This window comes from Aeromonas sp. 5HA1 (genome assembly GCF_029237245.1).
Lineage (GTDB): Bacteria > Pseudomonadota > Gammaproteobacteria > Enterobacterales > Aeromonadaceae > Aeromonas > Aeromonas salmonicida.
In genome coordinates, this window is the sequence record NZ_JAACFW010000017.1 from 1 (window position 1) to 56,884 (window position 56,884).

The 56,884-nt window shown below is 60.1% G+C and carries 53 protein-coding genes (1 of these 53 cut by a window edge); 19 read left to right on the forward strand and 34 right to left on the reverse strand.

Annotated features, from left to right (window positions below; translation table 11 throughout):
* On the reverse strand, positions 1-265 hold a 265-nt coding region (locus GWQ27_RS15255; RefSeq protein ID WP_275907698.1), incomplete at its 3' end, for a transposase domain-containing protein.
* 124 nt (positions 266-389) lie between these two features.
* Positions 390-1,541, reverse strand: a complete 1,152-nt coding sequence (gene yiaY / locus GWQ27_RS15260) for an L-threonine dehydrogenase (RefSeq protein ID WP_275907699.1) — start codon at positions 1,539-1,541, stop codon at positions 390-392.
* Positions 1,542-1,933: 392 nt separating this feature from the next.
* Between yiaY and udp the strand changes: the two genes are divergently transcribed.
* Positions 1,934-2,689 carry a uridine phosphorylase gene (gene udp / locus GWQ27_RS15265; protein ID WP_005312923.1) on the forward strand — a complete coding sequence of 252 codons (756 nt, stop codon included), beginning with the start codon at positions 1,934-1,936 and terminating at the stop codon, positions 2,687-2,689.
* A gap of 141 nt (positions 2,690-2,830) precedes the next feature.
* Here udp and GWQ27_RS15270 read toward each other — a convergent pair whose 3' ends face one another.
* Complete coding sequence (locus GWQ27_RS15270) at positions 2,831-3,562, reverse strand: RluA family pseudouridine synthase (protein WP_275907700.1); 732 nt, start codon at positions 3,560-3,562, stop codon at positions 2,831-2,833.
* Positions 3,563-3,737: 175 nt separating this feature from the next.
* Here GWQ27_RS15270 and rihA point away from each other — a divergent pair, with 175 nt between their 5' ends.
* Both rihA and GWQ27_RS15280 read left to right on the forward strand, forming a co-directional pair.
* The gene (rihA, locus tag GWQ27_RS15275; RefSeq protein WP_275907701.1) at positions 3,738-4,673 is read left to right on the forward strand and encodes a pyrimidine-specific ribonucleoside hydrolase RihA; all 936 of its coding nucleotides are present in this window, start codon (positions 3,738-3,740) and stop codon (positions 4,671-4,673) included.
* A gap of 33 nt (positions 4,674-4,706) precedes the next feature.
* Positions 4,707-5,177, forward strand: a complete 471-nt coding sequence (locus tag GWQ27_RS15280) for a hypothetical protein (protein WP_275907702.1) — start codon at positions 4,707-4,709, stop codon at positions 5,175-5,177.
* Positions 5,178-5,286: 109 nt separating this feature from the next.
* On the opposite strand, the gene GWQ27_RS15285 is transcribed toward GWQ27_RS15280, so the two are convergent.
* The 3 genes from GWQ27_RS15285 to GWQ27_RS15295 all read right to left on the reverse strand — a co-directional run bounded on the left by GWQ27_RS15285 (position 5,287) and on the right by GWQ27_RS15295 (position 7,910).
* Positions 5,287-5,583, reverse strand: a complete 297-nt coding sequence (locus GWQ27_RS15285; protein ID WP_275907703.1) for a winged helix-turn-helix domain-containing protein — start codon at positions 5,581-5,583, stop codon at positions 5,287-5,289.
* A complete protein-coding gene (locus GWQ27_RS15290; RefSeq protein WP_005312938.1) occupies positions 5,580-6,110 on the reverse strand; it encodes a DUF1523 family protein in 531 nt (176 codons plus the stop codon). Before GWQ27_RS15290 ends, GWQ27_RS15285 begins: the two co-directional genes overlap by 4 nt.
* 177 nt (positions 6,111-6,287) lie before the next feature.
* Entirely contained in the window at positions 6,288-7,910 is a 1,623-nt protein-coding gene (locus tag GWQ27_RS15295; RefSeq protein ID WP_275907704.1) for a methyl-accepting chemotaxis protein, read from the reverse strand.
* A 164-nt stretch (positions 7,911-8,074) separates the two neighbouring features.
* Between GWQ27_RS15295 and GWQ27_RS15300 the strand changes: the two genes are divergently transcribed.
* Positions 8,075-8,707 carry a LysE family translocator gene (locus GWQ27_RS15300; protein WP_021137956.1) on the forward strand — a complete coding sequence of 211 codons (633 nt, stop codon included), beginning with the start codon at positions 8,075-8,077 and terminating at the stop codon, positions 8,705-8,707.
* Positions 8,708-9,070: 363 nt separating this feature from the next.
* Positions 9,071-9,862: a DUF1460 domain-containing protein gene (locus GWQ27_RS15305; protein WP_212539150.1), complete on the forward strand. Its 792-nt coding sequence runs from the start codon at positions 9,071-9,073 to the stop codon at positions 9,860-9,862.
* 181 nt (positions 9,863-10,043) lie between these two features.
* Here GWQ27_RS15305 and GWQ27_RS15310 read toward each other — a convergent pair whose 3' ends face one another.
* The 12 genes from GWQ27_RS15310 to asnS all read right to left on the reverse strand — a co-directional run bounded on the left by GWQ27_RS15310 (position 10,044) and on the right by asnS (position 22,810).
* Positions 10,044-11,252, reverse strand: a complete 1,209-nt coding sequence (locus GWQ27_RS15310) for a cation:proton antiporter (protein ID WP_234576347.1) — start codon at positions 11,250-11,252, stop codon at positions 10,044-10,046.
* 32 nt (positions 11,253-11,284) lie between these two features.
* Positions 11,285-12,388, reverse strand: coding sequence for a beta-N-acetylglucosaminidase domain-containing protein (locus GWQ27_RS15315; protein ID WP_275907705.1), 1,104 nt, complete (start codon positions 12,386-12,388; stop codon positions 11,285-11,287).
* Between the two features lie 41 nt (positions 12,389-12,429).
* Positions 12,430-14,157 carry a potassium/proton antiporter gene (locus GWQ27_RS15320; RefSeq protein ID WP_234576348.1) on the reverse strand — a complete coding sequence of 576 codons (1,728 nt, stop codon included), beginning with the start codon at positions 14,155-14,157 and terminating at the stop codon, positions 12,430-12,432.
* Between the two features lie 279 nt (positions 14,158-14,436).
* A complete protein-coding gene (locus GWQ27_RS15325; RefSeq protein WP_017411705.1) occupies positions 14,437-14,583 on the reverse strand; it encodes a hypothetical protein in 147 nt (48 codons plus the stop codon).
* Entirely contained in the window at positions 14,580-15,269 is a 690-nt protein-coding gene (locus GWQ27_RS15330) for a M15 family metallopeptidase (RefSeq protein WP_021137951.1), read from the reverse strand. Before GWQ27_RS15330 ends, GWQ27_RS15325 begins: the two co-directional genes overlap by 4 nt.
* The gene (gene dapE, locus GWQ27_RS15335; RefSeq protein ID WP_219598645.1) at positions 15,266-16,393 is read right to left on the reverse strand and encodes a succinyl-diaminopimelate desuccinylase; all 1,128 of its coding nucleotides are present in this window, start codon (positions 16,391-16,393) and stop codon (positions 15,266-15,268) included. The genes GWQ27_RS15330 and dapE overlap by 4 nt, the downstream gene beginning before the upstream one ends.
* A gap of 19 nt (positions 16,394-16,412) precedes the next feature.
* Positions 16,413-16,763, reverse strand: a complete 351-nt coding sequence (locus GWQ27_RS15340; protein ID WP_155602597.1) for an ArsC family reductase — start codon at positions 16,761-16,763, stop codon at positions 16,413-16,415.
* Positions 16,764-16,979: 216 nt separating this feature from the next.
* Positions 16,980-17,891, reverse strand: coding sequence for a LysR family transcriptional regulator (locus GWQ27_RS15345; RefSeq protein ID WP_111589124.1), 912 nt, complete (start codon positions 17,889-17,891; stop codon positions 16,980-16,982).
* Positions 17,892-18,206: 315 nt separating this feature from the next.
* Positions 18,207-18,521, reverse strand: coding sequence for a hypothetical protein (locus GWQ27_RS15350; RefSeq protein WP_005312982.1), 315 nt, complete (start codon positions 18,519-18,521; stop codon positions 18,207-18,209).
* A 359-nt stretch (positions 18,522-18,880) separates the two neighbouring features.
* On the reverse strand, positions 18,881-19,537 hold the full coding sequence (locus tag GWQ27_RS15355; RefSeq protein ID WP_275907706.1) for a diphthine--ammonia ligase: 657 nt from the start codon (positions 19,535-19,537) through the stop codon (positions 18,881-18,883).
* Between the two features lie 161 nt (positions 19,538-19,698).
* The gene (locus tag GWQ27_RS15360; protein ID WP_275907707.1) at positions 19,699-21,042 is read right to left on the reverse strand and encodes an anaerobic C4-dicarboxylate transporter; all 1,344 of its coding nucleotides are present in this window, start codon (positions 21,040-21,042) and stop codon (positions 19,699-19,701) included.
* Between the two features lie 367 nt (positions 21,043-21,409).
* Entirely contained in the window at positions 21,410-22,810 is a 1,401-nt protein-coding gene (asnS, locus tag GWQ27_RS15365; RefSeq protein ID WP_059112591.1) for an asparagine--tRNA ligase, read from the reverse strand.
* 194 nt (positions 22,811-23,004) lie between these two features.
* On the opposite strand from asnS, the gene GWQ27_RS15370 reads away from it, so the two are divergent.
* Complete coding sequence (locus GWQ27_RS15370; RefSeq protein WP_011898929.1) at positions 23,005-23,355, forward strand: hypothetical protein; 351 nt, start codon at positions 23,005-23,007, stop codon at positions 23,353-23,355.
* Here the strand turns inward: GWQ27_RS15370 and GWQ27_RS15375 are convergent.
* Together GWQ27_RS15375 and bioA are read right to left on the reverse strand one after the other, a co-directional pair.
* The gene (locus GWQ27_RS15375; protein ID WP_265422439.1) at positions 23,352-24,164 is read right to left on the reverse strand and encodes a HAMP domain-containing protein; all 813 of its coding nucleotides are present in this window, start codon (positions 24,162-24,164) and stop codon (positions 23,352-23,354) included. The two genes, GWQ27_RS15370 and GWQ27_RS15375, sit on opposite strands and share 4 nt — an antisense overlap.
* Before the next feature lie 135 nt (positions 24,165-24,299).
* Complete coding sequence (gene bioA / locus GWQ27_RS15380; RefSeq protein WP_275907708.1) at positions 24,300-25,574, reverse strand: adenosylmethionine--8-amino-7-oxononanoate transaminase; 1,275 nt, start codon at positions 25,572-25,574, stop codon at positions 24,300-24,302.
* A gap of 192 nt (positions 25,575-25,766) precedes the next feature.
* Here bioA and bioB point away from each other — a divergent pair, with 192 nt between their 5' ends.
* The 5 genes from bioB (at position 25,767) to htpX (ending at position 30,694) form a co-directional block, all read left to right on the forward strand.
* Complete coding sequence (gene bioB, locus GWQ27_RS15385) at positions 25,767-26,855, forward strand: biotin synthase BioB (RefSeq protein ID WP_275907709.1); 1,089 nt, start codon at positions 25,767-25,769, stop codon at positions 26,853-26,855.
* Entirely contained in the window at positions 26,852-28,069 is a 1,218-nt protein-coding gene (gene bioF / locus GWQ27_RS15390) for an 8-amino-7-oxononanoate synthase (protein ID WP_275907710.1), read from the forward strand. The genes bioB and bioF overlap by 4 nt, the downstream gene beginning before the upstream one ends.
* A complete protein-coding gene (bioC, locus tag GWQ27_RS15395) occupies positions 28,062-28,874 on the forward strand; it encodes a malonyl-ACP O-methyltransferase BioC (RefSeq protein WP_275907742.1) in 813 nt (270 codons plus the stop codon). Before bioF ends, bioC begins: the two co-directional genes overlap by 8 nt.
* 152 nt (positions 28,875-29,026) lie before the next feature.
* On the forward strand, positions 29,027-29,707 hold the full coding sequence (gene bioD, locus GWQ27_RS15400) for a dethiobiotin synthase (protein ID WP_021137938.1): 681 nt from the start codon (positions 29,027-29,029) through the stop codon (positions 29,705-29,707).
* A gap of 114 nt (positions 29,708-29,821) precedes the next feature.
* Positions 29,822-30,694 carry a protease HtpX gene (gene htpX, locus GWQ27_RS15405; RefSeq protein WP_005313012.1) on the forward strand — a complete coding sequence of 291 codons (873 nt, stop codon included), beginning with the start codon at positions 29,822-29,824 and terminating at the stop codon, positions 30,692-30,694.
* A 75-nt stretch (positions 30,695-30,769) separates the two neighbouring features.
* Here htpX and GWQ27_RS15410 read toward each other — a convergent pair whose 3' ends face one another.
* Together GWQ27_RS15410 and GWQ27_RS15415 are read right to left on the reverse strand one after the other, a co-directional pair.
* Entirely contained in the window at positions 30,770-32,482 is a 1,713-nt protein-coding gene (locus GWQ27_RS15410; RefSeq protein WP_275907711.1) for a methyl-accepting chemotaxis protein, read from the reverse strand.
* A 210-nt stretch (positions 32,483-32,692) separates the two neighbouring features.
* Complete coding sequence (locus GWQ27_RS15415) at positions 32,693-34,501, reverse strand: MOSC N-terminal beta barrel domain-containing protein (protein WP_275907712.1); 1,809 nt, start codon at positions 34,499-34,501, stop codon at positions 32,693-32,695.
* A 352-nt stretch (positions 34,502-34,853) separates the two neighbouring features.
* On the opposite strand from GWQ27_RS15415, the gene GWQ27_RS15420 reads away from it, so the two are divergent.
* From GWQ27_RS15420 to GWQ27_RS15435, 4 genes are all read left to right on the forward strand, one after another.
* Entirely contained in the window at positions 34,854-36,500 is a 1,647-nt protein-coding gene (locus tag GWQ27_RS15420; protein WP_275907713.1) for an NAD(P)-binding protein, read from the forward strand.
* A complete protein-coding gene (nifJ, locus tag GWQ27_RS15425; RefSeq protein WP_275907714.1) occupies positions 36,497-40,072 on the forward strand; it encodes a pyruvate:ferredoxin (flavodoxin) oxidoreductase in 3,576 nt (1,191 codons plus the stop codon). Before GWQ27_RS15420 ends, nifJ begins: the two co-directional genes overlap by 4 nt.
* Before the next feature lie 230 nt (positions 40,073-40,302).
* A complete protein-coding gene (locus GWQ27_RS15430) occupies positions 40,303-40,797 on the forward strand; it encodes a hypothetical protein (protein ID WP_275907715.1) in 495 nt (164 codons plus the stop codon).
* A 10-nt stretch (positions 40,798-40,807) separates the two neighbouring features.
* Positions 40,808-41,260, forward strand: coding sequence for a hypothetical protein (locus tag GWQ27_RS15435; RefSeq protein WP_275907716.1), 453 nt, complete (start codon positions 40,808-40,810; stop codon positions 41,258-41,260).
* Between the two features lie 401 nt (positions 41,261-41,661).
* Here the strand turns inward: GWQ27_RS15435 and GWQ27_RS15440 are convergent, their stop codons facing one another.
* From GWQ27_RS15440 to GWQ27_RS15465, 6 genes are all read right to left on the reverse strand, one after another.
* A complete protein-coding gene (locus tag GWQ27_RS15440) occupies positions 41,662-41,877 on the reverse strand; it encodes a DUF465 domain-containing protein (protein ID WP_005313020.1) in 216 nt (71 codons plus the stop codon).
* Positions 41,878-42,162: 285 nt separating this feature from the next.
* Complete coding sequence (locus GWQ27_RS15445) at positions 42,163-42,753, reverse strand: hypothetical protein (protein WP_005313022.1); 591 nt, start codon at positions 42,751-42,753, stop codon at positions 42,163-42,165.
* A gap of 11 nt (positions 42,754-42,764) precedes the next feature.
* The gene (locus GWQ27_RS15450) at positions 42,765-44,111 is read right to left on the reverse strand and encodes an MATE family efflux transporter (protein WP_275907717.1); all 1,347 of its coding nucleotides are present in this window, start codon (positions 44,109-44,111) and stop codon (positions 42,765-42,767) included.
* Between the two features lie 135 nt (positions 44,112-44,246).
* Positions 44,247-46,070, reverse strand: a complete 1,824-nt coding sequence (locus tag GWQ27_RS15455; protein WP_275907718.1) for a SulP family inorganic anion transporter — start codon at positions 46,068-46,070, stop codon at positions 44,247-44,249.
* Positions 46,071-46,140: 70 nt separating this feature from the next.
* Positions 46,141-46,734, reverse strand: a complete 594-nt coding sequence (locus GWQ27_RS15460) for a nucleotidyltransferase family protein (RefSeq protein WP_275907719.1) — start codon at positions 46,732-46,734, stop codon at positions 46,141-46,143.
* Positions 46,724-46,981, reverse strand: coding sequence for a GNAT family N-acetyltransferase (locus GWQ27_RS15465; protein WP_005313036.1), 258 nt, complete (start codon positions 46,979-46,981; stop codon positions 46,724-46,726). The genes GWQ27_RS15460 and GWQ27_RS15465 overlap by 11 nt, the downstream gene beginning before the upstream one ends.
* Positions 46,982-47,115: 134 nt before the next feature.
* Between GWQ27_RS15465 and cysM the strand changes: the two genes are divergently transcribed.
* Together cysM and GWQ27_RS15475 are read left to right on the forward strand one after the other, a co-directional pair.
* Positions 47,116-48,030: a cysteine synthase CysM gene (cysM, locus tag GWQ27_RS15470; RefSeq protein WP_275907720.1), complete on the forward strand. Its 915-nt coding sequence runs from the start codon at positions 47,116-47,118 to the stop codon at positions 48,028-48,030.
* Positions 48,031-48,198: 168 nt separating this feature from the next.
* Complete coding sequence (locus tag GWQ27_RS15475; protein ID WP_265434413.1) at positions 48,199-48,480, forward strand: hypothetical protein; 282 nt, start codon at positions 48,199-48,201, stop codon at positions 48,478-48,480.
* Between the two features lie 34 nt (positions 48,481-48,514).
* Here GWQ27_RS15475 and GWQ27_RS15480 read toward each other — a convergent pair whose 3' ends face one another.
* From GWQ27_RS15480 to GWQ27_RS15495, 4 genes are read right to left on the reverse strand one after another with little or no spacing between them, the layout of a single operon-like run.
* Positions 48,515-49,699: an iron-containing alcohol dehydrogenase gene (locus GWQ27_RS15480; RefSeq protein ID WP_275907721.1), complete on the reverse strand. Its 1,185-nt coding sequence runs from the start codon at positions 49,697-49,699 to the stop codon at positions 48,515-48,517.
* A 17-nt stretch (positions 49,700-49,716) separates the two neighbouring features.
* A complete protein-coding gene (locus tag GWQ27_RS15485; protein WP_265422423.1) occupies positions 49,717-50,235 on the reverse strand; it encodes an SCP2 sterol-binding domain-containing protein in 519 nt (172 codons plus the stop codon).
* Positions 50,216-50,818, reverse strand: coding sequence for a TetR/AcrR family transcriptional regulator (locus GWQ27_RS15490; RefSeq protein ID WP_275907722.1), 603 nt, complete (start codon positions 50,816-50,818; stop codon positions 50,216-50,218). The genes GWQ27_RS15485 and GWQ27_RS15490 overlap by 20 nt, the downstream gene beginning before the upstream one ends.
* Before the next feature lie 20 nt (positions 50,819-50,838).
* Positions 50,839-52,272, reverse strand: coding sequence for a coniferyl aldehyde dehydrogenase (locus GWQ27_RS15495; protein WP_275907723.1), 1,434 nt, complete (start codon positions 52,270-52,272; stop codon positions 50,839-50,841).
* Positions 52,273-52,485: 213 nt separating this feature from the next.
* On the opposite strand from GWQ27_RS15495, the gene GWQ27_RS15500 reads away from it, so the two are divergent.
* On the forward strand, positions 52,486-52,779 hold the full coding sequence (locus tag GWQ27_RS15500) for a hypothetical protein (RefSeq protein WP_005313055.1): 294 nt from the start codon (positions 52,486-52,488) through the stop codon (positions 52,777-52,779).
* Between the two features lie 65 nt (positions 52,780-52,844).
* On the opposite strand, the gene GWQ27_RS15505 is transcribed toward GWQ27_RS15500, so the two are convergent.
* A complete protein-coding gene (locus tag GWQ27_RS15505) occupies positions 52,845-53,291 on the reverse strand; it encodes an NlpC/P60 family protein (RefSeq protein WP_219593639.1) in 447 nt (148 codons plus the stop codon).
* An 883-nt stretch (positions 53,292-54,174) separates the two neighbouring features.
* On the opposite strand from GWQ27_RS15505, the gene ahh1 reads away from it, so the two are divergent.
* Positions 54,175-56,040, forward strand: coding sequence for a hemolysin Ahh1 (ahh1, locus tag GWQ27_RS15510; protein WP_275907724.1), 1,866 nt, complete (start codon positions 54,175-54,177; stop codon positions 56,038-56,040).
* Positions 56,041-56,110: 70 nt separating this feature from the next.
* On the opposite strand, the gene GWQ27_RS15515 is transcribed toward ahh1, so the two are convergent.
* Positions 56,111-56,884, reverse strand: partial view of a hydrogen peroxide-inducible genes activator gene (locus tag GWQ27_RS15515; protein WP_005313062.1) — the 3' portion only. Its footprint extends 135 nt past the window's final position; only the last 774 of its 909 coding nucleotides appear in the window; the start codon falls outside the window, past its right edge — the gene reads right to left on this strand; its stop codon occupies positions 56,111-56,113.

The window sequence follows — 56,884 nt, forward strand, 5'->3', positions numbered from 1 at the left end:
CGCTGGGAGCAACAAAGGGGCGGTCACCGGGCAAGAGGATATCGAGCTGATTGACCAGCTGGGTCATGGGGACGTGGCGGAAGATAGCCATGCCGATGATGGCCCAGACCAGGCGCTCCATGGGCATACGGCGGCGACGTAGGGTCACGACATCCTCTTCGGCGAGCAGCGTCGTGATGAGCTCGGGCGGAATGAGGTCAGAAAGTGACTCAAACTGAGCAGCCTTGCTAGCGTGGAGGAAGTCGAGAGCGTGAGCGATACGCATAAAAAATCCGAAACCAAATCAACAGGTTTCGGATTTTTACACATCAGCAGGATCGGTCAATGGATCCTTAACTGATCGGCATTAGCCAGATCAGGCCCCTTTTCCTATCCGTTGGCAATGTGGTTTACATGGCAGCGCGGAAGATGGCGACTATCTCTTCGTGGCTCGCCTGTTTCGGGTTGGTGAAGCCGCAGGCATCTTTCAGGGCGTTGCTGGCCAGCACGTCGAAATCATCGGCCTTGACGCCAAGTTGCTCCAGACCGGCCGGGATCTTCACGTCCAGTGCCAGCTGCTTGATGGCGGCAATCGCCGCAGTTGCGCCCTGTTCATCGTTCATGGTACTCACATCCACCCCCATATGGCGTGCCACATCTTTCAGGCGGGCGGCACTCACCCGGGCGTTGTAGGCCTGAACGTGGGGCAGCAGCACGGCGTTGCAGACCCCGTGGGGCAGGTCATAGAAGCCCCCCAGCTGGTGCGCCATGGCGTGCACATAACCCAGGCTTGCGTTGTTGAAGGCCATGCCGGCCAGGAACTGGACATAGGCCATCTGCTCGCGGGCGTGCAGGTCATCACCCTGATTGACCGCGGTGCGCAGGTGCCTGGCGATGAGCTGGATCGCCATGATGGCGCTGGCATCGGTCACAGGGGTGGCGATGGTGGAGACATAGGCCTCGATGGCGTGGGTCAGCGCATCCATGCCGGTGGCGGCGGTGAGGCCGGCCGGTTTGGCCAGCATCAGCTCGGGATCGTTGACCGACATCAGCGGGGTGACGTGCTTGTCGATGATGGCCATCTTCACCTGGCGCGCCTCGTCGGTGATGATGCAAAAACGGGTCATCTCGGAGGCCGTGCCGGCTGTGGTGTTGATGGCGATGAGCGGCAGTTGCGGTTTGGCGGAGCGATCCACCCCTTCGTAGTCCTGGATGCTGCCGCCGTTGGCGGCCACCAGGGCGATGCCCTTGGCACAGTCATGGGGCGAGCCGCCCCCCAGTGAGATGACGCAGTCGCAGCCGTTGGCCTTGATCATCCTTAGACCCGATTCGACGTTGGTCATGGTGGGGTTCGGCTTGGTTTCATCGAAAACCAGGCTTTCAATGCCATGTTCCGCCAAGAGGGTGGTGAGCTTGGCGACCACGCCTATCTGGTTGAGGACACGATCGGTGACAATCAGCGCCTTGCGATAGCCATAACCCTTGATATCGGCTGCCGCCTCTTGCAGACAGCCCGCTCCCATCAGGTTGATTGCGGGAATATAGAACTTGAATGTCGCCATGATGGACTCCGTATGATTAGCCATTAAGTGGTATGCGGACGTCAAAATAGCATCGTCAGTGGGGATGAGAAGGGGTCAATGGTATCCTGTTTGCAACTTTATGGACTCGATCACGTACCGATAAATAGGGGCGAGACAGGGATTGACAAGGCCGATTGCCCCTTTCTTGGCAGAAAAACGTTTTTCAAGAAATTCATCAAGTTAGCAAACGTTTTGCGCTGATTTTGTCACTTTCAATGCGTGGAAGTGTGAGGTGCTTCAAGGAATTGGAAAGCGCTTTCGACCATAGTTGGCGCCTCCCCAGAGAGGGGAGTGAAGGTTTGAAAGTACCATCAAGAATCATCTTAACTTGCGCCCTGACCATGTCGGCCGGGAGCAACCAGGAGTCCACTATGTCTGATGTTTTTCACTTGGGTTTGAAGAAAGCTGATCTGCAAGGCGCCACCCTGGCGATCGTCCCCGGTGACCCCGAGCGCGTCAAGCGCATCGCAGAGCTGTTGGATAACCCGGTGCACCTGGCCAGCCATCGTGAGTTCACTACCTGGCGCGGCGAGATGGACGGCAAGGCCGTGATCATCTGCTCTACCGGTATCGGTGGCCCGTCCACCTCCATCGCGGTAGAAGAGCTGGCCCAGCTGGGTATCAATACCTTCCTGCGTATCGGCACCACAGGCGCCATCCAGCCGCACCTGAACGTGGGCGACGTGATCGTCACTACCGGTTCAGTGCGCCTTGACGGTGCCAGCCTGCACTTCGCACCCATGGAGTTCCCGGCTGTTGCCGACTTCGACTGCACCACGGCACTGGTCAACACTGCCAAAGAGATGGGTTCCAAGCTGCACATCGGTGTGACTGCTTCTTCTGATACCTTCTACCCGGGTCAGGAGCGTTACGACACTGTATCCGGCCGCGTAGTAAGCCGTTTCCAGGGTTCCATGAAAGAGTGGCAAGCCATGGGCGTGCTGAACTATGAGATGGAATCTGCCACCCTGCTGACCATGTGCACCAGCCAGGGCCTGCGTGCCGGTATGGTAGCCGGTGTTATCGTCAACCGTACCCAGCAGGAAATCCCGAACGCCGAAACCATGGCGAGAACCGAATCTGATGCCATCAAGATCGTGCTGGGCGCCGCCCGCAAGCTGATCTGATAGCCACACCGAGTGGGGGGTGGGGGCCGTTGCGAAAGCACGGCCCCTATCTTTTATCTGCCGTTTTTCCCCTGTTGGTCCTCTGTTCCCTCTTTTGTTGCCTTCGCCTGTTCTCACACCCCGTCTTGATGCCGCGTCTCGCTAGAAGGGGCTGGCACATCTGACCGCCATCAGCTCGCCACTCACCGGATGCACCAAATCCAGCTCGCTGGCATGCAGCATCAGCCGTGGCGTCAGCTCAGTACCTGGCAGTACAAGACCGCCGTAGAGATCGCAGCCGAGGATGGGGTGACCCAGCAGCTGGCAGTGGATCCGCAGTTGATGAGTTCGGCCGGTCTCCGGTACCAGTCTGACCCGAGTCAGTAGCTGGGTTTCCCCATGTTCACTTTCACGACAGAGGCGATTTTCCACCTCATAGCGGGAGCGAGCGGGTTTGCCGCTGACGGCGCAGATCTTCATCAGGGGAAACAGCGCCGGATCCTTGGCGATGGGGGCATCGATCACCCCCTTATCGTCGGTCAGATGATCGCACAGCAGGGCGCTGTAGGCCTTGCTTACCGCCCGCTGGCTGAACTGCTGGCAGAGCAGGGCGTTGATGGCCTTGTTTCTGGCCACCACCATGATGCCGGACGTACCAAAGTCGAGACGGTGCACCAGGGTGCAGCCGGGATAATCCTGCACCAGCCGGTAATGGACAGAGTCGAGGTTCTGTGGATTTTTGCCAGAGAGGCTGAGCAGGCCGCTCGGCTTGTTGATGAGCAGCAGATGCTCATCTTCAAACAGGATTTCGATGGCAGCCTCGCAGGGCGGGGCGATGAAGGTATCGACGATGACGGACATAGGGCACACGGGCTGGAAACGGGGGGCGATCATACTCGAACCGGCTGCGCGGGGCGAATCGAGGGTGAGCCGATGACGTCCATTACGGCGAGTTTGACAGCAACTGCTTGATAAGATGGGCTGAGTCCGTTTTGTGACTCCCTCCCGAGTTAATCTCGTCACGGGTTGTTAAGGTATGGTTCCCTGTCATGTTGCAAGGAGTCTGTCCATGGCGTTGCCCGTTATTCTCGATTGTGGTCCCGGCCACGATGATGCCATCGCCCTCATACTGGCGCTGGCGAGCCCCGAACTCAAGGTGTTGGCGGTGACTACCAGTGCTGGCAATCAGACACAGGAGAAGACCCTCAACAATGCCCTGCGCATTCTCACTCTGCTCGGCCGTGACGACATTCCGGTAGCGGCAGGGGCGCCCAAACCACTGGCCCGCGAGCTTATCATCGCCGACAACGTGCACGGCGAGTCAGGCCTCGATGGCCCCACGCTGCCGGATCCCGCCTTTGCGCCCCAGGCCATGACTGGCCTCGAATTGATGGCCAAATGCCTGCGCGAGAGCCCGGAGCCCGTGACCCTGGTGCCGACCGGGCCGCTCACCAATATCGCCCTGCTGCTGGCGGCACACCCCGAACTCAAGCCCAACATCGCCCGTATCGTGCTGATGGGCGGCGCCGCGGGGGCGGGCAACTGGACGCCAGCGGCGGAATTCAACATTTATGTGGACCCTGAAGCAGCCGATATGGTCTTCAAGTCAGGTATTCCCATCACAATGTGCGGGCTGGATGTAACCCATGAGGCGCAGGTGATGGACGAGGACATAGCGCGGGTGCGCGCCATTGCCAATCCGGTGGCCCGTTGCGTGGCCGGCCTGCTCGACTTTTTCATGATCTACCATAGGGATCCCAAGTGGGGATTTGCTGGTGCGCCGTTGCACGACCCCTGTACCATTGCCTGGTTGCTGGCTCCCGGTCTGTTTCACGGGGTCGAGTGCCGGGTCGATATCGAGACCCGGGGGGGGCATACCACAGGGATGACGGTGGTGGATCGCTATCAGCTCACCGGAAAACCGGCCAATGCACTGGTGTTGCTGGGACTGGATCGCCCGGGTTTTATCGACTTGCTGGTCGAGCGACTGCGGTTTTTTGGCTGACGGCCATGGCACTATTGAGAGAAGGGACGGGAAATGTACAAAGTGTCGCTGGCACTGCTGGCCGGGTTGCAATTGACGGCCTGCTCCACGCCGTTCGAATCCATGTGGCAGGGGTTGGCGACCTGCGATCTCGACCATCTCTACCTCGACAGCGAGACCGGCGAGCCGGCCCACCCTCAGCTTAAAAACTTCACCCCCTACAAGGTGACGGACGGGTTTGCCTGGTACAAGACCCATGAAGAGTTGCATGGTCTGCCCATCAGTGGCTTTCTCATCCCCTCGTCTACTTTCGAAGTGCACGCCCTGTTTGTGGACACCCCCATCGCCAATGCACGCAGGCTGACCCACAATGCCTATGGCAGCGAGTTTGCCGACGAGCAGAAGCACAATGAGGGATTGGCCCCCTTGTTGCTGCGCGACCCCAACAACCCCAAGCGCTCCATCATCGACTGCACCCAGGCTGAGACCCAGGAACCGCTGCCGGAAGAGCCCTTCCCGGAGTAAGTCGTTTCCGCGTGCCGAGACCTGTGTCTGCCCGGGCAATATAAAAAGAGGCCAGCCTTGCGGCTGGCCTCTTTTGATCGTCACCGGTGCGATAGTGCCCCGTCAGTCGTTATGGATAACCCAGCGTTTGCTTGATTACGGGCAACTGTGCCTTGATCCAGGCCGGATTGATGGGACCCCAGTCGCTGATGCGATAGTGCCCCTGCAGGTGGCGCGCCCCTTCTGTCTGCTCGAAGCCGCAGCTGATATCGAGATCAGTCAGTGCCGCCAGCGTATCCTGGGCGGTGCGCCGCGGCATGCCGGTGGCCGCCATGATGGCCGGGACTGTGTCCGTGCCGCTGCTTATCAGCCAGGCAACATAAAGCCGTCGGTAGAAACTGGTGCGAGTCTTGCTCGGCTCTGTCATATCTCGTCCTCGAGCCGGTCGAAGTAGCGCCAGGTCGCGATGGCGGCTTTGCCCATCACCAGTGCCCAGATACCGAACCAGAACCAGCGGAAGAAGCTCCAGGTGGAGGCCTCAGGACCCGTACTCTCTATCTTGGTGACGTTGGGGAACATGGTGAACATGTTCACGCGCCAGCCGTAGGAGGTAATGATGGCCAGACGCTTCTCGAACTCCATGGACTTGGCTTTTGCCTGCACATCGGCCGCGTTGAACTTGAAGTAGAAAGGCCAGCCCCAGCCGGTATCTTCATTGCGAAATACCCGGATCTGTTCGCCCGGGCGTTCGGTATAGATGTAGTAGACATCCGTGGTAGGGCCGTCTGCCGGGTTTTTCTGGCTGATGGGGCCATCCTTGTCGGTGCGCTTCACTTCCACCCCTGTGATGGTGGCTATGGTGTGCTCCGGCAGGTAGTAGTCGAGCCAGATGGCGGAGACGAGGGCGATGAGGCCCAGGCCGATGAAGGCCGGTTTCTTGAAATGCAGCTTCATGGTGATCTCATGTGAGGGGAAGTGACGTGCCTCTACCATACTCACATTTGGTGCGACAGCCCAGCCCCCAATGAAGCTACATTATAAAAAAGCCGTTTAAAACAATAACAAATGTGTCCATTCATTAACACAAAGGCCCCGCTTGCGGGGCCTTTGTGTCGATCGCGCAAGCGGACGTCACAACTGGAACTGGGCCAGCTGTTTACGCTGCTGCTCGGCGAGCTGTGACAGTTCGTGACTGGCGGCGGCACTCTGGCTGATGCCGGCCACACTCTGGTTCACTATTTCGTAAATATTGGTGATGTTGCGGTTGATGTCGGCGGTGACGCACGACTGCTCTTCGGCGGCGGTGGCCACCTGGGCATTGGCCCCATTGATCTGGTTGACCGCCTCCGTGATGCCACCGAGCAGCGCCTGCACCTCGCCGGAGAGCTGCTGGTTGTGCTCAAGGATGGTGAGGGTCTCCTGCATGCCGTTGTTGGCGGATTGGGACTGGCTCTGCAACTGCTCTATGATGGTCTGGATCTCCTTGGTGGAGTCCTGCGTGCGGGCCGCCAGCAGGCGTACCTCGTCGGCCACGACCGCGAAGCCGCGACCGGTTTCACCGGCGCGAGCAGCCTCGATGGCGGCATTCAGGGCCAGCAGGTTGGTCTGCTCCGAGATGCTCTGGATCACTTCGATCACCTTGCCGATCTGCTCGGACTGGGACTTGAGGCACGCCACCACGGCAGCGGCGCTCTCCAGGCTGCCCGCCATGCGGCTGTTGGCAGCGATACTCTCCGCAAACAGAGCCAGCCCCTGTTCGACCCGGCTATTGGCATCCCGCGCCAGCCCATCTGCCAGGGCGGCGTTGTGGTTGACGTTGTCGGCCGTGCTGGCCAGCTCGGTCACGGCGGAGGCCACCTGTTCTGTCTCGCTGCGCTGCTGCTGGGCATTGGTCTCGGACTGGGTCATGACGGCGGCGAGCTCGGTGGCGGCAGAGGCCACGTTGCCGCTGATACCGGTCAGGGTATGGATTGTGCTGCCAAGCTGGGTCAGTGTCTGGTTGATGTCTTTGGCCAGCTGGCTCAGTTCATTGCTGCCATCGGCGTTGGCCCGCACGTTGAAGCGCCCCTGGGCGACGGCGCGCATCACCTCCTGCAACTGGCCTATGGGGCGGACTATCTGGCCGGACAACCACCAGCCACCGAGCAGCGCCGCTATCAGGGTGGCACTCATCATCAGCAGGGTTCGCAACAGGGTGGCGTTGTAGTGCGCCTCTTCCTCGGAGATTTCGGTCTGGATCAGCTGGTTGATGCGCGCTGACATGGTGTCGATCTGCTTGATCAACTGCTCCCCCAGCTCACGAAAACGCAACCGTGACTGTTCGTAGGTGGCGGCATCGCCACCTCCCTGATGTTTCTGGGCCAGCAGCGGCAGCATGTTGTTGCGGGTGTGGCCGAGATAAGCCTGCAGGCCGGCGGCCACCTGGCTGTTGTCCTGCTCGGCACCCGTGATCACCAGTCGGGACAAGATGGTCCCAATTTCCTGTTCCGCCGCATTGAGATCGTTTGGCAATTGGGCGAAGCGCGCCGGATCGTACAGGCCATAGATGGCGTTGGTGCGCATCCGGTAGGTGGCGTGGATCAGGGCAGCGATGTCGTCCTTGTGGCGCGTCACGCTGGTGGTGGTCTGGTTCATGTCCGCAATGGCGCTGTCTATCTCCTGCTTGCTGATCCCGGCCATCAGGACCATCAAGAGGCTGGCGAGCAGAAGCGGAACAAGCACTTGAAGACGGATGGACAGGTTACTCAACGACATGGCAGGTCCTAACCCAAAAGAGGAGTGAGGCGGCATATTACACAGGCGCGACAACTATTGTCACAAGGTTTTATTGCTGAAATCATGCTGGCCGAAAAGGTTTTTTCTTGTGTTAAAAGAGTGTGATAGGCAAGATCTCAAGCTTGTTACCATGGAGGTGTAGTGTGTCCGACTGGATTGATCCCGCGATTCTGGCGCTGTTTGTGCCTACGTTCTTTTTTGTCTCTGTTACCCCCGGCATGTGCATGACGCTGGCGATGACCCTCGGCATGAGTCTGGGGGTGCGCCGTACCCTCCACATGATGTGGGGTGAACTGGTCGGGGTCGCGCTGGTCTCTGTGCTGTCGGTGATCGGGGTGGCGGCCGTCATGCTCAACTATCCGGCGCTCTTCTCTGCCTTCAAATACGTGGGTGGCGCCTATCTCATCTGGCTCGGCATCCAGATGTGGCAGGCCAAAGGCAAGATGGCCATACCGGCGGATCTGTCGGCCGGACAGGAGACACGCCCCCTTGGTCTGGCCATGCAGGGTTTTGTCACTGCCATCGCCAATCCCAAGGGGTGGGCCTTCATGGTCTCCCTGCTGCCTCCTTTCATCAACGCAGCCAAGCCGATGACGCCCCAGATCAGCGCCCTGGTGGCCCTGATCCTGGTGATCGAGTTCTCCTGTCTGCTGCTCTACGCGGGCGGTGGCCGTACCCTGCGCCACTTCCTCGCCAAGAGCGGCAACGTGACCCTGATGAACCGGATCGCCGGTTCCCTGATGTTCGGTGTCGGTGTCTGGCTGGCGCTCGGCTGAGTGCTTGTTGCCCAGTGAACGCAGTCCCGTGATGGGGCGGGTAACGTGTCTCGTCAGACAGTGACAGCAAGGCCATGACGAGCAACGAAAACCCAAAACGAAAGCCAACAGAGAAGCCCCGGCCGTGTCGGGGCTTCTCTGTTTGGTCGCCATCGAGGTTATTTTCCACCAGCGGGTATTCATACCAGCGTGAGTTTGTATCAGGCCAATATCTGGCAAGCCGGGTACATTTACTTACATTTTTTTTGTTTTCAATTGGCCCTTAATTCATCAGTCTCGAATGGCATTAGATGCATATTGTCGACGCTGTTCGCGACAGGGGTATCCCCTGCTGCTCGTTTTTATGGTCAAGGATGGTACTCAATGGTGAAGGTAATAGGCGCCGCTTTGCTCGCTTTTTCTGGCGGGGTTGCGGCCGGCAACGGGAAAAACCTGGATTTTTACAATATAAAGGAGCAGCAACTCACCAGGATGTTTGCTCAACATCAGAATGTGGCACCGGGTCAGTCAATAAAGGATTTCTCGCAACTGTTTCTCGAGAATCCTTATGTTGCCAATCGTCTGGTGGGGTCGAGCGACCGGCAGGAAAAACTGGTGGTGGATTTTGGTGAGCTGGATTGCTTCACCTATCTGGATTACGTTGAGTCACTGCGACACTCAACGAGTGTGCATAATTTCATCGAGAATGTCATGTACACTCGTTATGTAAATGGTGAAGTCAACTACCTGACTAGAAAGCATTTTTTCTCTGATTGGGTCCATGGTGGCAATCAGGTGAAGGATGTGACCCATCTGGTCGGCAACTATGCGGTGACCGCCGCCAAAGTATTGAATCAAAAAGAAGATGGCAGTCACTATATTCCGGGGCTGGCGGTGAAGAACCGCGACATCACTTATATTCCTGGTGATCGCGTGGACGAAGACATGCTGAGCTTGCTGGAAGATGGTGATTATATCGGTATCTATACCAATATTGCCGGTCTAGATGTGACCCATACCGGTATTTTCATTCGGGGTGAAAATGGCCCCGTACTTCGCAATGCCTCTTCTGTTTCGACGAATATGAAGGTAGTGGATTCGCCTTTTATTGACTATGTGAAAAACAAGCCGGGCATTCTGGTTTACCGCGCAACAGAGGGCAATATCCGGTCATGATGGGGGCGGCCACAAGGGGACCAAATCAGCCTTGATTGCCATGGCACCTTGAAATACGCCGCTCATACATGTCTTGATCTATCCACAATACCCCCAGTCCTGACTGGGGGTATTGTTTTATACCGCAATGGCGATGAGGTTGTTTATCCTCTCTGCCATATCTTTGGCCACTGTCGGGTATTTACGCCGTCTTGAAGCGCCTGACCCAGGGGTTGGCACTGATACCGTGCAAGATGACGCTCAGTATGATGGTGCAGAGCACAGTGGCTATGATGGGTTCTTGTCCCAGCAGCGCGGGCTCGTGTTGCAACACCATGACGGCAAAGACAATGCTGGCGAGCCCCCTTGGTCCGAACCAGCCGATAAAGAGCTTGAGCTCAAAGGATTGGCCCGTGCCCAGCAGGCTCAGCCAGACCGGCAGCATGCGCAGCAGGGTGAGGCTGGCGGCGGCATAGAGCCAGTATTGCCAGTGCAGCAGCATCGGCAGCATGGGCATCAGGGTGGCGCCGAACACCATCCAGATCACCACGGAGAGCAGGTCCCCATACCCTTCGCAGCTATCCATGTAAGCGTGTTTGTGCTCCCCCAGTCTGCGGCCCATCAAGAGCCCCCCGACGAAGGCGGCGATAAAACCGCTGCCCCCCAGGGTCTGGGCAAGCGCAAAGCAGAGCAGGGCCAGCCCGGGCATAGTGAGCTGGCGCCAGAGCGGCAGTTGCCAGCCGTTGAGGTAGGAGGTTTTCAGCAGCCGTATGGTGAGGCTGGTGAGCACCAGGGCCACCAGCAGGCCTATGCCTATCTCTTCCAGCAGCAAGGTCATGGCCAGCATGCCCGTGCCTGTGTGCTGCTCGGTGGGGGCGATGAGGGCGAGCAGCAGCAGGAGCACTGGCACGCAGATACCGTCGTTGAGGCCACTCTCCTGATTGAGCCCCTCCCTGATGGGCGCAGGCACGGCCGGATTGCTGACCACGGCCTTGCCGAGCGCCGCATCTGTGGGGGCGAGAATGGTGGAGAGGATGGCCAGCTCCAGCAGCGGCAGATCCGGGTAGAGCCAGAGGCCGAACAGGGTGCCCCCCAGCAGGGTGAGTGGCAGGCCGATGAGCAGCAATCGTATGGGGAGGGCGCGGTTGGCAGCCAATACCTGCCAGTTGGTGTTGGCAGCGTCATTGAACAGCACTATGACCAGGGTGAGCTCTGCCAGCAGCTTGATCCCCTCGCTATTGACCGAGAGTGACAGCAGACCGAGCCCGCCAGGTCCCAGCAGCCAGCCCATCAGCAGGAACAGCAAGGGGCCATTGATCAGTCGGGATTCGAAGCGACCTGCGATCAGACTGTAGATCAGCAAGAAGGCGGCAAACACCGCCAGGTTCTGGTAGATCAGGGATGCGTCCATGCAGCCTCCTGTGGCATCTGGCGTGGCTTGTCTCAGTCGGTCAGGCAGTCAGGATCAAACACATATTCACCGGCCAGCCAGCGCAAGATTTCGTTTACACACACCTGATCCTGAAACGGCAGGTAACGGCTCTTGAGATGGGCGATCTGCTCCTGGGTGAGCAGGGCCAGCCCAATGTCCTGAAACAGCGGCAGGTCGGCCTCTATCATCGCCGAAATCTGCGGTCCGCAGGTGGCATTGAGGGAGGCGTGCAGCGCCTTGTCAGCATCATACTGCTTGCCGAGCCGGTAGCTCATGGGCAGGGTGGCGAGCGGCAGCACAGAGAGCGCAGCCTGCTTCATGGGGTTGACTGCGTGGCCCGCGACCAGATCCACAAGTTCTGCCGGACGATTCTCGAAGGCGCGCAGGTGCAGGAAGCTGCTGGCCTTGCTGCCGTCGTTGACCGGGTAGTTGTCCCACAAAAAGGGTTTGCGCCCGAGCAGCTCGGTCACCTGTTTGAGGTGGGGGGCCGGGTATTCGCTGGAGCAAACCCTGGGGCCTGTCCAGAAGATCTCGAAACGGCGGTCGAGTTGCTGGCCTATATCCTCCAGATAGCGGGGGGGCATGGCGCCGAATACCTTTTCCAGCACGGGATCCGTGGAGTAGTAGCTGGGGCAGAAGATGAGACGGCCGGCCTTGCTGTGGGCCGCAATGTCGTGGGCTATGGTGAGCTGGTGGTGGGCCAGATCCGGGGTATCCCCCTTCATGTCGTCGAACAGCACAGCCAGTATGTCAGGCTGCAGCGCTTCGTCGATGAGGCGCACCTTCTCCAACAGGGCCGGGCGCTTGCGTTCATAGTCGTGGTGGGCACCCATGGGGCTCAAGCCCACCCCGAAGGCGAGGCCGTTGTCGCGGCACTGGCGGGCCAGCTGGCGCAGAGCCTCGAGCTCGGCTTCAGGCCAGGGCAGGGCCCAGTGCTTGCGCAGATAGCCATCTTCTTTCGGGGCATAGATGTAGAAGCCGTAGCCGTGGCGTGGCAGCCATTGAGCGTAGTGGGCGCGGGCTTCCCAGCTCCAGCCCTTGCCAAAGAATCCCTCTATCAATCCCAGGTTGGGAAACGGGGGTTGCAGGCCAGACAACTCGGTTTGGTAAGGCATAATGAACTCCCTGCTCGCAAAGGCGGGTCAGACGATGTGCGTCAGACCGGGTCTTCTTCCTGAAAGCGCACCCCTATCTTGCGGGGCTTGCCCTCTTCCATTTCGGCCACTGTCCAGATCAGGCCCTGCCATTCGACTTGGTCGCCGACGACCAGATTATCGCCCAACTGGTCGGCAAGAAAATCGCCAAGTGTCTGATCCGCCACCTCGCTCACATCCAGCCCGTAGAGCGGTGCCAGGTCCACCATATTGGCGGCCGCCTCCAGCAGGAAGTCACCGAAGAAGCGCGGGCCCAGATCCTGCTCAGGGGCCTGACTGAACAGCTGGCCGAGAGCTGGCAGATCTCGCTCGTGTCCTATGACGCAGAGAATGTCATTGGATTGCAGGCAGGTACTGCCCGAGGGGTGCAGCAGCTCCTGATCCCGGAACAGGGCGCAGATGCGGGTACCCTTGGGCATGCGCAGATCCCGCAGGGGCGAGCCGATGCACCACTTCTCGGCGCTGAGGCGGTAGACGAAGGTCTCCCACTGGCTGTCCAGATCTATCTCAAGCCCGGATCGGTTGATGGGTGACGGCGGTGCCGGTACCTCAACCCTGGCCAGCTTTGATGCCAGCGGCAGCGAGCTGCCTTGCAGTATGAGGGAGACCAGCACCACGAAGAAGGCGACATTGAAGTAGAGCTGGGCGTTGGGCAGCCCGGCCATCATGGGGAAGACCGCCAGTATGATGGGCACGGCGCCGCGCAGCCCCACCCAGGAGATAAACCAGCGCTCGCGGGGGGCGAAGTTCTTGAACGGCAAGAGGCCAATCCAGACAGAGACGGGACGGGCGAACAGTATCATCCAGGCGGCGAGAGCCAGCGCCGGCAGGGCGATGGGCAGCAGCTTGTGGGGGGAGGCCAGCAGCCCCAGCACCAGGAACATGCCGATCTGGCTGAGCCAGGTCAGGCCATCGAGTACCGACAGCGTGGTACTGCGACTGCGCAGGGAGAGGTTGCCGAGCAGCAGGCCGGTGAGGTAGATGGCGAGGATGCCGCTGCCTCCGATGGCCGTGGTGAGGGCGAAGATGAGCAGACCACCACTGACGGTCAGCAGGGGATAGAGGCCCGGAGCCAGCCTGGCGCTGTTGATGAGTTTCCACAACAGCCAGCCGCCGCCCAGACCTATGCCGGCACCGAGGCCAAACTGCTTGCCCAGTTGCAGCAGCAGGAAGAACCAGTCCAGCCCCTGTTGGTTGGTGGCAAGAATTTCGATCAGGGTGACGGTGAGAAACACCGCCATGGGGTCGTTGCTGCCGGACTCTATCTCCAGGGTGGCACTGACCCGCTCGTTGAGGCTGCGCCCGCCGAGCAGGGAGAAGACAGCAGCCGCATCGGTGGAGCCGACGATGGCGCCGATCAGCATGCCCTGCATCAGGCTGAGGTCGAACAACCAGGCGGCGGCGAGACCGGTCAGCCCTGTGGTGATGGCCACGCCGACGGTTGCCAGCGAGAGCGCTGGCCAGAGTGCGACCCGAAAAGAAGAAACCCGGGTACGCATGCCGCCGTCGAGCAATATGATGGCGAGCGCCAGGTTGCCCACCAGATAGGCGACCGAGTAGTCAGCGAAGTGAATGCCGCCAGGACCATCTTCCCCGGCCAGCATGCCGACCGCGAGAAATATCACCAGGATGGGGATGCCAAGACGAGAGGAGAGCGCGCTCAACAGGACACTGGCTCCCACCAACAAGGCCGCGACTAAAAAGAAACTGTTGATGGCGACGGCATCCAATGGCGAACTCCTTCTGTCAAAATGCAAAACAGGCACATTATATGCAGTTTGTTGGGCGCAGTGTGGCTTAATTGTGCATTTATTTGCAGTTTGTTACATTTTCAGTGCTGCCCGGAACTGGGTTTTTACCTTGAAGATGGCGGGAGGGAAGGGAGAAAGAAGTCCTGTTCTATGTGAACGGGATCACTGAGCCTGCATCAGTATGGGGAGGGGAGATTTTGCCCTCGTGAAAAACAGCAGGGGCGCCACAATGGCGCCCCTGGCGGGCTGAGAGGGCGATCAGTCGTCCTCGTCATCCTTGACTTCCCGTATCTTGTCCTTGTATTTGGGCAGCTGTTTCTCCAGCCGCTTCATGTCCTTGATGGCATTGAGAAACATGCCAAGCAGGAAGAGCAGTGGCAAACCAATCCACAGCCAGAGATTCATGGGGTTTTCCTTTCGTCAGGACAGGTGGTGACATAACGGGCCAAAATCTCGTCAAGATGGGCCAATATGGTCGACTTGCCTTCAATATCCGCCTGTTGCAGGCAAAGCGCCAGCGCATCCGGATCCAGCCGCTGCTCCCGGGACTCCAGCGCGAAGCTGATATGCCAGGGTTCGTAGGCGACACCGCTGCCGCTACCCACAGGTCTGGCATAAGGCAGGAAGAAGCCGAAGTCATTCATGTGGTCGGTCAGCCAGTCGCCGAGGTCGCTAAACCAGCCCCCGGCTTCATACTCCCAGGGCTCCAGCGCCAGCTTGGTACCGGCAGGCAGGCAGTCGGGATCGTAGATATCCAGATCCGTGCCCCAGTGATGGCGGCTGGTACCGGGCAGGGCGCTCCAGCGCAGTATGGCGTGCAGCCGTTCGCACTCGCTCAGTTGCAGCGTATCCATAGGCTGGTTGTCGGCATCCAGCAGGGGGCGCTCACCGCGCCACTTGCCATTCCAGATGGCGAGCTGACGCTCGAAGCTGCGCCAGCTGGAGGCCGCCTGCAGGTTGTGTCCTTCATGGGCGGCTGCCACCTGCATGTCGTTGAAGGCCGCTGCAGTGGCAGCGGTCAGGCGATGGGGCCCGCGTCCCACCAGAACAAGGTGACTCTCGTCGAGCCCCAGCAGTTGTTCCTGGGTCATGCCAGCAATCTCTCGAGTACCCCTTGGTACATCTCTGCCAGCAGGTCCAGATCCTCGGCCTTCACGCACTCGTTCACCTTGTGGATGGTGGCATTGACGGGCCCGAGTTCGATCACTTCGGCCCCTGTGGGGGCGATAAAGCGCCCATCCGAGGTGCCGCCCGTGGTGAGCAGTGCCGGTTGCTGGCCATTGACCGCCGCTACCGCCGCCACTGTGGCCTCCAGCAGGGCGCCGGTATCGGTCAGGAAGGGCTGGCCGGAGAGGGTCCATGTCAGCTCGTAGTCCAGACCGTGCTTGTCGAGCAGGGCCTGGACGCGTTCACGAATATCCATGTCGGTCAGTTGTGTGCTGAAGCGGAAGTTGAATTGAACCTGCAACTCCCCCGGAATGACGTTGGAGGCGCCGGTGCCAGCCTGGATATTGGCAATCTGGAAGCTGGTGGGGGGAAAGTAGGCGTTGCCTTCATCCCATACCGTCTCGGCGAGCTCAGTCAATGCCGGCGCCGCCTTGTGGATGGGGTTGTCCGCCAGATGGGGATAGGCCACATGCCCCTGCACGCCACGCACCAGCAGATCCCCTGTGATGGAACCACGTCGACCGTTCTTTACCACGTCCCCCACCACATGGGTGGAGGAGGGCTCGCCGACGATGCACCAGCGGATCTTCTCGTTGCGCGCTTCAAGGGTGTCGATGACACGCACTGTGCCATTGATGAAGGGGCCCTCTTCATCCGAGGTGATGAGAAAGGCGATGGACCCCTGATGATCCGGATGCTCGGCCACGAAGCGTTCGACGGCCACCACCATGGCGGCGAGGGATCCCTTCATGTCGGCAGCGCCGCGACCGTAGAGCACGCCATCCTGGATGGTTGGTTCGAACGGCGGGGTGTGCCACTTCTCCAGCGGCCCGGCCGGTACCACATCGGTGTGGCCGGCGAAGCAGAACAGGGGGCCTTCGCTGCCACGGCGCGCCCAGAGGTTGGTGGTGTCTTCAAACACCATGGGTTCGATGACGAAGCCAAGACGCGCCAGGCGTTCGCTCATCAGGGCCTGACACCCTTCATCCTGCGGGGTAACGGAGGGGCGGCGGATCAGATCCTTGGCCAGTGCGATGACGTCCGACATCAGCGTTCCTTAAAAAAGTTTAACGAGAGAAGAGGGATTGATAGTGATCAGCCTTAAAACCCAGGGTCAGCTCGCCATCCCGATCCAGCAGCGGGCGCTTGATCATGGCGGGATGTTCCAGCAGCAGTGCGCGCGCTTTTGCGGTATCCAGCCCCTGTTTTGCTTCATCCGGCAGGGCGCGGAAGGTGGTGCCACGGCTGTTGAGCAGGGCTTCCCAGCCAAGCTTTGCCAGCCAGCCATCCAGCGCGGCGGGATCCAGGCCATCGGCCCTGTGGTCGTGAAAGCGGTAGTCGATGCCAGCCTCGTCCAGCCACTTGCGGGCTTTCTTGATGGTGTCGCAGTTTTTGATGCCATAGAGGGTGGTGGCCATGGGGAGTCCTTGTCTGCGGGCGTGGGCCCTGAAAGCTGAAACTTGAGATCTGAACATGAAATCAAGGAAAGGCCCGATTCTGGCATTGTGGCGATCTCAAGGCAACGCTGGCGCTGCGACTCGGGGGATTTTACCAGGGGAGTCGCCAGCCAAAGGGCCAGAGTCAAACGCAGTGACGAGGGGAAAAGAGCCCGGCGCACGGGGCGCCGGAGGGGATCATAGCTCGCAGAGGGATTGGCACCAGAGATGCAATTCTGACTCGAACCAGTTGAGCATGGCGTGGTTGTCGTCGCGGCGATGGCGGATGAGGCTGACCTCGAAGGTCGGCAGGGTAAAGCGGGTCTCGTACTCCACCAGATCCAGCAGCGGCATCAGCGGCCGCAGCACCCTGGCTGGCGAGGTCAGCAGCAGGGGGGCATAGGGCAGTATGAAAGGCGCTGCCAGAAAACTCTGCACTATCAAGGGGGTATGGCGGGTCATGCCGTGCGCTGCGAGCAGGTCATCGACTATGCCCCCTTCGCTGCCACGGGGGGCGACCAGCAGATGCTGGGCCTTGGCGAAAGACTCTATGCAGAGCACCTGACCCTGAAAGGGATGGCTGCTGTGGGCGGCGCAGATCAGCTTGTCTTCAAACAGCGGGATGCGGCGAAAGCGACCGGGTACCTCGTCCTGCTTGCTGATCACCATGCTGACAACCCCTTCGTCGAGCTGGTCCTCGTAATCTGCATTGAGGGGCACCATGTGGATGCGCAGGTTGGGCGCTTGCTGTTGCAGGCGCCCCAGCAGGCTTGGCATCATCACATATTCCACATAGGTGTGGGCACCGATGCGCAGTACTCCCTCGAAGTGGCTCGGGTCGTGCTGTTCGGGCTGGCTGAAGGTCTGCTCTATGTCGTGCAGTATTTCCCGCAGTGGCAGCAAGAGTGCCTGTGCCCTTGCGGTAGGCTCCATTCCCAGTGGGGTGCGGATCAGCAGGGGATCGTCATAGAGCAGCCGCAGGCGGGCCAGAGCCCGACTGACGGCAGGCTGGCTCATGGCGAGTCGCTCGGCGGCCTTGGTGGTGTTGCGTTCCTCCAGCAGGGCCTTGAGCACCACCAGCAGGTTGAGGTCGACGCCTCGTAAATTCATTCTGTGCATAATGGAATACTAATAAATCATTTCCTTAAGCAGGACCTTCACTTTAGTCTCACTCCCCGTCGATGGTCAGCATGAAGCTTGGATAAATCAGCGATTTATACAAACCCATGTTGTCCTGTTACCTCTTTCGCGTGGTGCCAGGGGTGGCAAGATTCGACAGCCTGAACTCTTTACTCTGGTCATCCAGAGCGTTGCTTGCTTAGTACCCGCCTTTGAGGCGGGTTTTTTTTGCCTGCGATTCAGGAGAGCGGGCCCGAAGAAGTACAAAACGCGCCAGCGGGCGCGTTATGGTGATGAATGTCTGGATCAGGGGGCAACAGGCCATTGGTAGTCAAACACCCTGGCACGCTCCCAGGGAGCGTCCGGCAGGCCGGAGGAGAGGCCGGTGTATTTGCCCACATCGTCCACCACTATGGTGGAGAGGATCGGCAACTGGTGTTCGGTGCAGTACATGCGGATGCGTTGCAGCAGGGTGCGCAGCTCATCCTGGCTATTCTCCAGCCCGGCCTGCCTGGCCAGTTTGGAGTAACGAATGGTAGTGCGTTCCTTTGCTGACTCGACGAGGATGTCCCATAGCTTGTAGTCGCAGGTTGTGGTGCCTGCAGTGGCTTGGTTTGTCATAACTCTCTCCGGCGCGAAATGGTCGCTGTATGTCGATGGGCATCTTGGCCAGTTCACTGGCCCCTGACGTTGATCCAGAGCAAAAAAGCCTGAGGTTCCTCGCCAGAATGCTTGGCAAAGGGATTCTAAAGCTTTGCTATTAGTTTAAATTTCCATTTTTTATTGTTTTTTTGGAGTTTTGTTCTGGCGAAGTGAGGCTCCGTCATGGTTGGCGACCAGGAGCAAGGAAAAACGGTGCCGTCTATGTCTGTATCCTCCTGTTGCTGGCTCATATGGCCCTTGACCAAACCGCGACCGGACCAACGATTGAACCCGCTTGTTTGCCGCCAGAAGAAGAGCCTGCCTTCACCGCCGCCCGGCTACTCCTCCTCTTTTGCCAGGTAGGCCAGGTGTGCCTGCGCTGCCAGATGCCAGCCATCGAGCCCAAGAGGGGCGGCAAAGCCCGGGCCGTCGGTCACCATGGTGTGGTATTCCCCTTGTTCCCCACACAGATCAAAACCCTGCCGGTCTGCCAGCGCCTTCAATTCAGTGATGGCGGATGTGTCCAGCACTCGGCCGACCCAGCCGGGTGCCAGCGTGCGGGTATCGACGCAGGAGAGGTGGGCGACGATGCCGCGCCCGAGCATGTCGCTCAGTAGCGCTTCGCGAGATTGCTGCCAGAGCGGTGTGTGTACCTCAAGCCCCAGTGGGCGGCAGCGTTCGCGGATCCAGTTGCTGGCACCTCCCACGCTGTCGATATCGCCGGTGACCACCCCATCGAGATCCCATTCCTGCCGCAAGCTGGCCAGTGCCCTTTCATAGCTCTGATCGAATGGCGCCTCTATGGTAACCAGCTGGTGGGGCAGGCCCAGCGCCTCGGCCTGACGGCGTACCAGTGGCAGGGGGTGAGCCAGAAAGCGGGGCGCAGAGGGGGCAAAGGTGACCAGTGCCACCACCTGATGCCCCTGCTCACGGGCATGACAGAGAGCCTGCATGGCATCTTTGCCGCCGCTCCAGAGCAGGATGACGCGAGACATGGAGTCGATTCCGATGGTGAAAGAGGGAGCATGCTACCCAGTGGCGGGGTCGCAGGTAAAGCCATGGCGTGAAATCGTAACGGGAATAGGCAGGGGGAGAAAAGAGCAGGCCCCCGGAGTTGGGGGCCTGTGTGGCAATGGCGTGATAAACGCCGCTGTGATTAGAGCAGAATAGTGGTCAGTACGTAACCCAGGGCGCAGGAGCTGCTCACCCCGATCAGCCCCGGAATGATGAAGCTGTGGTTGATGATGAACTTGCCGATGCGGGTGGTGCCGGAACGGTCGAAACCGATGCAGGCCAGATCGCTCGGGTAGGTCGGCAGCACGAAGTAACCGTAGCTGGCTGGCAGGAAAGCGATCAGCAGCTTGGGCTCCACCCCCAGCGCCAGACCCATGGGGGCGATGGCGGTCAGGGCGGCAGCCTGGCTGTTGACCAGCTTGGAGATGAGGAACAGCACCAGGGCGTAGGTCCAGGGCTGGGCCTGTACCACGTGGGACAGGGTTTCTTTGAGCAGCGGCATGTGGGCCTGGAAGAAGGTTTCGCTCATCCATGCAACCCCGAACACGGAGAAGATGGCGACCATGCCGGCCTTGAAGACAGCCCCGTTGGCGATCTCGCCCGGTTTGACCTTGCAGCGCATCAGAATGATGGCACCGGCGATCAGCATCATCATCTGGATCACCAGGTTCATGGAGAGAGGGCCTGTCTTGTCCTTGATGGTGAAGACGGGGCGCAGCCCTTCGTTGGCGCCAAGCAATACCACGGCAGCGATGGCGGCGAAGAAGATCCAGGTAGACCAGTAGGCCTCTTTCGGGAACTTGGTGTTGAGCAGGGTTTCACCGCCGCCATAGATGAAAGCGTGCTGCTCCGGATCCTTGATCCTGGCCTGAAACTCTTCATCCTTGTCCAGATCCTTGCCGCGACGCAGGCTCCACAGGGCCGCCATCATCACGCCGGTCAATGAGGAGGGGATGGCAATCATCAGGATATCCAGCAGGCCGTAGGCCTGACCTATGCCGTGCCCAGCTGCCAGTATGGAGACCATGGAGACCACGGCGACCGAGACTGGCGAGGCGCAAATCGCCATCTGGGAGGCGACGGAGGCGACCGCCATCGGCCGTTCCGGGCGGATGTTCTTTTGCAGCGCTATGTCGGAGATGATGGGAAACATGGTGTAAACCACGTGGCCGGTACCGCACAGGAAGGTGAGGGTCCAGGTGGTGAGCGGGGCCAGTATGGTGATGTATTGCGGGTGACGGCGCAGCAGACGCTCGGCCACCTGCATCATCAGGTTGAGGCCGCCGGCGGTCTGCAGGGTGGCGGCGCAGCCGATCACAGCGAGTATGGTCAGCATGACTTGCACCGGCGGTTCGCCCGGTGCCAGGCCGAACACGAAGGTCAGCAGGAACAGGCCTATGCCACTGATGAGACCCAGTCCCATGCCCCCAAATCGGGTACCCAGCAACAAGCAGCCGAGTACCACCATAAATTCCATCAAGATCATTCCATTACCTCGCGTGATTTAATCCATATCTGTGCTGTGTTGAGCTCATGGACCGGGATTGTCTGTTTTTATTTAGCCCTAAAGGGTTAGTGGGTATTGTGCCCTTCTCAAAGGGGCAAAAAATTGAGGTACTTCAATAACTCATCGGTTTTTGATTTAACTGCATAAAAACCACGTATTAACATGATTGTTATTTGAAGGGGTTCTGGTTGGTATCATACGGGGCTGGTATCTTGAGGGGCAGTGCAGCAAGGCTGCAGCCATAAGGGGAAGTGTGATTAATTGTGGTGGCTGCGAGGGGCGAATGCCGTGGTGCGGGCAACAAAAAGCCGACCCTGGGGTCGGCTTTGTCGGCAGAGGGCCGTTATCAGAATTCGGCGGTACGGGGTGTACGGGGGAAGGGGATAACGTCACGGACGTTGCCCATACCGGTCACGTAGACCACCAGACGCTCGAAACCGAGACCGAAACCGGCGTGCGGGACTGTGCCGAAGCGGCGCAGATCGCGATACCACCAGTAATCTTCCTTGTTCAGACCCATTTCGGCCATGCGCTGATCGAGTACCTCGAGACGCTCTTCACGCTGGGCACCGCCGATGATCTCGCCGATCCCGGGTGCCAGTACGTCCATGGCGGCAACTGTCTTGCCGTCATCGTTGAGACGCATGTAGAAGGCTTTGATGTCTTTCGGGTAGTTCTTGACCACCACAGGAGACTTGAAGTGCTCCTCGGCCAGATAGCGCTCGTGCTCGGAGGAGAGATCGATGCCCCAGGAGACAGGGAACTCGAACTTCTTGCCACAGTTTTTCAGCACTTCGATGGCATCTGTGTAGTCGATCTGGGCAAAGTCGGAGGAGACGAAGCGTTCCAGACGACCGATGGCATCCTTGTCGACGTGCTGTGCAAAGAACTCCAGATCGTCGCGGCGCTCGGCCAGTACGGCATTGAAGACGTACTTGAGCATGGCTTCGGCCAAGGCGGCGTTATCGTCCAGGTTGGCGAAGGCAATTTCCGGCTCAACCATCCAGAACTCGGCCAAATGGCGGCTGGTGTTGGAATTCTCGGCGCGGAAGGTGGGCCCGAAGGTGTAGACCTTGGAGAGGGCACAGGCGTAGGTTTCGACGTTGAGCTGACCGGAAACGGTCAGGAAGGTCTCCTTGCCGAAGAAGTCCTTGTCGTAATCGACCTTGCCAGCGTCGGTGCGCGGCAGGTTTTCCAGATCCAGGGTGGAGACGCGGAACATCTCGCCGGCACCTTCGGTGTCAGAGGCGGTGATGAGCGGAGCCGCAATCCACAGATAACCCTCTTCATGGAAGAAGCGGTGGATGGCCTGGGCCAGGCAGTTGCGCACCCGGGTCACGGCGCCGACTATGTTGGTGCGCGGACGCAGGTGGGCCTGTTCACGCAGGTACTCTATGCTGTGGCGCTTGGCGGCCATGGGGTAGGTGTCCGGATCTTCGACCCAGCCTACGACCTTGACGTCGGTGGCTTGCAGTTCGAAAGCCTGACCGCTGCCCTGGGAGGCGGCAACCACACCGGTCACTTCCACGGAGCAAGCTGTGGTCAGACGCAGCACTTCATTCTCATAATTGGCCAGGGTATTGGGGACAACTGCCTGTACCGGATGGAAACAGGAGCCGTCGGATACGGCCAAAAATGAGATCCCCGCCTTGGAATCACGGCGAGTCCGGATCCACCCTTTTACTGTCTGGGTGGTGCCAACCGCATATTTACCGGTCAGCACATCTACTACGGATGCGTGCGTCATCGAAATATTGTCTCCAGCTTGTTCTTGCAGCGCTATTTGCAACACTAGGGGTCTGGCCCGGGCATTCACTGGCCCATCATGGCAGACTAAGCCGACAATCTTACCCGCGCGGGTTTGATAAACAAGCAAAAATGTCGGACTCTGGAGGGGATTTATGCCCGGATCACCTCATGGTCGGGCCAGTGGGGCAGGGGATGGACGTGAAAGAGCGGCGACAGGGACCGGACTGGTTGACCAGAGGGCTGCAGGGCTTGGTGATCCTCTGCTGGGCGGGCTTTATCGTGCTGCTCTCCCTCTATCACTATGCGCGCCCGGAAGTGGCGTACGGTTTTCTGGTCTACGGGGGGATAGCAGTTCGCGATTATTGGGATCCCGTACTGACTCCCTGGCTGGTTTATTGGCTCTGGGGTTGTTGCCTGTTGACCCTGGCGGTGTTTTTGCTGGAGCGTAAACGCAGCCGACGACGGGAGGACTCGCTGCACGTCAATCTGACCATACTGCTGCTGATCTTCATCGCCAGTTTGCTGTTCTACTACGCAGGCTAATCCTGTTTTTTGTCCGGCTTCGCCTGCGCGGCAGGGCGCTTGCCGAGCTGGCGTTCCACGCTGTCGAGCATCTGGTTGTAAGCCAGTGCCACCCGGCCAATCTCGTCCCCTTCATCCCCTTCCAATCGGTGACCGAAGTCATGCAGGTCGGTGGCCTCTTCCATGGAACGGGTCAGCTGGTTGAGGGGGCGAACTATCCAGGTACGAATGACCCAGAGAGTCAACAGCAGCCCCAGCCCGAAGATGCCGGTGAGAATAAGTGCCGACGTGAGAATGTTCTGCTCGACCCGGGTAAAGAGGGTGTCGAGGGAGTAGTCAAAGCGCACCGCCCCCAGCACAGTGTTCTCTGGTACCAGATGGCAACTTGTGCAGTCTGTGCCGCGAAAATCTTTCTTGGCCAACAGCGGTCGGGTTACCACCAGCTTGCTGTGCATGCCGTCGTGCACCACCTCCAGGCTGCCCTTGCCCGCCAGCGCCAGTCGATCGAACTCATCCTTGCCCTGCTCTGTCTCGCGGCCCGGCCCGTATTGCTTGCTGATTGCATCACCGCGGACGATGCGGGCATCTTCCACGTGGGCGTGATCGAGAAACTTGTTTCGCAGTGTGTCGCGAGCGTCCATCTTGCCGGTCAGCATCAGCATGTTGAGGCCGTCGAAATAGGCTTCGGTCTGCTCGCGGCTCTGCTCCTTGATGAGAGTCAGGATGAGATCCCGCTCGCGCACCGCCTGATAGGCTGCGGAGAAGACCAGTACCATGGAGAAGATGAAGAGCAGGAAAAAGTTGATTTTGGCAGCAATGGAAAGGCGCATGGGAACGGTACATCTGTTGGGTAAAACCTGCGCAGTCTACTCGTCATGGTCGCCCGGGTCTGGTGTCTTGCTCACATTCTGATAAAAAAGAGTCAAAAGGCCCTGCATTCTCATGCAGGGCCTTTTCATGCCGGCTTAGAACTCGCCGCTGGCGATGGCTTCATGGATGGCCTGGGTCAGCACACTCAATTGTGCCGGTGTGATGACGAAGGGGGGCATCAGGTAGATGAGTTTGCCAAATGGCCGGATCCAGGCACCTAACTCCACAAACTTGCGCTGGATACGGGCCACATCTACCCGCTCCTTCATCTCCACCACGCCGATGGCGCCAAGCACTCTCACATCGGCAACCAAAGGGTTCAGGGTCAGCCGCACCAGCTCGGTTTTGAGCTGGTGCTCGATGGCCTGCACCCGTTCCTGCCACGGCGAGGCCAGCAGCAGATCGATGGAGGCACAGGCCACGGCGCAGGCCAGCGGATTGCCCATAAAGGTGGGCCCGTGCATAAAGACCCCCGCTTTCCCGTCGCAAATCGTACGGGCGACATGCTCAGTGGTGAGGGTGGCAGAGAGGGTCATGTAACCGCCGGTGAGCGCCTTGCCAAGGCACATGATGTCGGGGCTGATGCCAGCCCAGTCACAGGCAAACAGCTGGCCGGTGCGACCAAACCCGGTGGCAATCTCGTCGGCAATCAGCAGCAGGCCGAACTCGTCGCACAAAGCGCGTACCCATTGCAGATAGCGGGGGTGGTAGAAGCGCATGCCGCCCGCTCCCTGCACTATGGGTTCGAGGATGATGGCTGCGATCTCTTCATGATGGTCAGCGACGAGCGCAGCGAGATCCACCACACACTCTTCGTCCCATTGGGCGTGGAAACGGCAGCTGGGGGCCGGGGCAAAGTAGTGCTCGGGCAGGAAGCCCTGGTAGAGCTCGTGCATGCCGCCATCCGGGTCACAAACGCTCATGGCACCGAAGGTGTCGCCGTGATAGCCGCCGCGCAGTGTGACGAACTTGGCTCTGGGGGTGCCTTTGGCGTGCCAGTACTGCTGGGCCATCTTGAGCGCCACTTCCACTGCCACCGATCCCGAGTCGGCCAGAAACACCCGGTCCAGACCGGCCGGTGTGATCTCCACCAGCTTGCGGCACAGCTCGACCGCCGGGGCATGGGTCAGGCCGCCAAACATGACATGGGACATCTTGCCGAGTTGGGCGGTGGCGGCCGCGTCCAGTTCAGGCACCTGATAGCCGTGTATACAGGCCCACCAGGAGCTCATGCCATCCACCAGTTCGCGACCATCGGCGAGAGTGATGGTGACTCCTTTGGCGCTGTCCACTTCATAGCAGGGCAGGGGATGGGTGAGAGAGGTATAGGGGTGCCAGATGTGATTCAGGTCGAATTCTTGTTTGGTCATTTTGTGTTCTGTTGTCAATTGGTTTGATCTGGTCGGTGTTGACAGTCTACGCGCGCTCTCTACACTAGCCAACAATTTCAGCCACTTGGCTCCTCACTCGCTGGATGGCGCGGGGGCAAAGTGGCGGGTCCGGGGCTCGGCCATCCAGGATGGCGGGCGCAGGATCCCACTTATAACAACCGGAAGCCATGTATGAATGCTCACACCGCGGGCGGCCACGCCCTTCGTCACGACTGGACCCTCGCCGAGGTTCAGGCCCTGTTTGCCCTGCCATTCAATGATCTGCTGTTCCAGGCACAGACGATACACCGCGCCCATTTCGATCCCAACGAGGTGCAAGTGAGCACCTTGCTCTCCATCAAGACGGGTGCCTGCCCGGAGGATTGCAAGTACTGCCCCCAGAGCGCCCGCTATCACACAGAGCTCGAGACCGAGCGGCTTATGGAGGTGGAGAAGGTACTGGAGCGGGCTCGTGAGGCCAGGGCCAACGGTTCGTCGCGCTTTTGCATGGGGGCCGCCTGGCGCAACCCCAAAGAGAGGGACATGCCCTACATACTGCGGATGATCGAAGAGGTACGAGGACTGGGCATGGAGACCTGCATGACCCTTGGCATGCTCACCGCGGATCAGGCTGCCCGCCTTGGCGCCGCGGGGCTCGATTACTACAACCACAACCTCGATACCTCGCCGGAGTTCTATGGCGAGATCATCTCCACCCGCACCTATCAGGACAGGCTCGATACCCTGGAGCATGTGCGCGGCGCCGGTATGAAGGTCTGCTCCGGTGGCATAGTCGGCATGGGTGAGCAGGCCAAGGATCGGGCGGGCCTGTTGATGGCGCTGGCCAACCTGCCACGCCACCCGGAGAGCGTGCCCATCAACATGCTGGTCAAGGTGAAAGGGACGCCGCTGGAGAACGAAGCGAATCTCGATTCGTTCGAATTCATCCGCACCATAGCCGTGGCACGGATCATGATGCCTGCCTCCCATGTGCGCCTCTCCGCCGGGCGGGAGAAGATGAACGAACAGATGCAGGCCATGTGTTTTATGGCAGGGGCAAATTCGATTTTTTATGGCTGCAAGCTGCTGACCACGCCAAACCCGGATGAGAACAGCGACATGCAGCTGTTCAAACGACTCGGCATTCGCCCCGCCCAGCGGGCCCAAAAGCCGGATCAGGTTCAGGAAGAAGAGATCCTGGCCGAGGTGAGCCGCCAGAACGCGCCGGATGAGATGTTTTACGATGCTACCCGTCCTCGCGCAGGGGTTGCGCGGTCATGAATGGCCTGGCGGTACAAGGCCCCTTTGCATTGGGCACGGCTCTGGCCAAGCGAGAGTTGGCAGCGCTGCTTCGCCGCCGCACTGCCACCGATGGCAGCGTGGGGGGGAGGCTGCAGGTCGATGGCCGCGACTACCTCAACTTCTGTGCCAACGACTATCTGGGGCTGGCGGATCACAGCGCCATCAAAGCCGCTTTCAAAGAGGGGATTGACTGCTATGGCACGGGATCTGGCGCCTCGCCCCTGGTGACCGGCTACAGCCGTGCTCACCAGCAGCTGGAAGAGACGCTCGCTGACTGGTTGGGGGTGGAGGCGGTGCTGCTGTTCAACTGCGGTTTTTCTGCCAATCAGGCTGTGCTCAAAGCCCTGCTCGGCAAGGAGCATCTGCTGTGGCAGGACAGGCTCAACCACGCCTCCCTGCAGGAGATGGGCAGCCAGCTTCCCTGCAAGATGCAGCGCTTTGGTCACAACGATATGACTGCTCTCGCGCGCCAACTCGAACCAAACCGGGGCTTGATCGTCTCGGAGGGGGTGTTCAGCATGGATGGGGATCAGGGCCCCTGGCTTGAGCTTGCCCGCCTGGCCGCCCAGAGCGGCAACTGGCTGATGATCGACGATGCCCACGGCCTTGGCGTGCTGGGGCCCGAGGGGCGCGGCACCTTGGCGGCGCAAGGGGTGGCTCCGGCATCCGTACACATCCAGATGGGGACCTTTGGCAAGGCGCTTGGCGTCGCCGGCGCCTTTGTCGGCGGCAGCCGCGAGCTGGTGGATTATCTGGTCAACTTTGCCCGTCACTATGTCTACAGCACCCATATGCCCGCCGCCCAGGCGTGCGCGGTCAGCAAGAGTATCGAACTGGTGCGGGTCGCCGACGATGCCCGCGCTCATCTTGGCCAGCTGATCGCCCGTTTCCGGCAAGGGGCACAGGCGCAGGGCTGGCAGCTTGGGGCAAGCGACACCCCCATACAGCCGCTGCTGGTGGGGGAGAGCTGTGCTGCCTTGCAACTGGCTGCGCGGCTGCGGGATCGCGGCGTCTGGGTGAGCGCCATCCGCCCGCCCACTGTGCCGGCGGGCACGGCGCGGCTGCGCATCACGTTAAGCGCGGCCCACTGCGAGCAGGATGTGGACCGCCTGCTCGAGGCCCTCGGCCCTTGCACCCTGACGGCCAGCAGGAGCGAGTTTGCCGCAGAGCCGAGAGGTGTTCGCCATGGATGAGCGCTTTCAGCAGGTCGACAAGGCCCAGCTCGCCCGTCGTTTCGGGGCGGCGGCTAGTCACTACGATGCCCATGCCCGTTTTCAGCAGGAAGTCGGTCTGGCGCTATTGGATCGTATGCCCGGGGAGCCAGTGACTCCCGCTTCCCTGTCAACCTCTCCCATATCCGGGCTGGATCTGGGCTGTGGTACCGGATTTTTCCTGCCCCACCTCGCCAGTCGTTGCCACCAGTTGCATGGACTGGATCTTGCCCCCGGCATGTTGCAGCAGGCGGCTCTGCGTGGCAGCGGTGCGCAACTTGTGTGCGGCGATGCCGAGCGTCTGCCGTTTGCCGACGGGAGCCTGGACTGGGTCTTCTCCAGCCTCGCCCTGCAGTGGTGTGAACGACCGGCGCAGGCGTTTGCCGAACTCCACAGGGTACTCAAACCCGGTGGACAACTGCTGTTCTCGACCCTGCTTGTCGATTCGCTCTGGCAGTTGCGTGAGGCCTGGCGCACGGTTGACGACCATCCCCATGTCAATCGCTTCCTCAGCCTGCCACAATTGCAAGATGCCGTTGCCGCAGGTGGCTTCACAGCACCTTGCCTCGAGAGTCTGGCCTGGTCGCTCTCCTATCACGAGTTGAGCGGTCTGCTGCGCGACCTCAAGGGCATAGGCGCCAGCCAGCTTAACGATGCGCGTCAATCAGGTCTGAGCAGTCGGCTGCGCTTGCAGCGCCTGACGGAGGCTTATGAAGCCTACCGTCAGCCGGATGGCCTGCTGGCCGCCAGCTATCAGGTGTGCCTGGGGCGCCTGATCCGCCGATAGCTGGCCTGAGTCGCCCTTTGCCGGGTCTGTCCGGGGGACGCAATGTGCGAACAAGTCGGGCTGAACTCATCTTCTGTCCCGGATACTTGATATGCAGGTGATCTGCCCCTATAAACGGCGGGCTGTCGCCTGATTTGTGTTGAGGAGTCATCATGGTTAAATCCTTCTTTATCACCGGCACAGATACCGATGTGGGCAAGACGCTGGTCGCCCGCACCCTGCTGCTGGAATTTGCCGCCCATGGCATTCAGTGCGCCGGTTACAAGCCGATCTCCGCTGGCTGCGCTCGCACCCCGGATGGGTTGCGCAACCTGGATGCCGTCTTGCTGCAAGAGGCGGCCAGCCTGTCGCTGCCTTACGATATGGTCAATCCGTATGCCTTTGAACCGCCTATTGCGCCCCATATCGCCGCCAGCGAGGCCCGTGATGCCATTACCCTGAAGGGACTGTCTGACGGTCTGCGCCAGATAGAGCAGGCGGGGGCCGAGCTTGTCGTGGTAGAGGGGGCGGGCGGCTGGTTTCTGCCGCTGGATCGCAAGCATCTGCTGTCGGATTGGGTCAAGCAGGAGAACATGCCGGTGATCATGGTGGTGGGGGCCAAGCTGGGTTGTCTCAACCATGCGCTGCTCACCTTTGCCGCCATTCGAAACGACAATCTGCCGGTAGCAGGCTGGGTCATGAATCGGCTGTACGGATCCATGAGTCACTACCAAGAAAACCTGGACACCTTGAGGGGCTTGCTCCCCGCGCCGTTTTTGGGTGAAATACCCTTTGTAAACAATCCACTTGAGGCTGATTTGCGCGGGCGTCTCGATATATCCCCTCTGCTCTGAACCCGACATTCAGCGAACATTCATCGAATCTATCTATTATGCGGAACAGGTGTGATACCGACCGGCTGTGAACCGGAACGGGAGGCACCTATCCATATCTCACAAGGAGTCTATATGAAGCGAATTATGCTATTCCTGGTGACCAACCTGGCCGTCATGCTGGTGCTGGGGGTGGTACTCAATATCCTGTTCTCGGTTCTGGGGATCAACAAGTCCAGCATTTCCGGTCTGTTGATGTTCTGTGCCGTGTTCGGTTTTGGGGGTTCCTTTATCTCCTTGCTGATGTCCAAGTGGATGGCCAAGCGCAGCTATGGCGTCCAGGTCATCGAGCAACCCCGTAACGAGACAGAGCACTGGCTGGTCAGCACCGTTGCCCGTCAGGCCCGTGAAGCGGGTATCAAGATGCCGGAAGTGGGGATCTACGACTCGCCGGAGATGAACGCGTTCGCTACCGGTGCCCGTCGTGACGATTCCCTGGTCGCCGTTTCGTCCGGCCTGCTCTACAGCATGAGCCGCGACGAGGCGGAAGCCGTGCTGGCTCACGAGGTGAGCCATGTGGCCAACGGCGACATGGTGACTCTGACCCTGATCCAGGGGGTGGTAAACACCTTCGTGATGTTCTTTGCCCGTATCGTGGCCGGTGTCATCAGCAACTTCTTCAGCTCCAACAACGACGAAGAGAGCAGCAGCTCCGGTGGTTTTGCCTACATGATCACCGTGTTCGTGCTGGAGATGGCATTCGGTGTGCTGGCCTCCATGATCGTCATGTGGTTCAGCCGTCAGCGTGAGTTCCGCGCCGACGCAGGTGCCGCCAAGCTGGCGGGTCGTGACAAGATGATTGCTGCGCTGCAGCGCCTCTCTCGCGGTGCCGAGCCACAGATGGAAGGCTCCATGATGGCGTTTGGCATCAACGGCAAGCGCTCCATGAGCGAGCTGTTCATGAGCCACCCGCCCATCGAACAGCGCATCGCCGCCCTGCGTGGTTGATGCCATCCGGTCTTGAAAAAGGCCTTGCCAAACAAACGGCTGCCCTTGGGCAGCCGTTTTGCTTTTCAGCGTTCTTTAAAGCTTGAAGCGACCCATCTCCTGGCGCAGCAGCCGTGACAGCTGTTTGAGCTTGGCGGCCTCCTGCGATACGTGACGGGCCGCATCCCCCGACTGTTCGGAGAGGGAGGTAATGTGGCCGACGGTGGAAACCACCTCGTTGGCGGCGGTGGATTGCTCGCGCAGTGTGTGGCTTATCTCCCCCATCAATCCGGTCAGGTTGGCTGCATGACTCTTGATGCTGGTGATGGCCTCGCCGGTCTGGTTGGCCAGACTCACGCCGCGAGAGACGTTGTTGACCGTATTTTCCATGCTGCGGATGGAGGCATCCGCCCCGCTCTGGATCTTGCTGATCATGCCGGTGATCTGCTGGGTCGAGGCCGCCGAGCGGCTGGCGAGATTGCGCACCTCGTCGGCCACCACCGCAAAGCCCCGCCCCTGTTCTCCCGCCCGCGCTGCCTCTATGGCGGCGTTGAGGGCCAGCAGGTTGGTCTGATCGGCGATGCCGCGGATCACCTCTATGATGTCCGAAATCTGCTGGGTGTGGCTGTTGAGCTCGGAGAGGCTGCTGGCCGCATCCCCCACTGTGCTGGAGATGTTTTCTATGCTGTCCAGGGTCTGCTTTATGACGCCGGAACCCTCTTCCAGGGTGTTGGCCGACACCTTGCTCAATTCGTCGGCATGGGTGGCGTTGTCGGAGAGGTGGCTGATGCTCACTACCAGCTCCTCGATGGCGGCCGCCATTGTCTGGGTACTGGTCTGCTGGGAGGTAGCAAACTGGGCTGTCTGCTCCGCTATCTGGGCTATGCTGTCGGCCGATCCTGACAGCTCCTCGCTGGAGTGGGAGACCTGGGCGATGATCCCCTTGAGGGTTGACTGCATGGTGGCCAGCAGGCCGATCAGGCTCTCTTGTGCGCCAACGGGTACCTGGATCTGACGGGAGAAATCCCCTTGCGCCAGACTGTTGAGATCGCTTCTGAGCTGGCTGACCGAGGTGCCGGTCAAGTCGAGCAGGGCCCGATAGGTGCGCCACAGGAAGAACATCAATACCAGGCCCAGGGCGATAAACAGATAGCGTAACATGGCAGACTGGCTGGTGGCATCGTCCACCGCCTGCTGGGTGCGGGTCTCCATCATGACGTAGAAGTCATCGATGGGGGCCATGATGCGCCCCTTGTTCTGGTGATAGGCCTTGTCATGCATCATGGCGATGGCTTTTTGCTGGTTGGCCGCGAGATCCCCCTCCTGCTGTTGTACCAGCTTGAAGGCGGCGACTTCGGTACTGACCAGGGCATCCGAGTTGTTCTTGGCCTCGTTGAGTTTGGCCAGCTCACCGTCGGTAAAGCCGGCATCCTTCATCAGATCGATGAGGCCACGCAGCAGCGAAGTGTCGGGTCTGGGGTTCTGACCACTGGCCGCCACGAAATCCCAATAGATGCGGTTGTAGCCTTCCGGTCTGTTCTGTTCGCCGTTGCGTATGGCCAGGATCCGCATGTACTGCTGCTCATAGGCGGGATCCTTGGTGATCACATAGGTGCGACCGAGCCGGGTCAGATCGTCGGAGGATTGCCTTAGCTCATCGGCCAGCAGATAGGATTGGTAGCGTTGTTGATAACTCTGCTCGAGTTTTGTCCCTGACCAGGTGTAGGCAAAAAATACCAGCGATAGCAGGATCAGGGTGACAACGGAGAGCAAGAGATTGAGTTGAAAGGCAGGTCTGTTCTGTTCCATGGTTTGAGCGTCCTTATTCTCACCAGAATAACCCCCTTTGTCACACGGCGAAGGCCGGTACTTCTGAAGGTTTTTATTGTTCTGCAGTGAGTATAGGGGGCCGGAGGAGCAGCATGGCTCGGGTATGCCGAGAAAAGGGGCGGGGGTAAAAACAGCGGGGAAAATAAGGGCCGGGAGGCGCTTAACCCATGATGCTCCCGGCCCGCACTATTATCGCGGCCCGATCACCAGATCGGTCAAGGGCACGGCGCAGCAGGTGAGGATCTTGCCTTCGGCCCGCTCGGCTGCCGTGATGGCCGGGGCATCCGGGTGATCCACTTCTCCCGAGACGAGGGTCTGCTTGCAACTGCCGCAGATGCCGGCGCGGCAGCTCCAGGGCAGCTCCACTCCCTGCTTGTGGGCTTGATCCAGTATGGTGCCCTGATTGTTGCCGGCAAAGGCCTCTTCACCGATACGCAGTTGCACCGCCTGATGGGGACGAGCCACCGAGAGAATGGCGCCGCCAAAGCTCTCCTGCCTGATGCGATCCGCAGCCACGCCGAGTGCGCACAATCTGGCGGCCGCATCGACCATAAACCCGTGAGGACCGCAGATAAATACCTCACGCCCGATCAACCCCTTGACCTGGGCCAGATGATCATCGCACAGCCGCCCTTTGAGCCCCTGCCAGTGAGTATCCGGCTGGCTCAGGATCAGGGTCAGTTGCATGCCTGCCCGGCTCAGGGCGTGCAGCTCGGCGGCGGCCGGTATGTCGGCCTCGCTGCGGCACAGGTGCATGAAGTGCACATCCTCGAGCTCGCCGCGCAGGGCCAGGGTACGGGCGATGGAGAGCATGGGAGTCACGCCCGAGCCGGCCGAGAGCAGCAGCAGGCTGCGCTCGGTGCCGAGGTGAAACTCGCCAGCCGGCGTGGCCGCCAGCAGGGTATCCCCCACCCGCAGCTGGTGGTGCAGCCAGGGGGAGATGCGCCCTTCACCCAGGCGCTTGACGCTGATGCTGTAGCGCTCCGGCAGATCCGGGCTTGAGCTCAGGGTATAGCGCCGTTGCAGCCGCTCGCCCTTGATATCCAGACTGATGGGCAGGTGCTGGCCCGGCAGGTAGTCGGGCAGCGGCTCGCCGTCGGCGGCTTCGAACCAGAAGGTTTCCAGATCCCGTGCCAGCGGCTCGCGGGCGACGCAGACCAGCTCCCGCTTCTTCGGCGCCGCATTGGGATAGACCACAGCCCTGGCGGTTTCCAGCACCTCTATCTCGCTGCCCGCCTCAATCCAGCCCTCGTTGAGGGCCACCAGATTCTGGCCGAAATAGACATCCCCATCCTCGCCACGCCGGTAACGGGTGAGGGTAGCCAGCGGCTCCTTCAGGGCGTTGAAGCGATCCGTGCCCGCTTCCACAGTAGTCATGATGCAGCGGCTGCACGGCTTGGCCACACTGAACTCCACCTCGCCGATGCGGATGCGTACCCAACTGTCCTCCTCGAACGGCCGGGTACCGGTTGCCACCAGGTTGGTACGAAATTGGCTCATCTGGTGCAAGGCATCGGAGCGCAGGTTGAGGTCATCGAGCGAACTCTGGCTGATCAGCAGCAGGGGATAACCGTCGGCGAAGCTGACCCGGGTGCCGGTTTTTTCCCGGAAACGATCCGATTGCTCGCCGAGCCAGAGCAAGGCGACCGGCTCACCAGCGACCTTGCTCAGCCAGAGATCGGCGCTGATATCTGTATGCAGGGCGGTGAAGCTGTCGCGCCAGACGCCGGTAGTCCGAGGTGTGCGGGAAAAATCCTGTTCTCGCAGCGTGAGCGGTTCAAATCCCGGATAGCGCAACTGCAAGCCGCCCTCTATGGGGGTCGCCACTACTTGCTGTAGCTGGGGATGGGTACGGGCTGTGATAAAGGTGCCGTCCGGTTTGACCACCATGTAGCGGCGATCTCCCTGCAATCCCTCTTCGGTCACCCGAGCGCGAGTCAGTGGCATGCCTGCCGTTGATTTGATGGGGTAGAGATGAATGCTGTCGAGTATTGGCATGTCCTGATCCTGTGAAGTGCCCTGTGTCAACAAGGGGAAGTGCGCTGTGACTGTCGTGGCAGCCATCCCTGCAGTGTGCTGCGCCGGTTGTCGAAGGTGTGACATGGTCAACCCAATCACATCTTCAATCGGGCAAGATGTTACAGGGGTCACGTTCTGTTCTCCATACCCCATAAAGTGCAACATTATTTGATCCTGATCCGTCAATCAGTACAAAAATCAGTCCACTATCGAACCAGCTTCCAGTTTTTAACGCTTTCGCTTCTTCCCTCTCCGGCCACCGCCCGCTTCGGCTAAACGGTATCAAGTGCCATCGGATGGGGCCTGTCACACAAAAAGAAGAAAGCAATGTATGAGCAAACAACTGGATATGACCCCACAGCCGGATCTCTCCCAGAAAACGGGAACAGGCCCGGTCCGTACCCGGCTGCCCGTCTGGCGGCCGGCCCTGCCACCTTGTAACCACGCCTGCCCGGCTGGCGAGAACATCCAGGCCTGGCTCTCCCTCGCCGAAGCGGGCCGCTTTGAAGCAGCCTGGCAGCGACTTATCGAAGAAAATCCCCTGCCTGCCGTCCATGGCCGGGTCTGCTATCACCCCTGCGAGAGCGCCTGCAACCGCGCCCAGGTGGATGATGCCGTCTCCATTCACGCCATCGAGCGTTTCCTCGGCGACGAGGCGCTGGCCAAAGGCTGGCTGCCCGCGCCGCCAGCGCCTGCCAGCGGCAAGAAGGTGCTGGTGATAGGCGCCGGTCCCTCCGGTCTCTCCTGTGCCTGGCACCTCAACCGGCTCGGCCATCAGGTGGAGATCCGTGAATCGGGGCCGCTGGCCGGCGGCATGCTGCGCTTTGGCATTCCTGCCTACCGGCTGCCCCGCGATGTACTGGATCGGGAGGTCGCCCGCATCCTGGCCGCTGGTGTGACGCTGACCCTCAACCACAAGGTGGAGGATGTGCTGCGCGAGCGAGACGAGGGGGGCTTTGACGCCGTCTTTATGGCCATCGGTGCCCATCTGGCCAAGCGGGTCGATATTCCGGCCCGGGAAGCGGGCAAGATCCTCGATGCGGTGAGTTTCCTTGAGCAGGCCAGTCTCGCCGAGGAGCAGGGACTGCCACCCCCCAAACTGGGACGGCGGGTGGCGATCTACGGCGGCGGCAATACCGCCATGGACGCAGCCCGCACCGCACGCCGCCTCGGGGTGGAGGAGGCGATGATCATCTATCGCCGCGACCGGGACCATATGCCGGCTCACGCCTTCGAAGCCCTTGAAGCCGAGGAGGAGGGGATCAAGATCAACTGGCTGCGCAGCATCCGCCAGCTCGACAACACCAGCATCGAAGTGGAGGTGATGGCGCTGGATGAGCAGGGCAAGCCTGTGCCCACCGGCAAGTTCGAAACCCTGGAAGCGGACTCCCTTATTCTGGCGCTCGGTCAGGAGGTGGACTTGAGCGTGCTGGAGAGCATTCCCGGCGTGCGGATCAACCAGGAAGGTGTGGTGCAGGTGGCGGACAACCTGATGACGGATGTGCCCGGTCTGTTTGCTGGCGGCGACATGGTGCCCTCCGAGCGCACCGTCACCATCGCCACCGGCCACGGCAAGAAGGCGGCACGCCATATGGATGCCTGGCTGCGCGGTCGTCACTACCAGAAGATGGTCTCCTACCCGCTGGTGGGGCCGGAGCAGTTGCAGCTCTGGTTCCAGACCCATGCCCCGGCCAGCAGTCAGCCGGTCAAACCGGCGTGGGCGCGGGACGATTTTGGCGAGATCATCGGCGGGCTGGATGAGGTGGCCGCCCGTTACGAGGCAGCGCGCTGCTACTCCTGCGGCAACTGCTTCGAGTGCGACGGCTGCTACGGCAGCTGCCCCGAGCAGGCCATCGAGAAACTGGGGCCGGGCAAGGGCTATCAAGTGGATGCGACGCGCTGCACCGGCTGCGGTGCCTGCCATGACCAGTGCCCTTGTCACGCCATCGAGCTGCGCCAACCGGAGGAGTCCCAATGAAACATGAACTGATCATGGTCGATGGCAACGAAGCCGCGGCCCGGGTGGCCTACCAGCTGAGCGAAGTGTGTGCCATCTACCCTATCACCCCGAGCTCGACCATGGCCGAACTGGCTGACGCCTGGGCGGATGAGGGGCAGACCAACCTGTGGGGCAATATCCCCACAGTCGTGGAGATGCAGAGTGAAGGGGGCGCGGCCGGTACTGTACACGGTGCCCTGCAGGCGGGGGCGCTCGCCACCACCTTCACCGCCAGTCAGGGGCTGATGCTGATGCTGCCCAACATGTACAAGATCGCCGGTGAATTGACCGCTGCCGTGTTCCATGTGGCGGCCCGATCGCTCGCGGCGCAGGGGCTCTCCATCTTCGGTGACCATCAGGACGTGATGGCGGCGCGCAGCACCGGCTTTGCCATGCTCGCCTCCGGCTCGGTGCAGGAGGCGCAGGACTTGGCCTTGGTCGCCCACAGCGTCACCCTGCAGTGCCGGGTGCCCTTTATCCACTTCTTCGACGGCTTTCGTACCTCCCACGAGGTAAACAAGATCACGGCCCTGCATCGGGACGAAATTCGCGCGCTTATCGACAACGACTGGGTGCGGGCCCACCGTGCCCGGGCGCTCAACCCGGATCACCCGGTGATGCGCGGCACGGCCCAGAACCCGGACACCTATTTCCAGTCCCGGGAGAGCGTCAACCCCTTCTACGAGGCAGTGCCGGCGCGGGTGCAGCAGTGCATGGACAAGCTGGGATCTCTCACCGGCCGCCACTACCGGTTGGTGGAGTATCACGGCGCAACCGATGCCACCGACGTCATCGTGCTGATGGGCTCGGGAGCCGCTACCGCCCGCACCACGGTCGACTGGCTCAACCGTCAGGATCGCAAGACCGGTGTGCTGGTCATTCGCCTCTATCGCCCCTTCCCGGTACAGGCACTGCTCGATGCCCTGCCCGCGAGCGTACGGCGCATGGCGGTGCTGGATCGCACCAAGGAGCCGGGGGCGGGCGGCGAGCCGCTGCTGCTGGATGTGCAGAGTGCCCTGATCGACGGCTTGCAGCGCTGCCTTCTCAAACGGCTGCCGTGGCTCAGTGGCGGTCGCTATGGTCTCTCCTCCAAGGAGTTCACCCCCGCCATGTGCGCGGCTGTGTTCGAGGAGCTGGCATCCGATGCGCCGCGCCCGCGCTTTACCGTGGGGATAGTGGATGACGTATCCGGCCTCAGCCTGGCCTGGCATCCCATCGGCGATCTGGAGCCCGCCAGCCGGGTGCGGGCGCTCTTCTTCGGCCTCGGCGCCGATGGCACCGTGGGCGCCAACAAGAACAGCATCAAGATCATCGGCGAGCTGGAGGGCTTCCACGCCCAGGGCTACTTCGTCTACGACTCCAAAAAGTCGGGCTCGCGCACCGTCTCCCACTTGCGCTTTGGCCCCGAGCCCATAGACGCCCCCTGGCTCATCGAGCAGGCGAGCTTTATCGGTTGTCACCAGTGGGGTTTTGTCGAATCGGTGGACTTGCTGGAGCACGCTGCGGAGGGGGCGACCCTGCTGCTCAATGCCCCCCATGAGGCTGACAAGGTGTGGGGCCAGCTGCCCGAGCGGCTGCGCGCCCGTATCCGCGCCCTCAATATCCAGCTCTACTGCATCGATGGCGATCGGGTGGCCGAGCAAAACGGCATGGGCAATCGCATCAACACCATCATGCAGACCTGCTTCTTCGCGCTGGCCGGCATCTTGCCACGGGACGAAGCTATTGCGCTGATCAAGGAGAGCATAGAGAAGAGCTATGCCCGCAAGGGGCCCGAGGTAGTGGCGCGCAACTTCGCTGCGGTGGACGATACCCTGGCTCACCTCTGCAAGGTGGCAATCCCGGCCGGTGACGAGCAGATCAGCGACTATCCGCTGCCACTGGCACTGGGCGGCAGCGAGTTTGTCCAGCGGGTCACCGGCGAGATGCTGGCGGGGCGCGGCGATCTCATTCCCGTCTCCATGCTGCCGGTGGATGGTACTTACCCCACCGCCACCAGCCGCTTCGAGAAGCGGGATATTGCCCGCGAGATCCCGATTTGGCACTCCGATATCTGCATCCAGTGCGGCAACTGCGTCTTTGTCTGCCCCCACGCGGCGCTGCGGGCCAAGTTCTACCATCAGGACTGGCTGGCGACCGCCCCCGAGGCGGCCCAGTCGGTGCCCGTTACCGCCAGCGGCTTCCCCGACAGCCGTTACACCCTGCAACTCTATCCGGAGGATTGCACCGGCTGCGGCCAGTGCGTGCAGGCCTGTCCGGTGCGGGTCGGGGCTGATGAGAGTCATGAGGGCGAGCGCGCCATCACCATGATGGACAAGGCGCCCCATCTGGCTGGTCAGAAACAGGCGCTCGGCTGGTTCGAGAGCCTGCCTTGGCCTGCCCGCGAGCGAGTGGACTTCTCCACCGTGCGCGGCGCCCAGTTCCTGGAGCCCCTGTTCGAGTTCTCCGGCGCCTGCGCCGGTTGTGGCGAGACCCCCTATCTCAAGCTGCTGACCCAGTTGTTTGGCGATCGCATGCTGGTGGCCAACGCCACCGGTTGCTCCTCCATCTATGGCGGCAACCTGCCGACCACTCCCTGGGCCAAGAACGCGGAAGGGAAGGGGCCCGCCTGGTCCAACTCCCTGTTCGAGGACAACGCCGAGTTCGGCTTTGGTTTTCGTCTCACCGCCGATCAGCATCACGGTCAGGCGGTGGCCGCCCTCAAGGCGATGAAGGGGGAGCTGGGAGAAGCGCTGGTCGAGTCGCTTATCAGCGCCCCGCAGCGGCTGGAGTCGGAGATCCGCACCCAGCGAAATCGGGTAGCGCAAGTGCGTGAACGACTGGAGGAGGTGAAATCCGGCAAGGCTCGCGAGCTGCTGTCCCTTATCGATCAGCTGGTGCGTCGCTCGGTCTGGATCGTTGGCGGCGACGGCTGGGCCTATGACATCGGCTCGGCGGGGCTCGATCATGTGCTCGCCTCCGGCCGCGATGTGAACGTGCTGGTGATGGATACCGAGGTCTACTCCAACACCGGCGGCCAGATGTCGAAATCGACGCCGCTCGGTGCCGTTGCCAAGTTCGCGGCGGGGGGCAAGACGCTCGCCAAGAAGGATGTAGCGCTGCAGGCCATCTCCTATGGCAACGTCTATGTGGCACGTATCGCCTTTGGTGCCAACCCGCAGCAGACGCTGCAGGCCTTGCGCGAGGCCGAGGCCTACCATGGCCCGTCCCTCATCATCGCCTACAGCCACTGCATCGCCCACGGCATCGATATGGAGTTTGGCCTGACCCAGCAAAAACGCGCCGTGGCCTCCGGTCACTGGCCGCTGCTGCGCTACAACCCAGTATTGCGCAGTGCGGGGCAGAACCCCTTCAGCCTCGACAGCCTGCGCCCCTCTATCCCCCTTGCCGAATACAGGGCAGAGGAGAACCGCTATCAGGCACTGGCCCAGAGCCACCCCGAGGAAGCCGAACGGCTGATGCAGGTGGCGCAACAGGTTGCCTGGCAGAAGTGGGCCACCTACGAGGAGATGGCGACCCGGGAGGCCAGCCATTTCCATCCGCCGGTGTGAGTGTGGGGTGAAATCGATATAACCAAGCGGGCCACTGGCCCGCTTTTGGTATTGGCGGCAAAGGCTATCTATATATCCTTCAATCACAAAAAAGGGGCTTACTTGGTAATAAAATCTTGAAAAATAACGTATTTATTGATATGTCTGGTTGAGTTGGACAGGATGTTCTGAATTAAGTAGATAGTAATTTTGATTTCTTTACATGAAGTTTATATGTCAAGGGGAGTTGAATGAATGTGATTGATTTTATTATTTTATATGCAAAAGAAGTATCTATTTTAACTGTTGCAGTTAGTGGTTCTATAACTGCAGTTTTGGGGGTGCTAACTTATAAATTAAAAGTTAAAGCGGAGAATAATTTAAAACTAAAGAATGAAGCTGAACTTGATATTAATCTTATCAAGCAATTTTCAGAGTTAATAACCATTGCTAATGGTCGCTCAGGCTACGTACTATCGGAAAATGTTATAGAGCATTATTTAAAGCTATATCCTTCACTATCCGACAAAAGTAAAGAGGAAATCAAGGCTATTAATGATAATTTAAAAGCGTTATCTATATTTACTATTCCTGTCGGTCTTGCATCACAAACTGCGACAGTTGTCTCGTTAACAGATTTGGCTGTTAAGAATTCTATTTTACGCGATGCGGCAATTGCTGGAATTGAAGAGTTGCCGATAGGCGAGAAGTTAAAAGAAGAGTGTCTAAGTAAACTTCGATCATAAGGGATGATACGTGATATTAGAGCAAGAAATTGAGTTGTATAGACAGGTTCGAGCTGCACAAGATAAATATGTGTATTTTCTTCTGGCTGCTGTTGGGGCAGCTATAGGTTTTGCTATGAATCAGACTCAAGGTATGTCATTAGCTCTCTCTCAAATCCCCTTGGGGATTAGCGTATTAACATGGGGATTAAGTTTTTTCTTTGGCTGTTTTCACTTGGAGTATGCTAGTGCGACACTATTTACAAACTTTGAAATGGTTAAGATTAAGAATGGGAATCATCCTGAAGTAGGTAGTCATCCACAACTAATTGAAGCTGCGTATCAAGGCGCCAGCGACGCAATGAAAATAAACAATAGCCGTGCAAATCGTTATGGCCAGCTACAATTCATGTTTTTTATTGTTGGTGTGATATCTTATATTTCATGGCACATCATAGAAATGTGGCTTCGTGGAAATACCTAACAATATGCCAAATTTTACTAAGTGACTTCATATCAAGCTTGGTTTTTATCTCTACGGCATATGGTTTAATAGTTTGGGTGCAATCGAAGGGCGTTTTTGAATAACTGATTCTCGATATGGAATCCTACGATGATGCCCAATATAGCTCGCTAATATGCTGTCACATTGCCGGCATTTGTCGATCTGGAGGCCAAGGCTTCCTTTTCCTTCCAAGGCAGGTAAGCTGCGGGGCAAATAGCGTCAAGCAGGAGAAGGGACGATGACAGAACAATATGTAGCCGGGACGATCGGCATTCTGGGTGTGGGATGGCTCGGATTGCCGCTGGCGGAGGAGCGATAAAAAGCCCGGCTTGAGCCGGGCTGGAGGGATAAGTTGCTTATCCGGGTATTCGTCGAGGCGTCTAATGTGGATGTTGTTTGAGGATGTCGTATATCTCCTCTTTCAGTTTGAGTTTCTGTTTTTTCAGATCCTTCACCTCGGAGCTGTAGTCGCTGGCATGATGCTTTTCCAACTTTCTAATCTCCGCATCCAGGTCGTTGTGCAAGTCAAACTTCTTCTGGAAATGGACATCACTGCTCTTCAGTTTCGAGATGAGATCTCTGTACTCTGGGAACATGTAATGAAGCCTCCTTGGTTTCGTTTGATTGTGCCTTCAAAACCAAAGTACCCCTTCCCCCCAGAGATAAATGTGATCCCGATCGAATTCGGAACCAATGATTTGCTGCATGGGGAAGATGATTTTTAACTCATTGAATCACAAGTTGATAAGTCATTTGTAAGTAAGGTTTTGAGCTTCAAACTGGAATCTCGATCACAGTTGTGACGGTTTGATGACGGCGGCGGGCTGGCCAGGGGGCAGCAAAAAGGGGCGCAAGGCCCCTCTTTGTAACGGGTATGGCGTTTACTCTTTTTTCTTTTTCTTCTCGGGCAGCGGCTTGCCATCGCGGGCGATGACCTTGCCCACTTCGAAGCCTATCTGCGCTGCCAGCTCTTCCAGATCCGGCGCCTTGGCTTCGTTGCCGATGGCGTACTGGTAGTTGGCTATGGTGATCTTCTCGGCCACCGGGGTGCCCGGGACTATGGGCTCACGCCAGCCCTGCCCCACATGAGCGACGAGCGTGCCGTTCATGATGAGCTCGCCGACGATTTCCTGGGTGGGGATGCCCTTGCCGTAGGTGAGACCCTGCGGGTGCTTCTTGCCGACCAGCGGCTCCGTGCTGGCTGGCATCAGCTTGGTGCGGATCAGCCATTTGGGATCCTTGGTCTTGCCGAGTGCTTTGCCGGTCTGGTATTCGTTGATCTTGATGGTCTTGATCATCTGGGCCATAAAATCTTTGGTCAGCGCCTTCTGGGCTTCGCTCGTCTCGTCGATGGCGATGGGCGCCACATACCAGATTTTGGAGGCCTGCGCCTTGGGGGCTGCGGGCGCGGTTTGCGCCATGGCCAGCGGGCTGAGCAGGATGGCAGCCAACAAGAGTCCGATTTTCTTCATTGTGATTCCGCTTATGTTTCAACAAGAATTTTGTTTTGCCAGCGACGACTGCGCCAGCGCCAGAACATGGCCAGACCGCGCACCCACTCATCGCAGGCGAGCGCCAACCAGATGCCGACCAGTCCATAACCCTGCATGATACCAAGGAAATAGGCGAGCGGAACGGCAATCCCCCACATGGAGACGAGCGCCATGTAGAGCGGGAAACGGGCATCCCCGGTGGCACGCAGGGCGTTGATCACCACCAGATTGAAGGTGCGGCCGGGTTCGAGGATGAGGCTGATGAGAAACAGCTGTGCCACCTGGGTGATGATGTCCGGATCGTCGGTGAACAGGCTGATGATGGCGCGGCCGTTCAGGGCGGCGGCGATGGCGATCAGGGTAGTGACGATAAGGCCTAACTTGAGGCTCTTCATCAGCTGGTTATAGGCCTGCTCGAAGCGGCGCGCCCCCGCCAGATGGCCGATGATGATCTCGTTGCCAAGGCCGATGGAGAGGCCGAACAGCAGAATGAACAGGCAGATCTGGAAGAAGTAGGACTGGGTCGCCAGCGCCTTGTCACCGAGCAGGCCGACGAAGGCGGTGACCACCATGAACTGCAGCATCCAGGAGAGGTTCTCCCCCGCCGCCGGCAGGCCTATGTGCAGCACCTTGTCCAGCATGACCTTGCTGGGACGGACAATCTCGGGCAGACGCAAGCGGATACCTGTCTTGCGCGTCACCAGCCACACCAGCAGCACTACGCCAACGATGCGACCCGCCACAGTGCTGATGGCGACCCCGGCCACCCCAAGCTGGGGCAGGCCGAACCAGCCGTAGAGCAGCAGCAGGTTGCCGACGAAGGTGATGAGGTTGACGGTCAGGGTCACGTACATGGCCTGACGGGTATGACCGTGGGCGCGCAGGGTGGCGGCCAGACAGAGGGCTGCCGCCTCCGGCAGCAGGCACAGGCCGATGATCTGCAAATAAAGGGTGGCATCGCCCATCAGGTGGGCGGGCAGGTTCATCAGTGAGAGCATGGTGCCGGCACCGGCGAGCACGCCGACCGCGGCCACCAGCCCCACCAGCAGGTTGAAGCCGATGGCTGTGTGGATGACGATGCGGGCTTTTTCCCGATCGCCAGCCCCCAGATACTGGGTGATCACCACGCTGGTGCCTATGCTGACGAAGCTGAACAAGGTGATGGCCAGATCGAACACCTGGTTGCCGACCGCCAGTGCGGCGACGCCCTGATAGGAGACGTGGCCCACCATGAAGGTGTTGAGGGCTCCGGTCAGAAAGTGCAGGGCGAGATCGATAAACAGCGGCCAGGTCAGGGAGAAAAGTGTGCCCGGGCCCGCGTGGGTTTGAGTTTGCATGGGATGTCCAAATACTGGGGATGGCCCTCGTCAGCGCCATCTGGACGGGCATTTAACACCAAGAGCCTGCGGGGTGCAATCTTGCCTTGGGAGGAGAGTGTGCCAGACCAGCCCTGGGCATGGTCTGGCAACCGATCAGGCCAGGGTGGCGCCCGCTTCCTGCTCGGAGGGCAGGGTGAGCCGCGCCGAGTCCGGCAGGGTATCATCCTGGGGCCAGTGGGAGAGGATGGCGTCCGTGGTGCTCTCCACCACGGCGTCATTCTTGAACACGGGCTCGCGGTAGCAGCGGGTCATGCGCAGCGCCTGATACATGTCGGGGCAGAGGATGACACCCTCGTCGCCCACCCGGATCCCCGCCTGCTTGAGCCACTGGCTCATCTGGCCGTGGCGACCGGCCATCACCATGTGAATGCCGCGCCGTTTCAGATCCCTGTGCAGTTCCCCCACCATGCTCATCACGCTGATGTCCTGATGGGTGAAACAGGCTACCGCATCCACCACCAGGCATTTGGGATTGTGGGGATCCTGCACCAGCAGCGCCAATACCCGCCGTTTGAAGTAGGGGGCGTTGAAGTAGGTGAGCGGCGAGTTGAAGCGATAGACCAGGATGCCGGGAATGGCCTTGGCCTGTTCGTTGTCCCCCAGGGTGCGCACTACCCCTTCGTCATCCATGCCGAGCAGTTGATCGGTGGGGCGCATCACGTTGCGCAGGAATTGGAACAGACCCAGCAAGACGGCGAGGGTGATCCCCGGGATCACTCCCATGGCCAGCACGCTGATGAAGGTGATGAGCGCGAGCCAGAAGGCGGATCTGTCGGAGTGGCGCAGGGCCCACAGGCTGCGAAAGTCGGTGAGCGACAGCGCTGCCATCACCAGCACAACGCCGAGGGCGGCCGTGGGTATGTATTGCAGCGGCGCCGTCAGGTAGAAGGTGATGATGGCGATCACGGCGGCGGCTATGATGGAGACCAGCTGGCTTTTGCCACCGTTGGCGTCGTTGACCGCGGTGCGAGAATCGGCGCCGCTGATGGCAAAGCCCTGGGAGGCGGCGGCCGCCAGATTGGCCATGCCTAGGGCCCGAAACTCCTTGTCCGCATCTATCTCGTAGCCGTTTTTGGCGGCGAAGCTGCGGGCGGTGAGCATCATGGAGACGAAGCTCACCATGGCGAGGTTCAAGGCGGGCAGCACCAGTTCGCGCATCAGGCCGGGAGGAAACTGGGGGAGTTGAAACGCGGGCAGGCCCGAGCCCACCAGACCGAGGGTGGCGATTTCGTGATCCCCAAGGCTGAAACCCCATACCAGCGCCCCCGTCACCACCATGGCCACCATGGAGGAGGGCCAGGCAGGCTTGTAACGTTTGGCCAGCAGCAGGGTGAGCAAGGCGGTCAGGCTCATGGCCAGGGTCGGCAGATGGGTTTGAGTGATGTAGTAGGCCCCGCTGGCGATCCGCTCTATGAGGTAACGCTCATCGAAGGTAAACCCGAAGATCTTGGAGAGCTGCCCCACCATGATGGTGATGGCCACCCCGTTGAGCAGCCCCATCAGTATGGGGCGGGAGAGAAAGTCCGCCAGCACCCCCAGCTTGAAGCGGCTGGCGATGAGGCACCAGAAACCCGTCATGGCGGTCATTGTCATCACCAGTTGCCAGTGGCGGGTCGCATCACCGGCGGCGAGCGGGGTCACCACGGCGGCGATGACGGCGCAGGTGGCGGCATCCGGGCCGACGATAAGCTGGCGGGAAGTGCCAAACAGGGCATAGACCAGCATGGGCAGTATGCAGGAGTAGAGGCCGACCAGGGGCCCCACGCCGGCGAGCTCGGCATAGGCGATGGCCACGGGCAGCGCCACGGCCGCCACCGACAGTCCAGCGCGCACATCCGGCATCAGCCAGGCCCGCTGGTATTGCAGCAGGGCAGCGAGGCCCGGTAGCCAGCGTTCGAGAGAGAAGAAGTCGCGCATTATTTAACCCATTGAGTTACAAACAGCTTTTCCCTAGTGTGCCCAAGGTTGCCGAAACATTGCAATGCGGTTATGGCCAGTTCACTACAAGGTCAGGCCAGATGCTCAGCCAACGTTTTTCCTGGATGCGCTGCACAAACACCTGGCTCTCCTGACGACAGCGCGGATTGGCACTCACCTGCAGGGACCAGTTGTGGGCAAAACCGTAGGGGGCCAGCCACTCGAACTCCGCGTCTGGCAGCAGCCTGACCCCGATGCAGGTAGGTACCTCCACCCAGTGGCTGAGGGCTTCCAGACTGCTGGCAAAGGGGGAAACCCGCTGGCGCTGGTGCATGCGTGCCTGATTGCGCACTTCCCAGCGCTGGCCGGGCAGGCGGGCCGTCAGCCACTGCTCATGTTCAGACTCAGCCAACCCTTGTGGGTCAAGGGGGTCTAGGTAGATGAGATCGATATCGTTGAGCGGGGTAGGTACGGCTTTACCGTGCAGGTGATCCCAGATGAGATTGCGGATAAAACCGGCCCCCAGCGCCCAGTCGGGCAGGGCCAGCTCGGCGGCGGCCTGCAAACAGGCCATCCGCTGGCGATCGGCCCGCAGCAGGCGTTCTGTCTGCGCTCTCAAATCAGTGTCGTCTTGTGCCAACGGGGCCAGCTCTTCAACCTGCATTGCGGCGCAGCCAGACGTCTATGTAGCTGCAGCTGGGCACTATGGTGAGCCCCTCGGCCTGGGTCCAGTCGTAGAAGGTGCGCGCCAGCTGATCGGCGATGCCCTGTATCCTGAGCTCCGGCGGGACGAAGGTGCTGTAGGCATCTATGGTCTTGGCATCGAGCCGGCGGTAACGCAGCCTGGACTCCTTGCCATCCACCACACAGATGAATTGTTGCTGGTTGGCCTGATGAATGATCTCGCTCATGCTTGCTCCTCGATACGGGGGATGGGGCTATCTGACCATGTTGGCAACCCTTTGCCAACTGTGCGGGCTCGCTTACACTGCGAACCCCATCGGGTGCATACCCGCTAGCCAAGGTATAGAACAGTTAACAGAGGATGGATCCCATTATGGCCTTCGCCACGCTGGAAGATCTGATTGGCAATACCCCCTTGCTGGCCCTGCGCCGCATCAATCCCTGGCCCGACGTCACCCTGCTGGTGAAGCTGGAGGGCAACAATCCCGCCGGTTCGGTCAAGGACAGGCCGGCGCTGAACCTCATCAGGGCGGCGGAAGCGAGCGGTCGCTTGCTGCCGGGAGCCCGGCTCATCGAGGCCACCTCCGGCAACACAGGCATCGCCCTTGCCATGGTGGCGGCGGCGCGAGGTTACCGGATGCGGCTCATCATGCCGCGTACCATGAGCCAGGAGCGGCGAGATGCCATGCAGGCCTATGGCGCCGAGCTGGTGCTGGTGGAGAACGGCATGGAAGAGGCGCGGGATCTGGCGCTGGCCATGGAGGCCAGCGGCGAGGGGCTGGTGCTCGATCAGTTCAACAACCCGGCCAACCCGGATGCCCACTATCAGTCGACCGGCCCCGAAATTTGGCGCCAGAGCGAGGGGGCGGTCACTCACTTCGTCTCCGCCATGGGCACCACTGGCACCATAATGGGGGTCTCCCGTTATCTGAAGGAGCAGAACCCGGCGGTGCAGGTGATAGGCCTGCAACCGGCAGAGGGGAGCCAGATCCCGGGCATTCGCCGTTGGCCTGCAGCCTATCTGCCCGCCATTTTCGAGCCACAACGAGTCGATCGGGTGCTGGATGTGACGCAAGAGGAGGCGCTGGTCATGATGCGCCGGCTGGCGCGGGAGGAGGGGATCTGCTGTGGAGTCAGCTCAGGTGGTGCAGTGGCCGGAGCCCTGCGGGTGGCGGCAGAGATCAAGCAGGGGGTGGTGGTGGCCATCATCTGTGATCGGGGGGATCGCTATCTCTCCACCGGGGTCTTCACGCCGCCAGAGCAGGTGGCCACCTAGCGTGGCGCTCGGTACTGCCTGACACCAAGATGTTATTAATTAGTACCTTGCTGATAGTTTTCTTCATGTACAACTTGTAACAATCCATCCTGTTCGCAAGGTTGAATCCCTCTCTCTCCTGTTTGACACTCGGCGCCCTCTCGTCACCGATGCAAACAGGAGCGTCACATGATCTTGCCTTCCTTTCTGAGCATTTCCCTTATTGGCCTTAGCCTGGCCCTGACAGGCTGCGCCGTCGAACCCTACGCCTACCAGTGCGGCGACAAGCACTGCTCCGTCATCGACCACAAGGGGGAGAAACATGAGCGGCCGCTGGATGAGATGAAACCCGTCTGGGAGCGCAGCCAGGAGCGGGAAGAGGCTATCCGCCGCAACAAGGAGTCCATCTGGCGCGAAAAAACGCCTGAAGAGAGCGGCAACTACGGCGCCGGTGCCACCATCCGCTGGTAACTGAGGGCCCCGCGATGCGGGGCCCTCAGCCTGATTACTCCCACGCCCGTTCCAGCAGGTCGAGCAGTTGAGCCCGGTCGGCATCCTTGCGGTTATAGAGCAGGGCGCCGTCATTGATGGCGAGATCTCGGATCTCGGGCAGCAACCCCTTGTCGGTGACGCCTGCCTCACGCAAGGTGCGCGGCAGCTTCACCGCCTGCCACAGGCTATTGCGCAGGGCGCACAGCGCCTGGATGGCCGCCTGGGCCCGCTCTGTGGTCGGGGTTGCCGCAAAGCGCTCGGCGCCGACCAGAGGCAGCAGCAGGCGGGCCAGCTCAGGGTCTATGCCCGGGCGGTTGTAGTCGAGCACGGTCGGCAGGAAGAGGTTCATGCACAGACCATGGGGCAGGTGACAGCGGGCCCCCAGGCTGTGGCCGAGGGCATGCACCAACCCCACCATGGAGTTGGAAAACGCCATTCCCGCCAGGGTGGATCCTTCTGCCAGTTGCAGCCGCAGGCGCTTGTCTTGCGGGCTTTGCAGCACCTTGGGCAAGGCGTTGGCGATTTTCTCTATCGCCATCAGGGCCAGGGCGTCGCTGACCGGATTCTTGGCATTGCCGATGAAGGCCTCGATGGCGTGGGTCATGGCATCCATGGCGGTGGCGGCCGTGATGTTGAGGGGCAAGCCCTGGGTGAGGCGCGGATCCAGCACCGCCAGCTGGGGCAGCAGGAAGGGGGAGGTGAAGGGCACTTTGCGCCCGCTCGCCTCATCCTTGATCACCGCCACCAGCGTCACCTCGGATCCCGTGCCCGCCGTGGTGGGCACCACCGCCAGTGGCTGCAGGGGCCGGGTCAGACAGCCTGCACCAGCGTAATCCAGCAGCCGATCCCCGCCCATGGAGGCGAGGATGTTGACCGCCTTGGCGGTGTCGATGACGGAGCCGCCGCCCAGCGCCACCAGGCTGTCGCATTCGAGCTCCCGATAGCGGGCCGCGATCCGCTCCACCACGGCGGTGGAAGAGTCGGCCGGGATCCCGTCCCAGATGTCGGCGACCGGCAGCTCCCCCTCGGCCAGCACATTGGCCAGCAGGGTGGCGAGCCCTGTGCCGCTGACCCCCTTGTCGGTGAGCAGCAGCGGACGGCGTGCCCCCAGACCCGCCAATTCGCCAGCCAGCTGTTCCAGCGCCTGCTCGCCCGCCATCAGTTTGACCGGACAGAAGAAATCGTAATAGCGACTCATGTTGTTCATCCTTTTATTCAGCCGGTCAGTAGACCCAGGTAGATGTGGCAGGCACGCGCCAGCTTGTTGCGCGGGCTCGGATAGTGGCGCAGCAGCGGCCGCGCTATGAAGGCGGGCAGGATCAGGGCCTGCAATTGCTCCAGTGCCCGCACCAGGTGCATGGCGACGGTGAGATCCCCTTCCACCAGCAGGCGGTTTTCACTGAACGCCTGATTGACCCCGAGCCGAAAGCTGAGGGCACGAAAGGCGATACCCGGATGTTTGAAGCGCACCCGCAGCGGGTGCAGATCGCCGCTGGCATGTGCCGGTACGCCGCATTGCCAGCGACCCGCTGCTTTATGGATGATCAGCGCCTGGGTGAGGCCCGCTACCTCCAGCCGTATGGTGAGGCCGTCGGGCAGAGGGGCGAGTTCACGCCGCACCGCCTCATCGACCCGGGCGGCGCGGCACAGGGTACGCCCTATGACCCAGAGCAGTGTGGCGATCCAGAGACGGCGGCCATGGGCCGCCAGGGATTCAAGCGTCCGGTTTTGCATGAGGATTCACTCCCGAGATGGCAGACCAGAAGAGGGCGAAGGCACTGGCTTGCCAGTGGGCGTCCTGCCCCAGTTCAGGTTGATCGACAAACAGGGAGGCGCACGCCAGAAACTGGCTCTGGCATACCTCCAGCATCAGGGCCGGCGGGGCTTGCATCAGGGCTCCGCTGGCCTGGCCCTGGGTCAGCAGTTGCGGCAGAAAACGCAAGGTCTCGCTCAGGATCTGGCTGCGCAGGGAGCGCGCCAGCAGGGGAGAGTGGAAGAAGCCCAGCACGAACTTGAGCTCGTTGGGATGGGCCTGCATCCACTGCATGGCTTGCTGCCAGTAATGACAGGCCTGCTCGCACAGGGGCAGGGCGGCGTCCGCCTCCGTGATGGCGGCGCCGAGGCGCAGTTTGATGTCCTGATAGAGGCACTGGATCAGCACCTCCTTGCTGGGGAAGTGGTGAAACAGGGTGCCATTGGCCACCCCTGCCGCCTTGGCGATACGGGCGGTGGCGGCGCCTTGCAGCCCATCCTCGGCACACAGGGCAAGGGCGGCATCCAGGATCTGGCGGCGTTTGTCGGTCATGGGTTTGCTCATGCAGGCCTCGTCACGGGCGGTTAGCGTAAAAACAGCGCCATCATCAGCCGCTGGTGCCAGCGCCGATAAGGGGGATGAACCAGGGAGCCGGTACTGAATTTGCCACGGCTGAGCACGGTTTTGGCCTTGGAGAAGGTGAGAAAGCCTTCATGGCCGTGGTAGTGGCCCATGCCGGAGGCACCTATGCCGCCAAAGGGCACATCATCGGCCGCCACCTGGAACAGGCTCTCGTTGATGGCCATGCCGCCGGAGTGGGTCTCCCGGGTTACCCTGGCTTGCAGGGCCGGATCCAGGCTCATCAAATAGAAGGCGAGGGGACGAGGACGGGCACCTATGTAGGCGAGCGCCTCGTCGATGCTGTCGTAGGGTACCAGCGGCAGCAGGGGGCCGAAGATCTCCTGTTGCATCACCTGACAGTGGTTGGGTACCTCGGTCAATAGATGGGGCACCAGCCGGTGGGCTATGTCGTCCCGGGCCGGGCTGCCGCAAGGGTGCACCTGGGCACCCGCCTGTTCGGCCTCGGCCAGCCAGCCGGTGATCCGTTCATATTGGCGCCCATTGATGATGGAGCCGTAATCCGGGCTGGCCAGTCCCTTGGGATAAATGCGGGCAAAGTGGTTGCGATAGGCCTCGATGAAGGCCTGCTCCTGGCCCCGTGGCAGCAGCACATAGTCGGGGGCCACGCAGATCTGGCCGGCATTGAGGCTCTTGCCGAAGATCATCCGCTCCACCGCGAGTGCGATGGGCATGTCGGGAGCGACAAGGCAGGGACTCTTGCCGCCAAGCTCCAGGGTGAGCGGGGTGAGCTGGGGGGCGGCCGCGGCCATCACCAGCTTGCCCACCGCGGTCGAGCCGGTGAACAGCAGGTGATCGAAGGGGAGGGCGCTGAACGCGGCGGCCACTTGCGCATCCCCCTCGACGACCGTCACCTCCTCTTCGTCGAACACGCAGTCCAGCAACTCGCGCAGCACGGCATTGGTGTGAGGGGTGAATTCGGAGAGCTTGAGCATGGCCCGGTTGCCGGCGGCGATGGCGCTGATGAGAGGTCCCAGGCTCAGCATCACGGGGAAGTTCCAAGGCACTATGATGCCGACTACGCCAAGGGGCTGGTAGAACACCTCGACTCTGGCCGGTGCCAGCAGCAGACCGGTATGGCGGCGATGAGGGCGCATCCAGCGTTTGATCCGCTTCTGGGTGTAGTTGATCTGCATGACACAGGGCAGGATATCGGCGATCAGGCTGTCGTAGTCGCTGCGCTGGCCATAATCCCGGGCCAGGGCGTCGCACAGTTGCTGCTTGTGGTCGAGCAGGGCACGCTTGAGCTGATTAAGATGGGCTCTACGTTCACTCAGGCAAGGCATGGGATTGGCCTGACAGGCTTGCCTGAGCCTGGCCAGCTTGTTTGGTAGCGACAACTTGTCTGTGGTGCTCTCTTGCAACTGAACCAGGTCCATGGCCTACCCCGCTTGTTAATTGACCGACTGATTGGTCGGTCTAAATCTAGCGGCTTGTTAACCGGCTGTAAAGTTATCTCATCTGGCTTGGTACAGGGTCGCGGATGACTCACCTGTTAACTGTGCGACCCACCACACTTTCAGGGTTTGAGGGTTGGTGGTTTATCCAATAAGGGGTAGTTTTTGGTTATCAACCTACAAGGAGTGAGCGATATGACCAGGGAACTGAACAGCTTGTTGGCCCGGCTTGATGATGTGGTCGAGCGGATGCCGGATTGCTTCAATACCTATGAGTTTGCCCAGAAGCTGGCACTGCAACATCAGCGCGAGTTCTTTGCCGCGGGCCACTCCCTGGCCGAGCAGGAGGGGCGTCTGTTGCGGGTGCTGCACCAGAAGATTGCCGAGGCGCTGGCCAGCAGCGATGTGGTGATCGAGGGGGCACTCTTGCCATGCGTGACCCCCTGGGGTGAGAAAGCCACCTCGCCGCGCTGGCATCGCAAGCACTGAGTCGGCACACAGACAATGAGGAAGGCCCGTGACGGGCCTTTCTCATTTCTCATGGCGAGCGGGGCTCACTGCGTCAGGCGGCGAGCCTGCCAGTAGCGACTGTTCCAGTAGACATTGTCGAGGCGCGAGCGGATAACACCCTTGCTGGTGGAGGCGTGGATAAACTCACCGGCACCGGTATAGACACCGACATGGTATTGCTGCCAGCCGGTCTTGAAGAAGACCAGATCCCCGTGTTGCAGCCGGTAGCGATCGACCGGCGTGCCGAGACTGGCCTGGGATTCTGTGGTTCTGGGCAGGTTGAAGCCCAGTACCTGGCTGTAGGCAAGCTGGGTGAAGGCGGAGCAGTCGAGGCCCGTCCGGCTGGATCCGCCCATGCGATAGGGCACACCACGCCACTGCTGATAAAAGCTGTCGAAGGCACTGCTTTGACGAGGTGGCGGCGGTTCGGGCGTGCTGGAGCAGGCGGCCAGCAACAGGGCCAGCAGGGGCAGCAGTAACTTGCAATGCATGGGGGCTCCTTCGACTCGACGACCCGCTCATCATAAACGGGGTTTGGGGCTCGAACATAGCCTTGGCCGTGATAAAACCCATTTTAACAAGGCATGTCGAGTATAAAGGGGTCGTATGGATATCATTTATACCATCAAGTACCACTAATTGAATAATATCATCTGGCTTACTTGAATGAGTGTTTCAATATTAACGCGTTTATTCTAATCCGATTTAAATAAGTTTATTATTATCCTTGTTGACGTCACTGCGTGATCTGTGTCACGTTCTGATTTCAGGTTAATTCGTTATGATGCTCCTGCGTAATATGTATAGTCATGCTGATTACCTGAATGAGGAAATGACAATATCAAGCTGGATATATAGGGGATTATTTTGTAACAGGCTGTAAATAATATTAACCCCTGGCTTGCATTGATTAATTATGGCGCCAGAGGAATAATTCCACCAGCAAAGAGGAGGGCAGCATCATGATCGCAAGCCCATAGCAGTCAGTGTTTCCTCGCACCCTGTCGCCCGTGCAATCCGAGTTACAGGCAGGGCAGACACGATAGACATATGAGTCAGGCCAGTATGTCATATCCGTGATGGCGAGATTAATGACAGATGTCACCCGCATCACAAATGGGGCGCACACCAGAGCGCGACAACCGTGTAATAGCATCGGCGAACGCCGAGTCGTCCACCCTGGACTGCATTGCGGTCCTTGCTCTGCCATATGAAATATCACCCATCAATCCGTTGTTAATTCACAGCGAAAAAAATGGAAGATACAGCTTGGCTGGCAAAGAGAATAACGCCTCCATATAACCATTGATAACAGGGTTATGCTATTTCACTGCATGGGGAAATAGTCTGGCGGGATTCGATCAGGAGATAACAATGAAAAACAATAAACCACGCAAATTAGTCACTCATATTCCCGCCCTCAGTCTGCTCGCGCTGGCCTTGCTGGCTGGCAGCGTTCATGCCGAAGACATAGGTGAACGCACCGATCAGGGCACCGCCATGCTGGCCAGCCTGCAATCGGAGCAGGGACTCGTCTACCTCAACGCCAGCAGCTGGCTGGATGAACAACAGGCCGCCAAGACGTTGACCCGTGACCAGTTGCGCGAGCGTGTGCTGGGGCAGGGGGAGCGTATCTTCATCGATTTCAGCGGCATCACTGACAAGGCCGAACGGCAACAGGCCAGAAAAGCCATGGAGCAGCTGGCAGGCATCTCGTTTGATGCCAATTGGGTGCTGGTCTCCGCCTACAAGGGGGAGCTGCTGTTTACCCCGCTGGGGGGCGCGGATGATCCTGCCTTCTATCAGGTGATGGAGCGAATCGACACCCTGGCAGGGCAGGGCAAACGCCACAAACGCTCCCTGACGCAAACCGCCACGGCGGAAGCGGGCCTGCCTCACGTGGCTTTTTATCTCAACGTCAATCGCAAGATCAGCGATGGCGAGTGTACCTTCCCGCGCTCACGCACCTGGGATCGGGGGGATCGCCTCTTTTGTGACTCGCCAAACATCTCGCTGGTCTATCGGGTGAATCTGGAGCGCTCCCTGCAATTTGGCAACACGGGGTCAGCTACGCCGGATGCCAAGATAGTGCGGATCTCGCTGGATGACGAGTCGGCAGGTGCCGGTATTCAGCTCAACGAGGACCTCACCTGGAGCGAGAACATCGCAGATTATCTGCTGCTCGATGGCTGGGCGCGGGACTATGCCACCGATGCCATCGCCCAGGATTATCGCTTCACCATAGACGCTTCCAACACCAAGGCGGCTGTGCTCAAGAGTCTGCCGACCAACCTCAACAGCAAGTATGAGCATCGCGAGATCTCGGGTTTCGAGGTAGGGGTGACCGGCGGGGTTGAAGTGAACAAGGATGGGCCCAAGGCCAAGCTGGAGGCGTCAGCCAAGTTCAGCCAGCAGCGTCAGCTTGCCTACAACACCCAGGATTATCGGGTCGAACGCTCGGCGCCGAGCGCCCAGAAGGTGAGTTTCAGCTGGGTGCGGGATCAATACGCGACGGCAGAGTCACTGCTCTCCTCCAAGACCGCCACCGTCTGGGGCATGGGGTACGATGTGGATCACAATCGCATCCAGCCGCTGAGTTACAAGGGCTTCGTGCCGAATCTGGATGTCATCTACAAGGCGGCGCCCGACGAGACGGGCAGTACCGAGTTCAAGATCGACTCTTCGGTCAACATCCGCCCCATCTACACCGGCATCTACAAGCACTACTACGTGGTGGGAGGGCATGTCTCCTTCCAGGGATTCGAGGATGTCGACAAGCGCAGACGGGTGACCGCCTCAACCAGCTTCAAGGTGGATTGGAACCATCCGGTATTCACCGGCGGACGCCCGGTCAACCTGCAGCTGGGGGGCTTTGACAACCGCTGCCTGAGCGCCGGCGCCGGGCATGGCCTGAGCGCCGTGACCTGTGACGAGACTTCGGCAGCCCAGTCCTTTATCTATGACCAGTACGGCCGTTATGTCAGTGCGCTGGATACCCGTCGCTGCCTGGATGGCAACAACCTCGGCCAGTTGCAGAGCTGCAGCCTGAGTTTGGGCCAGCGCTGGGAGTGGAAGGCGGACAGCGATGCGCTGAGCAACCTGAGTGCTCATCAGCTGCTCGGCCACAACAAGCAGACCGGTGAGCTGGCGCTCTATGACGAGAACGGCAATCCGGCGGATGTGAGCGTACGGACCCTGACCTCCTATACCCGCATCTTCGGGCCACCGGCCGGCAACTGATCTGCCTATGTGTCTGAACCAATGAAAACGCCGGCAAGCTGCCGGCGTTTTTTGTGGGTCAGAACGTGACTCAGGTCTTGGGCTCGATGAGCGGAGTGAGCAGCTCGGCCAGCTTGTAGAAGGTCTGTACCCGGGTGGTGCTGGGGCGCCACACCAGGCCTATCTCGCGATACGGCTTTTCACCCGGCAGGGGAATGGCCACCAGGTCGGTGTTGTCGAGAATGCCGGAATCTATTGCCATCTGGGGCAGGAAGGTGGTGCCAAGCCCGGCACCGACCATCTGTACCAGGGTGTGCAGGCTGGTGGCGGCAAAGGGGTTTATCTTGCTCTTGTCCCGCAGCCGACAGGCGCTGACCGCATGTTCGGTGAGGCAGTGCTCCCGTTCCAGCAGGAAGATGCTCTGGTTGGGCAGCTCCTTGTAGTCGAACGGCGTATGCAGACCGGCCGCCATGCTGGCGGGCATCACCATGTGGAAGGGATCCTGGCCAACCATCTTGCAGTGGAAGCCGCCGATCTCCACCGGCAATGCCAGGATCAGCAAATCGAGCTGACCCTGTTCCAGCTGCTTGAGCAGGTTGGTGGTGGTGTCTTCACGCAGCAACAATTCCAGTTCAGGATAAGCCTTGCCGCACTCCTGCAGCAGCTTGCTGAGCAGGAAGGGGGCTATGGTGGGGATGCAGCCGAGCCGGACTGTACCGTGCATGACGCCGCCCTGGTGCTGCCCCAGCTCCATCAGATCTCGCGCGTCCGAGAGCAAATTGCGAGCTCGCTCGACGATTTCCATGCCGACCGGGGTCATAATGAAGCTCTTGTGGTCCCGCTCCACCAGTTGCAGGTTCATCAT

Coding starts and splice junctions, on each gene's coding strand:
- GWQ27_RS15485 (WP_265422423.1), bottom strand. CDS start 50,235: ATGCAAAACCGGACGCTTGAATCCCTGGCGGCCCATGGCCGCCGTCTC.
- GWQ27_RS15340 (WP_155602597.1), bottom strand. CDS start 16,763: ATGGCCACCACCCTCTATGGCATCAAAAACTGCGACACCATCAAGAAA.
- GWQ27_RS15355 (WP_275907706.1), bottom strand. CDS start 19,537: ATGTCTCGCGTCATCCTGCTCTGGAGCGGCGGCAAAGATGCCATGCAG.
- GWQ27_RS15415 (WP_275907712.1), bottom strand. CDS start 34,501: ATGCCAATACTCGACAGCATTCATCTCTACCCCATCAAATCAACGGCA.
- GWQ27_RS15285 (WP_275907703.1), bottom strand. CDS start 5,583: ATGACAGAGCCGAGCAAGACTCGCACCAGTTTCTACCGACGGCTTTAT.
- GWQ27_RS15440 (WP_005313020.1), bottom strand. CDS start 41,877: ATGTTCCCAGAGTACAGAGATCTCATCTCGAAACTGAAGAGCAGTGAT.
- GWQ27_RS15455 (WP_275907718.1), bottom strand. CDS start 46,070: ATGCGCGACTTCTTCTCTCTCGAACGCTGGCTACCGGGCCTCGCTGCC.
- udp (WP_005312923.1), top strand. CDS start 1,934: ATGTCTGATGTTTTTCACTTGGGTTTGAAGAAAGCTGATCTGCAAGGC.
- bioB (WP_275907709.1), top strand. CDS start 25,767: ATGAATGCTCACACCGCGGGCGGCCACGCCCTTCGTCACGACTGGACC.
- GWQ27_RS15495 (WP_275907723.1), bottom strand. CDS start 52,272: ATGGACCTGGTTCAGTTGCAAGAGAGCACCACAGACAAGTTGTCGCTA.
- dapE (WP_219598645.1), bottom strand. CDS start 16,393: ATGTCGGACGTCATCGCACTGGCCAAGGATCTGATCCGCCGCCCCTCC.
- GWQ27_RS15475 (WP_265434413.1), top strand. CDS start 48,199: ATGATCTTGCCTTCCTTTCTGAGCATTTCCCTTATTGGCCTTAGCCTG.
- GWQ27_RS15305 (WP_212539150.1), top strand. CDS start 9,071: ATGGTGAAGGTAATAGGCGCCGCTTTGCTCGCTTTTTCTGGCGGGGTT.
- yiaY (WP_275907699.1), bottom strand. CDS start 1,541: ATGGCGACATTCAAGTTCTATATTCCCGCAATCAACCTGATGGGAGCG.
- GWQ27_RS15370 (WP_011898929.1), top strand. CDS start 23,005: ATGGACGTGAAAGAGCGGCGACAGGGACCGGACTGGTTGACCAGAGGG.
- nifJ (WP_275907714.1), top strand. CDS start 36,497: ATGAAACATGAACTGATCATGGTCGATGGCAACGAAGCCGCGGCCCGG.
- GWQ27_RS15465 (WP_005313036.1), bottom strand. CDS start 46,981: ATGAGCGAGATCATTCATCAGGCCAACCAGCAACAATTCATCTGTGTG.
- GWQ27_RS15450 (WP_275907717.1), bottom strand. CDS start 44,111: ATGCAAACTCAAACCCACGCGGGCCCGGGCACACTTTTCTCCCTGACC.
- GWQ27_RS15310 (WP_234576347.1), bottom strand. CDS start 11,252: ATGGACGCATCCCTGATCTACCAGAACCTGGCGGTGTTTGCCGCCTTC.
- GWQ27_RS15270 (WP_275907700.1), bottom strand. CDS start 3,562: ATGATCGCCCCCCGTTTCCAGCCCGTGTGCCCTATGTCCGTCATCGTC.
- GWQ27_RS15500 (WP_005313055.1), top strand. CDS start 52,486: ATGACCAGGGAACTGAACAGCTTGTTGGCCCGGCTTGATGATGTGGTC.
- cysM (WP_275907720.1), top strand. CDS start 47,116: ATGGATCCCATTATGGCCTTCGCCACGCTGGAAGATCTGATTGGCAAT.
- GWQ27_RS15420 (WP_275907713.1), top strand. CDS start 34,854: ATGAGCAAACAACTGGATATGACCCCACAGCCGGATCTCTCCCAGAAA.
- rihA (WP_275907701.1), top strand. CDS start 3,738: ATGGCGTTGCCCGTTATTCTCGATTGTGGTCCCGGCCACGATGATGCC.
- bioF (WP_275907710.1), top strand. CDS start 26,852: ATGAATGGCCTGGCGGTACAAGGCCCCTTTGCATTGGGCACGGCTCTG.
- GWQ27_RS15345 (WP_111589124.1), bottom strand. CDS start 17,891: ATGAATTTACGAGGCGTCGACCTCAACCTGCTGGTGGTGCTCAAGGCC.
- GWQ27_RS15350 (WP_005312982.1), bottom strand. CDS start 18,521: ATGACAAACCAAGCCACTGCAGGCACCACAACCTGCGACTACAAGCTA.
- GWQ27_RS15410 (WP_275907711.1), bottom strand. CDS start 32,482: ATGGAACAGAACAGACCTGCCTTTCAACTCAATCTCTTGCTCTCCGTT.
- GWQ27_RS15315 (WP_275907705.1), bottom strand. CDS start 12,388: ATGCCTTACCAAACCGAGTTGTCTGGCCTGCAACCCCCGTTTCCCAAC.
- GWQ27_RS15430 (WP_275907715.1), top strand. CDS start 40,303: ATGAATGTGATTGATTTTATTATTTTATATGCAAAAGAAGTATCTATT.
- bioC (WP_275907742.1), top strand. CDS start 28,062: ATGGATGAGCGCTTTCAGCAGGTCGACAAGGCCCAGCTCGCCCGTCGT.
- bioA (WP_275907708.1), bottom strand. CDS start 25,574: ATGACCAAACAAGAATTCGACCTGAATCACATCTGGCACCCCTATACC.
- GWQ27_RS15490 (WP_275907722.1), bottom strand. CDS start 50,818: ATGAGCAAACCCATGACCGACAAACGCCGCCAGATCCTGGATGCCGCC.
- GWQ27_RS15480 (WP_275907721.1), bottom strand. CDS start 49,699: ATGAGTCGCTATTACGATTTCTTCTGTCCGGTCAAACTGATGGCGGGC.
- bioD (WP_021137938.1), top strand. CDS start 29,027: ATGGTTAAATCCTTCTTTATCACCGGCACAGATACCGATGTGGGCAAG.
- GWQ27_RS15280 (WP_275907702.1), top strand. CDS start 4,707: ATGTACAAAGTGTCGCTGGCACTGCTGGCCGGGTTGCAATTGACGGCC.
- GWQ27_RS15290 (WP_005312938.1), bottom strand. CDS start 6,110: ATGAAGCTGCATTTCAAGAAACCGGCCTTCATCGGCCTGGGCCTCATC.
- GWQ27_RS15460 (WP_275907719.1), bottom strand. CDS start 46,734: ATGCAGGTTGAAGAGCTGGCCCCGTTGGCACAAGACGACACTGATTTG.
- asnS (WP_059112591.1), bottom strand. CDS start 22,810: ATGACGCACGCATCCGTAGTAGATGTGCTGACCGGTAAATATGCGGTT.
- GWQ27_RS15295 (WP_275907704.1), bottom strand. CDS start 7,910: ATGTCGTTGAGTAACCTGTCCATCCGTCTTCAAGTGCTTGTTCCGCTT.
- GWQ27_RS15360 (WP_275907707.1), bottom strand. CDS start 21,042: ATGATCTTGATGGAATTTATGGTGGTACTCGGCTGCTTGTTGCTGGGT.
- ahh1 (WP_275907724.1), top strand. CDS start 54,175: ATGAAAAACAATAAACCACGCAAATTAGTCACTCATATTCCCGCCCTC.
- htpX (WP_005313012.1), top strand. CDS start 29,822: ATGAAGCGAATTATGCTATTCCTGGTGACCAACCTGGCCGTCATGCTG.
- GWQ27_RS15325 (WP_017411705.1), bottom strand. CDS start 14,583: ATGAATCTCTGGCTGTGGATTGGTTTGCCACTGCTCTTCCTGCTTGGC.
- GWQ27_RS15505 (WP_219593639.1), bottom strand. CDS start 53,291: ATGCATTGCAAGTTACTGCTGCCCCTGCTGGCCCTGTTGCTGGCCGCC.
- GWQ27_RS15330 (WP_021137951.1), bottom strand. CDS start 15,269: ATGACCCAGGAACAACTGCTGGGGCTCGACGAGAGTCACCTTGTTCTG.
- GWQ27_RS15445 (WP_005313022.1), bottom strand. CDS start 42,753: ATGAAGAAAATCGGACTCTTGTTGGCTGCCATCCTGCTCAGCCCGCTG.
- GWQ27_RS15375 (WP_265422439.1), bottom strand. CDS start 24,164: ATGCGCCTTTCCATTGCTGCCAAAATCAACTTTTTCCTGCTCTTCATC.